General features: G+C 74.4%; 30 protein-coding genes and 2 pseudogenes (1 of these 32 running past the window's edge). 15 read left to right on the top strand and 17 right to left on the bottom strand.

From position 1 onward, the window contains the following. The 4 genes from AB0O91_RS28940 to AB0O91_RS28925 form a co-directional block, all read right to left on the bottom strand. Positions 1-3883, bottom strand: partial view of an amino acid adenylation domain-containing protein gene (locus AB0O91_RS28940; protein ID WP_363439000.1) — the 5' portion only. It extends 1262 nt beyond the left edge of the window; 3883 of the gene's 5145 nt are visible here — the first part of the coding sequence; the start codon lies at positions 3881-3883; the stop codon falls past the left edge of the window. 57 nt (positions 3884-3940) lie between these two features. Next, positions 3941-5209 (bottom strand): MFS transporter, encoded by a 1269-nt coding sequence (locus tag AB0O91_RS28935; protein ID WP_363438997.1) that lies wholly within the window; start codon positions 5207-5209, stop codon positions 3941-3943. Then, the gene (locus AB0O91_RS28930) at positions 5206-5958 is read right to left on the bottom strand and encodes a thioesterase domain-containing protein (RefSeq protein WP_363438994.1); all 753 of its coding nucleotides are present in this window, start codon (positions 5956-5958) and stop codon (positions 5206-5208) included. The genes AB0O91_RS28935 and AB0O91_RS28930 overlap by 4 nt, the downstream gene beginning before the upstream one ends. A gap of 167 nt (positions 5959-6125) precedes the next feature. Further along, positions 6126-11642 (bottom strand): amino acid adenylation domain-containing protein, encoded by a 5517-nt coding sequence (locus AB0O91_RS28925; RefSeq protein ID WP_363438991.1) that lies wholly within the window; start codon positions 11640-11642, stop codon positions 6126-6128. Positions 11643-11836: 194 nt separating this feature from the next. Here AB0O91_RS28925 and AB0O91_RS28920 point away from each other — a divergent pair, with 194 nt between their 5' ends. Genes AB0O91_RS28920 through AB0O91_RS28910 form a run of 3 tightly spaced genes read left to right on the top strand, consistent with a single transcriptional unit; the run spans position 11837 to position 17893 of the window. After that, on the top strand, positions 11837-15151 hold the full coding sequence (locus AB0O91_RS28920) for an amino acid adenylation domain-containing protein (RefSeq protein WP_363438989.1): 3315 nt from the start codon (positions 11837-11839) through the stop codon (positions 15149-15151). Next, a complete protein-coding gene (locus AB0O91_RS28915; RefSeq protein ID WP_363438986.1) occupies positions 15148-16332 on the top strand; it encodes an FAD-dependent oxidoreductase in 1185 nt (394 codons plus the stop codon). Before AB0O91_RS28920 ends, AB0O91_RS28915 begins: the two co-directional genes overlap by 4 nt. Before the next feature lie 22 nt (positions 16333-16354). Further along, positions 16355-17893, top strand: coding sequence for an AMP-binding protein (locus AB0O91_RS28910; protein WP_363438982.1), 1539 nt, complete (start codon positions 16355-16357; stop codon positions 17891-17893). A gap of 63 nt (positions 17894-17956) precedes the next feature. Here the strand turns inward: AB0O91_RS28910 and AB0O91_RS28905 are convergent, their stop codons facing one another. Both AB0O91_RS28905 and AB0O91_RS28900 read right to left on the bottom strand, forming a co-directional pair. Next, a complete protein-coding gene (locus AB0O91_RS28905) occupies positions 17957-20353 on the bottom strand; it encodes a non-ribosomal peptide synthetase (protein ID WP_363438979.1) in 2397 nt (798 codons plus the stop codon). After that, positions 20353-21729 carry a condensation domain-containing protein gene (locus AB0O91_RS28900; protein WP_363438976.1) on the bottom strand — a complete coding sequence of 459 codons (1377 nt, stop codon included), beginning with the start codon at positions 21727-21729 and terminating at the stop codon, positions 20353-20355. Before AB0O91_RS28900 ends, AB0O91_RS28905 begins: the two co-directional genes overlap by 1 nt. 299 nt (positions 21730-22028) lie before the next feature. Here AB0O91_RS28900 and AB0O91_RS28895 point away from each other — a divergent pair, with 299 nt between their 5' ends. Genes AB0O91_RS28895 through AB0O91_RS28885 form a run of 3 tightly spaced genes read left to right on the top strand, consistent with a single transcriptional unit; the run spans position 22029 to position 26042 of the window. Then, the gene (locus AB0O91_RS28895) at positions 22029-24383 is read left to right on the top strand and encodes an amino acid adenylation domain-containing protein (protein ID WP_363438973.1); all 2355 of its coding nucleotides are present in this window, start codon (positions 22029-22031) and stop codon (positions 24381-24383) included. A 17-nt stretch (positions 24384-24400) separates the two neighbouring features. Next, positions 24401-25789, top strand: coding sequence for a serine hydroxymethyltransferase (glyA, locus tag AB0O91_RS28890; RefSeq protein WP_363438971.1), 1389 nt, complete (start codon positions 24401-24403; stop codon positions 25787-25789). A gap of 40 nt (positions 25790-25829) precedes the next feature. After that, positions 25830-26042 carry an MbtH family NRPS accessory protein gene (locus AB0O91_RS28885; RefSeq protein WP_363438968.1) on the top strand — a complete coding sequence of 71 codons (213 nt, stop codon included), beginning with the start codon at positions 25830-25832 and terminating at the stop codon, positions 26040-26042. 81 nt (positions 26043-26123) lie between these two features. On the opposite strand, the gene AB0O91_RS28880 is transcribed toward AB0O91_RS28885, so the two are convergent. Next, entirely contained in the window at positions 26124-26777 is a 654-nt protein-coding gene (locus tag AB0O91_RS28880; protein WP_363438965.1) for an FMN-binding negative transcriptional regulator, read from the bottom strand. Positions 26778-26796: 19 nt separating this feature from the next. After that, positions 26797-28074 carry a SidA/IucD/PvdA family monooxygenase gene (locus AB0O91_RS28875; RefSeq protein WP_363438962.1) on the bottom strand — a complete coding sequence of 426 codons (1278 nt, stop codon included), beginning with the start codon at positions 28072-28074 and terminating at the stop codon, positions 26797-26799. A gap of 444 nt (positions 28075-28518) precedes the next feature. On the opposite strand from AB0O91_RS28875, the gene AB0O91_RS28870 reads away from it, so the two are divergent. From AB0O91_RS28870 to AB0O91_RS28860, 3 genes are all read left to right on the top strand, one after another. Next, on the top strand, positions 28519-30378 hold the full coding sequence (locus tag AB0O91_RS28870) for a non-ribosomal peptide synthetase (protein WP_363438960.1): 1860 nt from the start codon (positions 28519-28521) through the stop codon (positions 30376-30378). Then, positions 30375-31616, top strand: coding sequence for a cytochrome P450 (locus AB0O91_RS28865; RefSeq protein WP_363438957.1), 1242 nt, complete (start codon positions 30375-30377; stop codon positions 31614-31616). Before AB0O91_RS28870 ends, AB0O91_RS28865 begins: the two co-directional genes overlap by 4 nt. Before the next feature lie 62 nt (positions 31617-31678). Beyond that, a complete protein-coding gene (locus AB0O91_RS28860; RefSeq protein ID WP_363439042.1) occupies positions 31679-32719 on the top strand; it encodes a GntG family PLP-dependent aldolase in 1041 nt (346 codons plus the stop codon). Positions 32720-32767: 48 nt separating this feature from the next. On the opposite strand, the gene AB0O91_RS28855 is transcribed toward AB0O91_RS28860, so the two are convergent. Continuing rightward, positions 32768-33268, bottom strand: a complete 501-nt coding sequence (locus tag AB0O91_RS28855) for an FBP domain-containing protein (RefSeq protein ID WP_363438954.1) — start codon at positions 33266-33268, stop codon at positions 32768-32770. A 106-nt stretch (positions 33269-33374) separates the two neighbouring features. Here AB0O91_RS28855 and ddaH point away from each other — a divergent pair, with 106 nt between their 5' ends. From ddaH to AB0O91_RS28840, 3 genes are all read left to right on the top strand, one after another. Continuing rightward, positions 33375-34193: a dimethylargininase gene (gene ddaH / locus AB0O91_RS28850; protein WP_363439039.1), complete on the top strand. Its 819-nt coding sequence runs from the start codon at positions 33375-33377 to the stop codon at positions 34191-34193. A gap of 297 nt (positions 34194-34490) precedes the next feature. Beyond that, on the top strand, positions 34491-36905 hold the full coding sequence (locus tag AB0O91_RS28845; protein WP_363438951.1) for an RICIN domain-containing protein: 2415 nt from the start codon (positions 34491-34493) through the stop codon (positions 36903-36905). Between the two features lie 76 nt (positions 36906-36981). Next, positions 36982-39060: a glycoside hydrolase family 27 protein gene (locus tag AB0O91_RS28840; protein ID WP_363438949.1), complete on the top strand. Its 2079-nt coding sequence runs from the start codon at positions 36982-36984 to the stop codon at positions 39058-39060. Positions 39061-39134: 74 nt separating this feature from the next. Here the strand turns inward: AB0O91_RS28840 and AB0O91_RS28835 are convergent, their stop codons facing one another. Further along, the gene (locus AB0O91_RS28835) at positions 39135-40145 is read right to left on the bottom strand and encodes an SDR family NAD(P)-dependent oxidoreductase (RefSeq protein ID WP_363438946.1); all 1011 of its coding nucleotides are present in this window, start codon (positions 40143-40145) and stop codon (positions 39135-39137) included. A 50-nt stretch (positions 40146-40195) separates the two neighbouring features. Continuing rightward, on the bottom strand, positions 40196-41374 hold the full coding sequence (locus AB0O91_RS28830) for a UDP-N-acetylglucosamine--N-acetylmuramyl-(pentapeptide) pyrophosphoryl-undecaprenol N-acetylglucosamine transferase (RefSeq protein ID WP_363438943.1): 1179 nt from the start codon (positions 41372-41374) through the stop codon (positions 40196-40198). Between the two features lie 63 nt (positions 41375-41437). Between AB0O91_RS28830 and AB0O91_RS28825 the strand changes: the two genes are divergently transcribed. Together AB0O91_RS28825 and AB0O91_RS28820 are read left to right on the top strand one after the other, a co-directional pair. Further along, a complete protein-coding gene (locus AB0O91_RS28825; RefSeq protein WP_363438941.1) occupies positions 41438-42127 on the top strand; it encodes a response regulator transcription factor in 690 nt (229 codons plus the stop codon). Then, positions 42124-43515: a HAMP domain-containing sensor histidine kinase gene (locus AB0O91_RS28820; protein ID WP_363438938.1), complete on the top strand. Its 1392-nt coding sequence runs from the start codon at positions 42124-42126 to the stop codon at positions 43513-43515. Before AB0O91_RS28825 ends, AB0O91_RS28820 begins: the two co-directional genes overlap by 4 nt. Positions 43516-43607: 92 nt before the next feature. Here AB0O91_RS28820 and AB0O91_RS28815 read toward each other — a convergent pair whose 3' ends face one another. Genes AB0O91_RS28815 through AB0O91_RS28795 form a run of 5 tightly spaced genes read right to left on the bottom strand, consistent with a single transcriptional unit; the run spans position 43608 to position 55299 of the window. Next, positions 43608-44303, bottom strand: a complete 696-nt coding sequence (locus tag AB0O91_RS28815) for a formyltransferase family protein (protein WP_363438936.1) — start codon at positions 44301-44303, stop codon at positions 43608-43610. A 46-nt stretch (positions 44304-44349) separates the two neighbouring features. Beyond that, a complete protein-coding gene (locus AB0O91_RS28810) occupies positions 44350-45627 on the bottom strand; it encodes a cytochrome P450 (RefSeq protein ID WP_363438933.1) in 1278 nt (425 codons plus the stop codon). Then, the gene (locus AB0O91_RS28805; RefSeq protein ID WP_363438930.1) at positions 45624-47405 is read right to left on the bottom strand and encodes a type I polyketide synthase; all 1782 of its coding nucleotides are present in this window, start codon (positions 47403-47405) and stop codon (positions 45624-45626) included. The genes AB0O91_RS28810 and AB0O91_RS28805 overlap by 4 nt, the downstream gene beginning before the upstream one ends. Before the next feature lie 35 nt (positions 47406-47440). Beyond that, complete coding sequence (locus tag AB0O91_RS28800) at positions 47441-49282, bottom strand: non-ribosomal peptide synthetase (RefSeq protein WP_363438927.1); 1842 nt, start codon at positions 49280-49282, stop codon at positions 47441-47443. Next, positions 49279-55299 (bottom strand): acyltransferase domain-containing protein, encoded by a 6021-nt coding sequence (locus tag AB0O91_RS28795; RefSeq protein WP_363438924.1) that lies wholly within the window; start codon positions 55297-55299, stop codon positions 49279-49281. The genes AB0O91_RS28800 and AB0O91_RS28795 overlap by 4 nt, the downstream gene beginning before the upstream one ends. Before the next feature lie 951 nt (positions 55300-56250). On the opposite strand from AB0O91_RS28795, the pseudogene AB0O91_RS28790 reads away from it, so the two are divergent. After that, positions 56251-57408 (top strand): annotated as a pseudogene (locus tag AB0O91_RS28790) (MFS transporter); the annotation flags it as partial. Between the two features lie 169 nt (positions 57409-57577). Here the strand turns inward: AB0O91_RS28790 and AB0O91_RS28785 are convergent. Then, positions 57578-57671 (bottom strand): annotated as a pseudogene (locus AB0O91_RS28785) (ADP-ribosylglycohydrolase family protein); the annotation flags it as partial.

Below are 57671 nucleotides of genomic sequence, written 5' to 3'. Positions count from 1 at the left end.
CCAGGACGGTGCGGTGCAGCTGCTCGGCGAGCGGGGCCAGCCCGCCGTGGGTCACCACGACGCCCTTGGGCTGCCCGGTCGAGCCGGAGGTGTAGAGCAGGTACGCGGCGTTCGCCGGGTGCACCGGTGCGGTGGCCGGGGGTTCGCCGGGGTGCTCGGCGAGCGCGTCCAGCAGGTCGGGGTCGTCCAGCAGCAGGGTCGGCGGGGCGTCGACGGGCAGGGCGGGGGCGCCGGCCGAGTCGGTGACCACCAGGGCGGCCCGGGCGTCGGCGAGGATGAAGGACAGTCGTTCGACCGGGAACCGGACGTCCAGCGGAAGGAACGCGCCGCCGGCCTTGGCCACGGCCAGGACGGCGAGCACCAGTTCGCCGCTGCGCGGCAGCGCGAGCGCGACCACGCGCTCCGGGCCGACGCCGCGGGCGACCAGCTCGGCGGCCAACCGGTTCGCCTGCTCGTCGAGTTCGGCGTAGGAGAGGGTGAGGTCGCCGGTCTCCAGGGCCGGTGCGTCGGGGGCGGCGGCCACCGCCTGCGCGAACAGCTCGGCGAGGGCGGTCGGCCCGGGCGCGGCGGCACCGGTGCTCCAGGTGTCGAGGACGGCCTCGCGCTCGCCCGGGAGCAGCAGGTCCCAGTGCGAGATCGGCTGGTCCGGCCGGTCGGTGGCGGCGTCGAGGGCGAGCAGCAGCCGCTGGGCGAGGGCCTCCCCGGCGGCCTGGTCGAACAGGTCGGCGTTGACCGTCAGGGTGCCGCTGATGGTGGCCCGGGCGCGGTCCTCGGTCAGTTCGAAGGTGAGGTCGAACGGGGTGGCCGGGGTGCCGAGGTCGAAGGGCTCGGTGGGCAGTCCGCCGAGCGCGGGGACGGGCTCGGGCTCGCCGTTGAGGCTGGTCATCACCTGGAACAGCGGGTTGCGGCCGTGCTGGCGGGGCGGGTTGAGGGCGGTGACGATCTCGTCGAAGGGCAGGTCCAGGTGGTCGTGGGCGGCCAGGTTGGTCTCCCGGACCCGGGCGATCAGGGTGCGGAAGCTGGGGTCGCCGGAGGTGTCGGCCCGCAGCACGGCGGTGTTGATGAAGCAGCCGATCAGGTCGTCCAGCGCCTGGTCGGAGCGGCCGGCGGTGGGGGTGCCGAGCGGGATGTCGGTGCCGGCGCCGAGGCGGGTGAGCAGCGCGGCGAGGGCGGCCTGCAGCACGATGAAGACGCTGGAGCCGTGCTCGTGGGCGGCTGCGGTGATCCGTCGGTACAGCTCGGGCCCGGCCTCGACCCGGGTGGGCAGGCCGCGGAAGGTCGGGGTGACCGGGCGTGGCCGGGCGCCGGGCAGGGCGAGTTCCTCGGGCAGCCCGGCGAGCGCCTTGGTCCAGAACTCCAGGCTGCGGCCGGACGGACTGTCCGGATCCTCGGCGCGGCCCAGCTGTTGGGCCTGCCAGAGGGCGAAGTCGGCGTACTGGATCGGCAGTTCGTGCCAGTCGGGGGCCCGGCCGGCGGACCGGGCAGCGTACGCCGCGGCCAGGTCGCGGCAGAGCGGGGCCAGCGACAGGCCGTCGCAGGCGATGTGGTGGACGTCCACCAGCAGCACGTGCGAGGCCGGTCCGGTGCTGAACACGTGGAGCCGCAGCGGGACTTCGGTGGTCAGGTCGAACGGGGTCGCCAGCGCGTCGTGCAGGGCCTGCTGGAGCCCGTGGGGGTGGACGGCGCGGGAGCGGACCACCCGGGCGACGGCCTCGGGCGGCTGCACCGCCTGGCGCGGCGCTCCGGTGGCGGTGTCGGCGGGGAAGAGCGTACGCAGGATCTCGTGCCGGCGGCCGAGGTCGGCGGCGGCCTCGGTGAGCACGGCGAGGTCCAGGGCGCCGTCGATCCGCACCGCCAACGGCATGTGGTAGAAGGCCTGTTGCTGCCCGAGCCGGTTGACGATCCAGATCCCGCGCTGGGCCATGGACAGCGGCAGCACCTCGGGCCGCGGGCCGCCGGCGGCCGGGACGGCGCTGCGGGCCGGTGCCTCGGCGGGGGTCGCGGCGGCCTCGTCCAGCAGCGCGGCGAGGTCGGCGAGGACCGGGGTCCGGAGGACGTGCCGGACGGAGAGCTTGACCGACCACTGCCGGCGGATCCGGGCGACCAGCCGGGTGGCCAGCAGGGAGTCCCCGCCGTCGCGCAGGAAGTCGGTGTCGCGGCCGACCGTCTCGGTGCCCAGCAGCCGGGACCAGATCGCGGCGAGGGCCCGCTCGGTGGCGGTCGCGGGGGCGGTGGAGCCGCTCCCGGCCGCGGTCGGGCGGGTGGCCCCGGCCTGCCGGGCGGCGGCCTCCTGGACCGTGCCGTCGGCCAGCACGCGGGCCCGGCGGCCGCTCGGTGCGCCCGCCAGCAGCAGGTCGCCGTACACCCCGGCGGGCGCCCGGTTGCCGTGCCGGTCGCGGACCTCCGCCGCGGCGCCGTCCAGCGCGGCGGGCCCGTGCGCGCCGAGCGCTACGGCGCCGACGGTCGCCGTGCCCCCGGCCAGGAAGGCCGTCAGCAGGGCGGCGTAGTCGGCGGCGAGCCGTTCGACGGTGGCCCGCTCGAACAGGTCGGTGGCGTAGTCGAAGTGGAAGTCGACCCGGTCCGCGGTGTAGCTGACCGCGAGTTCCAGGTCGAACTTGGCGGAGTCGTTGCGCATCTCCACCAGCTCGACCGCCAGCCCCGGGAGCCGGGGCGGCGGCACCACCTGGTTGACGCTGCACATCACCTGGAACACCGGGTTGCGGGACGGGTCCCGGGGTATGCCGAGCGCCTCCACCACCCGGTCGAACGGCACGTTCTGGTGGGTCAGCGCCTCCGCCGACACCGTTCGGACCTGGCCCAGGAGTTGGCGCAGGGTCGGGTCGCCGGCCAGGTCGACCGGCAGGGCCAGGGTGTTGGCGAAGTAGCCGATCACCGGCTCCCACTCGGCCCGCGGCCGGTTGGCCACCGGCACGCCGACGACCACCCGCTCCTCGCCGTTGTAGCGGTGCAGCAGGGCGGCGAGCACCGTCACCGCGGTGGCGAACAGCGAGGCCTCGTGACCGGCGCCCCAGCCGGCCAGCCGCCGCTGGAGGTCCGCGGGGACGGGGACGGCGACGCTCGCGCCCTCGCCGCTCAGCAGGACCGGCCGCGGCAGGTCGGCCGGGATCCCTGCCTCCTCCGGCAGCCGGGCCAACTGCTCGCGCCAGAAGGCCAGCTGGCCCCGGTAGAGCTCCACGGTGGCCGGCTCGGCCTCCCAGTCGGAGTAGTCGACGTAGCGCACGGTGAGCGGCGGCAGGCCGGCCGCGCCGCCGCCGGCCCGGGCGGCGTAGCAGGCGCCCAGCTCCTGGAAGAACAGCCCCTCCGACCAGCCGTCGGTGATCGCGTGGTGCAGGGTGACGGCGAGGTGGTGCACGGGCGCCGCCCCGGCGCCGGTCCGGATCAGCTTGGCCCGGAACAGCGGCTGCCCGGCCAGCGCGAAGGGGATCCGGCTCTCCTCCTCGATCAGCGCCGTCACGGCCGGTTCGCCCAGGTCGGTCAGGTCCGCCTGCTCCCAGGGCAGCCGGTCCGGGTCGAGCAGGAGTTGGAAGACCTCGTCCTCGTCACCGGCGAAGGTGGTGCGCAGGACCTCGTGCCGGGCGACCAGGTCGCCGACCGCCAGCCGCAGCGCCTCGGTGTCGAGCTCGCCCTCCAGCCGGAGCCGGAACGGCACGTTGTAGGTGCTGTTGGGGCCGTTCAGCTGCTCCAGGAACCAGAGCCGCTTCTGCGCCAGCGACGCGGGTGCCCGGCCGTCGCCCGGGCGGGCGGCCGCGGGGTCGACGGCCGCGGGGGGCGCGGCGGTGGTCGGGGCGGTGGCCTCCTCGGCCAGCGCGCGGGCGAAGACGGCGTCCAGTGCGGCGCGGCCGACCGCGTCGGTGTCGTTCACGAACCTTCCTGGCCTTCCTGGTCGTGGGGGTGCCCGGTGATCCGACGGCGGGTCGGATCAGGTCAGGGCCGGGGCGGGGACCTCGGTGGGGATGCCGGTCGCCCGGCGCACCGGGGAGAGCGCGAGCAGCAGCGCGGCCAGACCGAGGCCGCCGGCGCAGACCACGATCGCCAGCTGGGTGCCCAGCAGGGAGCCGAGCCCGCCGCCGGCCATCGCGCCGAACGGGGTGCCGGCCATCACGATCATCCGGGTGGAGGCGTTCATCCGGCCCTGCATGTCGTCCGGGGTGATCGCGGCCCGGTAGCTGCGGATGTTGATGCTGGAGGAGATCACCAGCGCGGCGTAGGCGACCTGGACGAACATCAGCATCGCGAAGGCGACGCCCTTGGGCATCACCGTCGCGGCGGGGATGACCAGTTCGACGGCGGTCATCGCCACGGTGACCCAGACCACCATCTGCCCGAACGGCAGCAGCCGGCCCAGTTTGGCGGCGAGCAGGGCGCCCATCAGCGAGCCCGCCCCGGTGCCGGCCAGCAGGGCGCCGACCAGGATGCCGGGCAGGTCCAGGGTGCGGGTGACGAAGACCAGGAACACCGGGTCGATCGCGATGGCGGAGAAGTTGATCAGGAAGGTGACCAGCACCAGGGTGCGCAGCGTGGCGTTGCGGAAGATGAAGCCCAGGCCCTCGCCGATGTCCTGCCACATCGAGGGCCCCTGGCCCGCGACGGGCTTCTCCGGCACCGGCTCGCGCTTGCGGATGCGCAGGGTGCAGGCCGCCGCCAGGCCGAAGGCGAAGACGTTGACCATGATGACCACCGGGCCGGTGAGCAACTGCACCAGCAGGCCGCCGAACGTCCGGCCGCCGATGTTGGAGACCGAACTGCTCATCTCCAGCTTGGAGTTGCCCTCGACCAGGTCGTCGCGTTCGACCAGGGCGGGCAGGATCGAGGCGTTGCCGATGTCCGAGACGGTGCTGCAGGTGCCGGTGCCGAACACCACTGCCAGCAGCAGCGGGACGCTCAGCAGGTGGGCCCAGGAGAGCAGCGGCACGGACAGCAGGATCAGCGAGCGCACGGCGTCCGCCGCCACGATGATCATCTTCTTCGGCCGCCGGTCCAGCCAGACCCCGACGAACAGGCTGATCAGCAGGTAGGGCAGGAACTCGGTGGCGAGCAGCAGGCCCATCTGGAACACCGAGGCGCCCAGGCTGACCGAGGCGATCAGCGGGACGGCCACCGCCACCATGTTGGTGCCCAGCATGGAGAGCGTCTGGCCGGCCCAGAGTCTGCGGAAGTCCGCGTGGTCCCAGAGTCCTCGGAGCTTCACGACGGCTGTCCTTCCTGGGTCATCGCCCGGCCCATCAGGTCGAGCAGCGGCTGCGGCGCGGCCAGGAAGGCGTGGTGCCCGCCGTCCAGCAGGTGCCGGTGGTGGCGGGCCGGCGGGACGTACCGGGCCCAGCCGCCCAGCTGCTCCGGGCGGATCTCCACGTCCTGCTGCCAGCCGACCGCGTGCACGGCGCAGGCCAGCGGCTCGGGGGCGGCGAGCCGGTAGCGGCGCTGGGCGGCGAGGTCCTCCTCCAGCACGTCCAGCGCGACGTCCAGGAAGTCCGGGTCCATCCGCGTCCCGGCCGCCTCGGCGAGGACGGTCAGCTCGACCGACAGGTCCTCCCGGCCCAGCCACAGCCAGCGGCCGAACGGGTCCTCGTCCGGAGCGAGTTGGGAGGACATGAAGAGCGCGGTCAGCTCCCGGCCGTGCACCCGTTCCAGTTCGAGCGCGGTGGCGAACGCGGACAGCGCGCCGCCGCAGTGCCCGAAGAAGCCGGTCGGGCGGTCGATCAGCGGGGCCAGCGCGGCCGCGGCCGCCGTGGCCAGGTTCTGGTAGGTCACCGGGTGCGGCTCGCGCAGCCGGTTCTCCCGCGCGGGCAGCTGCACCAGGCACACCTCGACCTCGCCGATCCGCTCGGGCCAGGCGCGGTACATGGAGGCGCCGGTGCCCGAGTACGGGAAGAGGAAGATCCGTGCCGGGGCGTCCTCGGACGGTGGGCGGAACAGCCATTTGCCCGGGTCGGTCTGCATGGCGCAGTGCACTCCTTGGGTCCCACCGGTGCGGTGTCGGGGCGGTCGGGTTTCCGGCGATCGGCGTCCACCGGTCGGGCGTTCGGCGATCGTGCTGCGGGCGGTGCTGGTGGTGCTGGCGGTGCGGGCCGTGCGGTGCGGGTGGTGCGGTGCGTCGGAGGGGGCGGTCAGCCGCCGAGCGCGGCGGCGCCGAGGGCCTCGGCGACGGCCCGGACGTGCGGCTGCCGGACCAGGCCGTAGTGGTCGGTGTCGAGCCGGTGGAGCCGGAAGTCGCCGTCCACCACCGCCCGCCAGGCCTCGGCGCTGCCCAGCTCCCGGCCGTCGCGGCTCTCCAGGTAGACCACGTCGCCGGGGAGGCGGCGCGGGCGGTAGGCGTGGTGGGCCCGCAGGTGGGCGGCGAAGACCCGGTGGCGCGCCGCCCAGGCCTCGCTGCCCGTGCCGTCCGGCGGGGCGCCGGTGAGCGCCAGGGTGTCCTGGAACAGCGCCTCGGTGGTGCGGGCGTCGTCGAGACCGGCCAGCTGCCCGGGCGCGGGGAAGGCGGCGTCGACCATGCAGAGCGTCACCTCCCGGCCCTCGGCCCGCAGCCGGCCCGCGGCCTCGAAGGCCAGCACCGCGCCGAAGGACCAGCCGGCCAGGTGGAGCGGCCCGTCCGGGTGGTCCTGCCGGATCCGCTCCACGGCGGCCGCGGCCAGCTCCTCGACGCCGGTGCCGACCGGCTCGGCGCAGTCCAGGCCGGAGACGGCCAGCCGCCGGTCCAGTGCGCCGGCCAGCGCCAGGTAGCCCAGGGCGCTGCCGCCGACCGGCGGGAACAGCCACAGCGGTTCGCCGTCGGCGGGCCGCAGGGCGAGCACGTCCCAGCCGTTGCGGGCGGCCGGCGCGGGCGCCGTCAGCAGGGCGGCCAGCCGCTCGACCGTGTCGTGCGCGAACAGCTCGGCGACGCTCAGCCGGTGCGGGAAGTCCCGGCGGAGCCGGCCGATCAGCCGGACGGCCGCCAGCGAGTGCCCGCCGACCCGGAAGAAGCCCTCGTCGACGCCGAAGTCCGCGCCGTCCAGCACGTCCGCCCAGGCGGCCGCGACCAGCCGCTCCGGCGCGGTCAGCGGCCGGGTCGCGGTGCGCCGCGCCGTCCCGTCGGGGGCCGGCAGGCGCTTGCGGTCGACCTTGCCGCTGCCGGTCAGCGGGAGTTCGGCGAGCGGCTGCCAGCGGGCCGGCACCAGGTGCGGGGGGAGCAGCCGTTCGGCGTGCCGGCGCAACTCCTCGGCGGGCAACTCGGCACCGGGCCGGGCGGTGAAGTGGGCGGTCAGCCGTTCGCCGTCGAAGGTGACGGCGGCCGCGCCGCAGTCCGGGTGGGCGGACAGCAGCGTCTCGACCTCCCCGGGCTCGACCCGCATGCCGCGGATCTTGACCTGGGCGTCGGTGCGCCCCAGGTACTCGATCGCGCCGTCCGGGCGGCGCCGGGCGAGGTCGCCGGTGCGGTAGAGGCGTTCGGTGCCGCCCTCCGGCCGGGGGTGGAGGCGGAAGCGCTCGGCGGTCAGCTCGGGCCGGCCGTGGTAGCCGTCGGCCAGGCCGGTGCCGCCGATGTACAGCTCGCCCGCCGTGCCCACCGGGACGGGGTGCCCGGACGGGTCCAGCAGGTGGATCCGGGTGTTGGCGATCGGCCGGCCGATCGGCACGGTGTCCGCGCCGTCGGCGGTGCAGTGCCAGCAGGTGACGTCCACGGCCGCCTCGGTCGGGCCGTACAGGTTGGCCAGGGCGGCCTTGGAGCGGTTCAGGAAGTCCCGCTGGAGGTCGGCGGGCAGCGCCTCGCCGCTGCACACCACCTGCCGCAGCGCGGTCGCGGCGGAGAGGTCGGCGGCGTCCAGGAAGGCCCGCAGCATGGCGGGGACGAAGTGCGCGACGGTGATGCCCTGCCGCACCAGCACCTGTTCGAGGTAAGCCGGGTCCCAGTGCCCGCCGGGCTCGGCGACGACCAGGGCGGCGCCCTCGCGCAGCGGCCAGAAGAACTCCCAGACCGAGACGTCGAAGGTGTAGGGCGTCTTCTGCAGCACCCGGTCCCCGGCGGTCAGCCGGAACTCCTCCTGCATCCAGTCCAGCCGGTTGGCGATCGCGCGGTGCGACACCACGACGGCCTTGGGGCGGCCTGTGGAGCCGGAGGTGTGGATGACGTACGCCGGGCCGTCCGGGGCGACCTCGACCGCCGGGGCCCGCCCGCCGCCGGTCGGCGCCGGTGCCCCCGCCGGGACGAACGCGACGGTGACGCCGGGGAGGGCGAGGTCCTCGGTGCCGGCGGCGGTGAGCACCACCCGGCAGCCGGACTCGGCGACCAGCGCGGCCGTGCGCTCCGCCGGATCCGCCGGGTCCAGCGGGACGTAGGCGGCGCCCGCCTTGAGCACGGCGAGCAGCGAGACCACCAGTTCGGCCGAGCGCTGCTGGACGATCCCGACGTGGTCGCCGGGCCGCACCCCGAGCCCGACCAGCCGGTGCGCCAACGCGTCGGCCCCGGCGTCCAGTTCGGCGTAGCTCAGGACCTGCTCGCGGAACAGCACGGCGGGGGCCCGCGGGGTGGCGGCGGCCTGCCGCTCGATCGCCCGGTGCAGCAGGTGCGGGCCGGGGTAGGCGCGGTCGGTGCGGTTCCACTCCCGCAGCCCGGCCAGTTCCGCCGGGCCCAGCAGCGGGGCGGCGGCGGGCCCGGCCGCCGGGTCGGCCAGCATCGCGCGGATCACGGCCACGTGGTACCCGAAGTACCGGTCGGCGTCGTCGGCGGTGATCCGGTCGGCGTCGTAGCGCAGGCCGAGTCCGATCACGTCCGTCCCGGTGTCGCGGGAGAACTCCGAGCCGAGCAGGAAGTCGGTGGGGGTCCGGCTCTCCTCCGCCAGCACCTCCAACCCGCCGCTGGGGACGGCCGATTCGTTGCGGAAGTGGGTGTAGTTGAAGAAGGTCTCGAAGGCGGCCGCGCCGGCCACCCGGCCGCGCAGCTCCGGCATCGGGAACCGCCGGTGCGGCTGGATCGCCAGGTCCGTCGCGGCGACCTGCCGGATCAGGCCGGACCAGCTGTCGGCGGCCGCGAGCCGGCAGCGCACCGGCAGGGTGTTCAGGAACAGCCCGACCACCCGGTCGCCGTCCGGTTCGGCGATCCGGCCGTTGTAGACCGCACCGGAGACCACGTCCTCGGTGCCGGTCAGCAGCGCGATCACCCGCAGGTGCACGGTGAGCAGCACGATCCGCACCGGGACCTGCAGCTGCGCGGCCAACTCCACCAGCCCGGCGGACAGTTCGGGCGGCAGCTCGCGCGGCACCACGGCCATGTCCGGGACCCCGGTGCCCGGGGCGGCCGGGATGCCGCCGAGCGCCGCGCCGTCGAGCTGCGCCTGCCAGAAGGCGAGTTGCTCCGGGTCGCGCACGGCGGCACGCTCCAGGGCGACGAAGGAGCGGTAGTGCGCGGTGGGCGGCGGGGGCAGCGCCGGGGCGTCGTCGTGGCCGAGGGCGGCGAGGTAGAGCGAGAGCAGCTCGCCGAACAGCATCCGCTCGCTCCAGCCGTCGATCACGGCGTGGTGCACCACCGTCCACAGCTGGACCTCGTCCTCGGCGAGCCGGGCCACGTGGTAGCGGATCAGCGGCGGCCGCTCCCAGTCGAAGAGGTTGCGGGCCTCCCAGTCGGTGCGCTGGTCGATCAGCGCGCGTCGGTCCGGCTCCGGCAGGCCGCGCAGGTCCTCGAAGTCGACCGGCGGGCGGTCGATCCGCCGGTGCACCACCTGGAGCGGCTCGCGGAACCCGCCGGGGGCGAAGGAGGTGCGCAGCAGCTCGTGGCGCTCCAGCAGTTGGGCCACGGCGGTGCGCCAGGCCTCGGCCGAGAAGGCCACCCGCAGCCGGGTCAGCAGCACGTCGTGGTACATCGCGGTGTGCGCCTGCTGGCCGCTGCGGTAGAGCATGCCGGACTGCAGGGCGGTCAGCGGGTAGGCGGCGACGGCGTCGGCGGGCAGCAGCGGCCGGTCCTCGTCCGGGACGAGCTCGAACGGGCCGGTGGCCGCCGGGCCGGCGGGGGCGGTGCTGCCCACCAGCGGGGCGAGTTCGCGCACGCTCTGGTGGCGGAGCAGGTCGCGGACCCGGAAGGCGAGGCCGCGGGCGCCCGCCCGGGCGACGATCTGCACGCTGCTGATGGAGTCGCCGCCGAGCTCGAAGAAGTTGTCGTCGATGCCCACGGCGGGGCGGCCCAGCACCTCGGCCCAGACCTCGGTGAGGATCCGCTCGGTGTCGTCCCGGGGGGCCGACCCGCCTGCCGTGGCGGTCCGTCGGGGCGTCGACGGCGTCGACGGCGTCCCGGGCGTACGGGCGGCGGTCTGCGGCACGTCCCCGCTGAGGAAGTCGGTCAGCGGGCGGTCCGGCTGTTCGGCGGCCAGCTCCAGCACCCGGGCGTAGCCGGCCGCGAAGTCGGCGATCCAGCCGGGCGAGAAGCGGTCGGACCGGTACTCGAACTCGGCGACCGCGCCGTCCGCCGTGCGGTTGACCTGGAGGGACAGCTGGTACTTGGCGGTGACCGACGGGACCTCGACCGGGGTGAAGGTCAATCCCCCGCCCCGGACCGGCTCGAAGAAGTCCTCGCCGACGGTGAAGGCGACCTGGAAGATCGGCGGCCGCCCCTCGTGGCGGGGCGGCCGGACCTCCTTGACCACCGTCTCGAAGGGCACGGCCTGGAGGTCCTGGGCCCGCAGCACGGCGGTGCGCACCCGCTCCACCAGCTCGCGGAAGGTCCGCGGCCCGGTGAGGTCGGTGCGGACCGCGACCATGTTGACGAAGCAGCCGACCGTGTCCTGGAACTCGGTGCGGCTGCGGTTGGCGGCGGGGGTGCCCACGATGACGTCGCGCAGGCCGGTGCGGTCGGCGAGCAGCAGGTCGTAGGCGGCGAGCAGCACGGTGAACAGGGTCGTGCGTAACTCCGTCGCCAGGGCGGCGAGTTGCTCGACCGCCCGGCCGGGCAGTGGGACGTCGGCGGTGTCGCCGGGGGCGGAGACGTCGTCGGTGAACTCGGGCGGGAGGTCCCCCGGGAGGTCCAGCACCGGCAGTTCCCCGGCGAGCAGTTCGGCCCAGCCGCGCCGGGCCCGTTCGCCGGCCGGGCTCGCCAGCCACTCGTCGTGCCAGAGCGAGTAGTCGCCGTACTGGAACTCCACCGCGGGCAGGTCCGGCTCCGCGCCGGTGCTGAACGCCTCGTAGTGGGCGGCGAGTTCGGTCAGCAGGAGCTTGGCCGACCAGCCGTCGAAGACCGTGTGGTGGCAGCAGAGCATGACCACGTGCCGGTCCTCGGCGCAGCGCAGCACCCCGGTGCGGACCAGCGGGCCGAGCTCCAGGTTGAAGGGGGTACGGGCGGCCCTGACCATCCGCTCCCGGAGTTCCGCGTCGTCCCCGCAGGTGGCCCGCCGCCATTCCCAGCGGGGTTGCGGGTGGACGACCTGGCGCAGCCCGTCCGGGTGAATGCGGAAAGTGGTGCGCAGTGCTTCGTGCCGGGTGAGCACGGCGACGAAGGCATTGCGCAGCGCCGGGACGTCGACCGGACCGCGGACTTCCCAGAAGCACGGGATGTGAAAGGTCGGTGCGTCACCCACGGTCTGCTGCGCGAGGAAGAGTTGCTCCTGGACCTTCGACGCGGGGAACTCGTCCGCGGCGTCCGATTGGGCGGGGAACTCGATGTCCACGGCTCGTAGACGCCCTTTCCTCCTGGGTATGGAGACACCTCCGCGTCCCCCAGGAACGTCAGCATACAGGCGGGAAATGGCTCGGCAAGGGGCGAGATCTTGCCTCGCCCGTAAGGGATTTGACCTCTGTCATGATCGCAGCGAGTAGGGTAGTCTCGCGGCATCTTGCAGCGATCAGAGCGGGGGATCAACCCATGCCCGAGCGTGTCGTTCCGATCTCGCCGCAACAGCGCAGGCTGTGGCTCCTGCACAGCCTCCATCCCCGGCTCCCGCTCTACAACGGGCCGGTGGCGCACGAGATCCGGGGGGAACTCGACGTCCCGGCGCTGGAACAGTCAATCCGTGCACTGATATCCCGGCACGCCGCGCTGCGGACCGGATTTTCCGTACGGGACGACCAGCCGGTGCAAGTGGTGCACGATCACCTGGAGTTCAGCCTTCCCGTGCACGACCTGAGGGGGGATCCGGATTCCCTCCGGGCCCGGGTGCGGGAGGCCGCCGCGACGCCGTTCGACCTGGAGCGCCCGGGGGTCTTCGACTTCCGGCTGTTCCGGTCGGCGGACGAGGAGTGGACGCTGCTCCTGAACCTGCACCACATCGTCACCGACGGCTGGTCCAACGCGGTGATCGTCGCGGAGCTCGGCCGGGGCTACGCGGAGGCGTCGGCCGGCCGCGCACCGACGGCCGGGGAGCAGGCAGCCGGGGAGCAGGCGGCCCGGGAGCAGGAGGGCGGGGCGGCGACGGACGGCGGGACCGGATACGCCGAGTACGGCGTCGCGCTGGCCGAGCGGCTGGCCGATGGCCTGGCGGACCGTCAACTCGCCTACTGGTCGGAGCACCTGGCCGACGCCCCCGACCTGCTGCGACTCCCGCTGGACCGACCGCGCCCGGCCCGTCAGCGCTTCCGCGGCGAACTGCTGGACTTCGCCCTCGACGCCGACCTGGCCGAGCGGGTGCGGCGGACCGCGGCCCGCCACCGGACCACCGACTACGTGGTGCTGCTGGCCGCCTTCACCCTGCTGATGCACAGCTACACCGGCGAGCGGGACGTGGTGGTGGGCGCGCCGGTCTCCAACCGGGACGACGCCGCCCTCGACGAGACGGTCGGATTCTTCGTCAACATCCTTCCGCTGCGCAGCCGGAGCCGGAACGGCGAGAGCTTCTCGGAGTATCTCCAGCGCTGCCGAGCGACGTTCATCGGCGGATTCCGCAACCAGTCGGTGCCTTTCGACGAAATCGTCAAGGTGACGGACAGTCAGGGGTCGCTCGGCCACTCCCCGCTGGTTCAGGCGGTATTCGGATACCACCAGGAGGCCGCGCCGACGCTTCCGCTGGACGGCCTGCGGACGGCCCGCTGGAACGTGCCGACCGGATTCGTCCAGACGGACCTGGAGTTCGACCTCGCACGAGCTGCGGACGGTTCCGTCTCCGGCATCATCGCCTATGACAGCGACCTCTTCGACGAGGCCACGATCGCCCGGCTCGGCGCGAATTACCGCGCCCTGCTGGAGGGGGCGTTGGCCGATCCGCAGACCCCGCTGGCCGGAATCGACCTGCGTTCCGCGGCGGAAATAGGGTTCGACCGCGAGGTGAACGCGACGGCGGCCGAGTTCCCGGCCGACGCCTGCCTGCACGAGCTGTTCGAGGCGCAGGCGCGGCGCACCCCGGACGACATCGCGGTGGTGGCGGAATCGGCCCGGCTGAGCTACCGCGAACTGGATGTCCGGGCCGAAGCGTTGGCCCGGGAGCTGCGGGCGCGGGGGGTGGGCCCGGAGCGGCCGGTCGGCATCTGTCTGGAGCGCTCGGTGGAGCTGGTGGTGGGGCTGCTCGCCATCCTCAAGGCCGGCGGCGCCTATCTGCCGCTGGACCCGGCCAGCCCGCCCGCCCGGATCCGGCAGATCCTGGCCGACGCCGCCGCGCCGGTGCTGCTGGCGGAGCGGAAGCAGGGTGCGGAGATCGACGCGGCCTCGGTCGGTGTGGAGACCGTCGACCCGACCGCGCCCTCCGAGCACGCGCCGTCCGAGCACGCGGAGGCCGGGACCGCTCCCTCCGACATCGCGGAGTCCCCGGCCGCACCCGTCGCCCCCCACCCCGAGAACCTGGTCTCGCTCTACTACACCTCCGGCTCCACCGGCATGCCCAAGGGCGTGGCCAGCCGGCACCGGGGCTGGGTGAACCGGATGGTCTGGATGCAGCGCAAGCACCGGCTGGCCCGGGGCGAGACCGTGCTGCACAAGACCACGCTGACCTTCGACGACGCCGCCTTGGAGATCTTCTGGCCGCTGTCGGTCGGCGGCCGGGTCGCGGTGCTCGAACCCGGCCGCCACCGGGACCCGGTGGCGGTGCTGGAGGCCGCCACCCGCTACGGGTCGGTGTACCTCCAGGTCGTCCCGAGCATGCTGAACGCGATCCTCGACCTGGTCGAGCAGGCTCCCGACCGGGTGCCGCCCCGGCTGCGGAACACCACCTCCAGCGGGGAGGCGCTCACCTCGGCGACGGTGGAACGCTTCCACCGGCTGCTGCCGGGCGCGCTGCACAACACCTGGGGCGCGACCGAGGTCTCCATCGACTCGACCTGCCACACCTGCGGCCCGGCCGACGAGACGGCCACCGGGCCGGTGAACCTGGGCCGCCCCTTCGACAACAACACCGTGCACGTGCTGGACCGCGACCTGCGCCCGGTGCCGGTCGGCGTGATCGGCGACCTGTACATCGGCGGCCTCGGCCTGGCCCGCGGCTACCTCAACGACCCGGCCCGCACCGCCGGGGCCTTCCTGCCCGACCCGTTCCCGCCCCGGCACGGGTCCCTGCTGCCCGGTGGCGGGCACGGAGGGCGGCTCTACCGCACCGGCGACCAGGGCTTCCTGCACCCCGACGGCGGCTTCCGCTTCGTCGGCCGCAGCGACCACCAGGTCAAGATCCGCGGCATGCGGGTCGAACTCGGCGAGATCGAGACGGCGCTGCTCGGGCACCCGCGGGTCAGGGAGGCCGTGGTGGTGGTCACCGAGGGCCCGGCCCAGCGGCTGGTGGCCTTCGTCACCGCCGCTGACCCGGCCGACCCGCCGGGCCTGGAGGCCGTCCGCGAGCACCTCAAGGAGTGGCTGCCGCACTACATGATCCCCGCCCAGCTGGTGGTCGAGGCCGCCTTCCCGCTGAACGCCAACGGCAAGGTGGACCGCCGGGCGCTCACCGTGCCCGAGCCGCCGGCCGGCGGGCAGGCGGACGGCGGCGAGGCGCCGCGGACGCCCTCGGAGCAGTTCGTGGCCGGGGTGTGGCAGGAGCTGCTCGGGGTCGAGCGGATCGGCGCGGAGGACGGCTTCTTCCTGCTCGGCGGCCACTCGCTGATCGCCACCCGGTTCACCGCGCGGGTGCGCCAGCGGCTCGGCGTGGAGTTCCCGCTGGTCACGCTCTACTCGGAGCCGACGGTGCGGGCGACGGCGCGGACGCTGGAGGAGCTGGTCACGGCGAAGCTGGCCGCGGACGCCCGGCCCGCGGGTGCCGGGCGGTGAGCGGCGGCTGGGACGCCGTGGTGGTGGGTGCCCGGGTCGCGGGCGCCGCCACCGCGCTGCTGCTGGCCCGCAGCGGCCGCAAGGTCCTGCTGATCGACCGGGCCGCGTTCCCCTCGGACACCATGTCCACCCTCTACATCCACCAGCCCGGCGTGGCCCGGCTCTCCGAGTGGGGCGTGCTGCCGGCGCTGCTGGACTCCGGCTGCCCGGTGCTGGACACCATCGACTACGAGGTCGGCGGCGTCCGGCTGGCCTCGCCGGCGCCGGAGCTGCCGGGCGCGCCGGCCGCCTTCGCGCCGCGCCGCGCGGTGCTGGACCAACTGCTGGTCGACGCGGCCGTCAAGGCGGGCGTGGAGTTCGTCGACCGGGCCAACCTCCAGGAGCTGGTGCACACCGACGGCCGGGTCACCGGAGTCCGGTTCCGGACCGCGGGCGGCGTGCGCACCGAGGCCGCCCGACTGGTGGTCGGGGCCGACGGGATGCGCTCCAAGGTGGCCCAACTGGTCGGGGCGCCGCTCGAGGTGAGCGATCCGCGGGCCAGCTGCGTGTACTACACCGGCTGGGCCGGGATCAGCACCGGCTTCGGCTTCCACGAGAGCCCGGGGAACTGGATCGTCCGGATCCCGACCCACGACGACGTCACCCTGATCTCCACCTACTTCCCGCAGGACCGCTTCGCCGAGATCCGGCAGGACCCGTTCCGGCACCACCTGGCGGCCGTCCGCACCACCGCGCCCGGGCTGTACCAGCAGCTCACCGAGGCCGAGCAGGTCGAGCCGATCCTCGGCACCGGCGACCAGCAGAACTACTTCCGGCGCGGGCACGGCCCCGGCTGGGTGCTGGTCGGCGACGCCGGGCACCACCTGGACACCATCAGTGCCCGCGGGATCACCAACGGCCTGCTCCAAGCCGCCTTCCTGGCGGAGGAGTTGACCGACCGGGTGGACGACCCGGCGGCCCTGGCCCGGTTCACCCGGCGCCGCGACGAGGAGCTGACCGAGCCGTACCAGAGCACCCTGGAACTGGCGAGGCTCACCGTCACGCCCGCGCGGCTGCGGATGCTCCGGGAGATCGGCGAGTCGCCCGAACTGACCGCCCGCTACTTCGCGGTCGTCGCCGGGATGCTCGGCATCGACGAGCTGTTCGACGACGACGGCCTCGACGACGATGACGACTTCTGACCCCACCCCTGGAGGAACCGCCATGAGTCCCGCTCCGCTCTCGCTCTGGGGCGGCGAGTCCCGACCGCCGTGCCTGCTGGCCGCGTTCGAGGAGCAGGCGCTCGCCCGGGCCGGTGCGACCGCCGTGGTCGACGGCGAGCTGAGCCTGACCTACGGCGAGCTGCTGGCGTGGGTCAAGGGCATCGCCGAGGGCCTGGCCGCGGCCGGGATCGGTCCGGAGGACCGGGTCGCGGTCACCGGCCGGCGCAGCGCCGCCGTGGTGGCCGCGATGCTCGGCACCATGTGGGCGGGCGCCGCCTACCTGCCGTTGGACCGCGAGTACCCGGCGGCCCGGCTCGCCCACATGCTCAAGGACAGCGGTGCCGGCCTGCTGCTGTACGCGGACGACGAGCCGGAGTTCGACGTCCCGGTGCCGAGCCTGCCGATCTCCGGCCTGCCGGTCCGCGGCGACGTGGCCCCGGTGGACTGCCGGCCCGGGCTGTGGACGTACATCATCTACACCTCCGGCTCCACCGGCCTGCCCAAGGGCGTGGCCGTCCCGCACAGCTGCCTGGACGTCATGGCCGACTGGCAGCACCACCACTCCGTCCGGCCGGACCTGCGCACCGCCCAGTTCGCCCCGCTCAACTTCGACGTCTCCTTCCAGGAGGTGCTGGGCACCCTGTGCGGCGGCGGCACCCTGGTGGTCGTCCCGGAGGAGTTGCGGCAGGACCCGTTCGAGCTGCTGGAGTGGCTGGGCGAGCACCGGATCGAGCGGCTCTTCCTGCCGTACGTCGCGCTGCAGATGCTCGCGGTGGCCGCCGCCGAGGAGGACGCGCTGGACCACCTGGCGCTCGCCGAGGTCAACGCGGCCGGGGAGCAGCTGGTCTGCACGCCGGACATCCGCGCGCTGTTCGCCCGGCTGCCGCGGGCCCGGCTGAACAACCACTACGGGCAGAGCGAGTCCGCGATGGTCACCGCGCACACCCTCACCGGCCCCAGCGACTCCTGGCCCGCCCTGCCGCCGATCGGCGGCCCGCTGCCGGGCTGCGAGCTGCTGATCGACCCGCTGGACCCGGCCGAGCCGGAGGTCGGCGAACTGCTGGTGGCCGGCGCCCCGCTGTCGCCCGGCTACCTCAACCAGCCGGAGCTGAACGCCAAGCGCTTCGTCACCGTCGAGCCGACCCCGCACGGGCACACCGAGGCCTTCCGCACCGGCGACCTGGTCCGGCTGGCGGACGGCGTGGTGACCTTCCTCGCCCGCCGCGACAAGGACGTGAAGATCCGCGGCTACCGGGTCAACCTGCTGGAGATCGAGGTGCGGCTGCTGGAGCTGCCGACCGTCTCCGCCGCCGTGTGCGTGGCCCTGGACGACGGGCAGGGCTCGCGCTCGCTGCACTGCGCGGTGACCGTCGAGGCGGGCGCCGAGCCGCTGGACGGGGCCCGGGCGGCGGCGGAGCTGCGCCGCAACCTGCCCGACCCGTACATCCCGCGCACCTTCTCCACGGTGGCCGCCCTGCCGCGCACCCACAGCGGCAAGGTCGACCGGGACGCGGTGGCCCGCACGCTCGCCGAGCGCTGACCCGTCCGTCGGGAAGGGCCGGTCCCCGCGGGGGCCGGCCCTTCCCGAGCTACCCGGCGCCGGTCAGCGCAGCGACGGCCGGGTGCCGGTGCCGCGGCGTTCGGTGACGACGGCGGCGACCCGGGCGACGGTGTCGGCGGCGATCAGGTCGGCCACCTTCAGCGCGGTGCCGAAGCGGCGGTTCAGCCGGCCGACGACCTGGATCGCGGCCAGCGAGTTGCCGCCGAGGTCGATGAACGACGCGGCGGCGTCCGGGAGTTCGGCCAGGCCCAGCACCTCGTGCCAGGTCTCGCCGACGGCCGCGCGCACGGCCGGGTCGGACGCGGGCAGCGGCGCCGCGGCCTCGGCGGCGAGCCGTTCGAGCTCCGGCCGGGCGATCTTGCCGTTCTGGTTCACCGGCAGCTCGGCGAGGGCGTACACCCGGGCCGGCACCATGCTCTCCGGCAGCCGCTCGCCGAGGTGGGCGCGGAGCTCCTCGGGGGTGGCCGCGCCGGTCACCGACACGTAGGCGGCCAGCGACTGGGCGATGCCCGCCGCGTCGCGCACCGGTACCACGACGGCGTCCGTCACCGCCGGGTGCTCGCGCAGGCAGGACTGGATCTCGCCGAGCTCGATCCGCACTCCTCCGATCTTCACCTGGTGGTCGACCCGGCCGATCAGCTCCAGTTCGCCGTCCGCGCGCAGCCGGGCCAGGTCGCCGGTGCGGTACAGCCGGGCGCCGGGGACGGCGGAGAACGGGTCGGGCAGGAAGCGCTCGGCGGTGAAGGCGGGCCGGTCCTGGTAGCCCCAGCCGACACCCAGCCCGCCGAGGAACAGCTCGCCGAGCTGGTCCACCGCGGCGGGCCGGCCGAAGGCGTCCAGCACGTAGGCGCTCTGGTTGGTCATCGGGCGCCCGTACGGGATCGAGCGCCAGCGCGGGTCGACGGCCGCCACGTCGTAGTAGGTGCTGTCCACCGAGACCTCGGTGGCGCCGCCGAGGCTGATGAACCGGGCCTGCGGGAAGGCCCTGCGGGTCGCCTCCGGCTGGGCCAGCGGGATCCAGTCGCCGCCCAGCAGGAAGGCCCGCAGCGCGCCGGTCCGGCCGGTGCCCCAGACGCGCAGGAACTGCGCCAGCGAGGAGGGGACGGAGTGCCAGACGGTGATCCCGGCGTGTTCGACCAGCTCGGCCCAGTGCTCGACGTCGTTCTCCCGGCCTCGCTCGGGCAGGACGAGCGTGGCGCCGGTCATCAGCGCGGCGAACATGTCGTAGACCGTCATGTCGAAGCTGGGCGAGGAGACGCCGAGGATGCGGTCGCCGGGGCCCAGGCCGTAGCGGGCGCTGAGGTCGAGGATCATGCTGGTCCGGCCGACGTGGTCGAGCAGGGCGCCCTTGGGCTCGCCGGAGGAGCCGGAGGTGAAGATCACGTAGGCGAGGTCCCGGCCGGTCACCGGGGCGTCCGGGAAGGAGCCGGGCGGGGCGGTCGGCAGGTCCTCGACCGGGCCGAGCGCGATCACCGGGGGCGCGCTCACCGGCGCGTCCGCCGGCACGTCCGCCGCCGTGTCCGCCGCCGTGTTGGCGACGCCCTGGGCGTCCGCCACCACCACGTCCACCCGGCCCAGGCGGTGCAGCACCTCGCGGCGGTGCGCGGGCAGCATCGGGTCCAGCGGGACGAAGGCCGCGCCGGTCTTCAGCGCCGCGTAGGCCGCCACCACCAGCTCCGCGCTGCGGGTCGCCGCGACGCCGACCCGCCCGCCGACCCCGACCCCGTGCGCGGCGATCCGGGCGGCCAGGGCGTCGGCCCGCGCCTCGAGTTCGCCGTAGCTGAGGCTCAGCGCGCCCTGCACCACGGCGGTGCGGTCCGGGTCCGCGGCGACCTGCCGCGCCACCCGGTGGTGCAGGCAGACCGGTGCGGCCAGGGCGGGTCCCGGCCGGTTGACCTCCGTCACCAGCGCGCGCTCGGCGGCGGTGAGGTGCTCGACCTGGTCGATCCGCAGGTCGTCGGGGGCGGCGAGGTAGGCGGCCAGGTGGGCGGCGACCCGGGCGGGCGCCTGCGCGTCGTCCGGCCGGGCGGCGGCCCGCAGCCGCAGGGTCCAGCCGCCGTCGGCGGGGGAGAGGACGAAGACCGCGGGCGAGCCCTGCGGGTCGACGGACAGCTCCACGGCGGACGGCTCCGAGCCGTCCGCGAAGCCGGTCAGGTGCCGGGCGAGGGCGGCCCGGCAGGCCCCGAGGGTGGGCGTGGAGGAACCGGTTCCGGCCAGTTCGGCGGGTTCGATCCGCCATCCGGTCCAGCCCTCCTCCGGGTCGGTCCGGCCCCAGACGGTGACCGGCCGCACCCCGCCGTAGCGCAGCACCAGCGCGGCCAGCGCGGCGGCGAGGTCCGCCGGGGCGGCCGCCCGCGGGCCGCTCAGCGGCTCGGACTCGACGATCCCGGTGCGCTCGCTCCACAGCACCGGGAGGACGGGATCGGCGTGCTCGGTCATCAGGAGGCTCCCTGGTCGGGTTCGTGAGGGGGGCGGGCGACGGCGGCGAGCAGCCGGGAGACGCGGGCGCCGGGGCGGTCGACGGCCGCCCGGAGCAGGCCTCGCAGCCGGTCGGCCAGCGCGGCGGCCCACGGCGCGTCGAACGCCTCGGTCGAGTACTCGATGCTGAGCAGGAAGTCCGGGCCGTCCTCGATGAAGGTCACCGTGGCGTCGAAGGCGTGCTGCCCGGGGTACAGGTCGACGTCCTCGCAGACCACGCCCGGCAGCTCCGGGCGGCCCGGGGCGCTGCCGCCGGTGCGCAGTTGCAGGGTGACCTGGGCCAGCGGGTTGCGCCCGGGCCGGCGGGCCGGGGCGAGCCGGCGCACCACGGTGCCGAACGGCACCTCGTGGTCGATGGCCCGCAGCCCGGCGGCGTTCAGCCGGGCGGCCAGCTCGACGAAGGCGGGGTCGTCCGCGAGGTCCGCGCGGAGCACCACCATGTTGACGAAGTAGCCGATCAGCGGCTCCAGTTCGGGCTCGCCGCGGCCGGCCAGCAGGGTGGCGAAGGCGGTGTCGGGGCGTCCGGTGCGCTCGGTCAGGGCGACCGCGAAGGCCGCGCCGAGCAGCGGGAACAGCGACACCCGGGCGGCCCGGGCGAGTTGGGTGAGCGCGCGGTGCAGCTCCGGGTCGAGCCGGACGACGAGGCGGTCGGCGGCGAAGGACGGCCGCCGGGGGCGGGGCCGTCCGGCGGCCAGGTCGACGGCCGGGACGTCGCGCAGCTCCTCCTCCCAGTGGGCGAGCAGCTCCTCCAGCTCCGCCCCCCGGAAGCACTCCCGCTGCCACCGGGCGTACCGCCGGTACGGCACCGGCAGCTCCGGCAGCACCGCCGCCGGGTCCTTTCCGGCCAGCAGTGCCGCGTACCCGGCGGAGAGCTCGTCGGTGAACAGCCGCAGGGACCAGCCGTCGGTGGCGATGTGGTGCATCACCAGGCTGAGCACGTGGTCCTGCGGTCCGAGCCGGAACAGCCGCAGCCGGAACGGCCGACCGGCCGCCAGGTCGAAGGGTGCGCGCGCCTCCCGGTGCAGCGCGGCCGCCAGCTCCGCGCCGTCGGTCGTCCCGGAGAGCGGCAACTCGGCCTCGGCGGGCGGCAGTACCAGCTGGTACGGCTCGCCGTCGTCCTCCCGGAAGGCGGTGCGCAGCACCTCCTGACGGCGCACCACCAGGGTCAGCGCCTCCCGCAGCAGCTCGGGCCGCAGCGCGCCGCGCAGCCGGAAGGCGAGCGGGACGTGATAGGCGGCGGTGCCGGGAGCCAGCTGCTCGAACATCCACAACGCCTCCTGACCGGAGGACAGTTCGTACCGCTCGGCCGGGTCGGTCGCGCCGACGGAACCGGGCATCGTGCTCCCATCGCTGAGGGGGTCGGGACGTCCGGAGGGGCCGGGACGTTCCGTCGGACACCGGGAGGCCGCCCCCGAACACCACCGGGGTCCCCGGGCCGCGCCGGGAGGGGGGAGGGAGTGCGCGCCGGCGGGCGATCACCGCCCAGTCTGTCAGTCGTACGCACTCTGCGGAAGATCCTCCCCGGGGGTGGGCCGGAAAACTCCAGGAGCAAAAGGAGTTGGTTGTCATACCTCCGCGACTGCGGTATCCCTTGATCTCGAACCTGTCCGGTGCATGTTCACTTCGGGAGTCGCGAATGACCGGCACACACGGCGCCGACGGCGTCGTCACGACGGCGCCCGTGGGCATGGTGCGGTTGCCGTGCGATCGGTGGATCGCCAATCGGCCGTTCAGTCGCAGCAGTTCGCGTACGCATCCGGTCCCGGCGCCGATCCTCGCTCGATTCCTGGGCCTGGCGAAGGAGTTGAACGGCGGCCCGGACTCCGGGCTGGCCGCCGTGCTCGCGGTGCTGCTGCACCACTACAGCGGGCAGGACGAGGTGGTGGTCACCTCGGCGCACGGCGAGGCCCGGGTCGCGGTCGCGGAGGACGCGAGCCTGCGGCGGATCTGGGAGTCGCTGGAAGGGCGCTCCGGCGAGGTCCCGGAGGCCCCGCTGACGGTCCGACTGCGCACCGACACAGCCGTGTTGGAGGCCGCGTACGACCCGGAGCTGCTCGGCGGGACCAGCGTCGACCGGGTGCTGGAGCACGCCGCCCGGCTGCTGGCGGCGCTGGTCGAGGCCCCCGACGCACCGGCCCGCCGCGCCCGGTTCGGCTCGGCGGAGGAGCGCGAACGGATCCTCACCGACTGGAACGGCACCCGGACGCCCTATCCGGACTCGACCGTGGTGGCCGCCTTCGAGGAGCAGGTGCGGGCCACCCCGGCGGCCCCGGCCGTCGAGTTCGAGGGCGAGGTCCTCAGCTACGCCGAACTCGACCGCCGGGCGGGCCTGGTGAGCCGCCGGCTGAACGCGGCCGCGACCACCGGCTTCGTCGGGATCCACCTGGAGCGTTCCATCGAGCTGGTGGTGGCGCTCCTCGGTGTGCTCAAGGCCGGTCTGGCGTACGTGCCGCTCGACCCCGAACTGCCCGCCGACCGGGTGCGCTACATGATCGAGGACTCCGGCGCCGGCACGGTGCTGTGCCGGCCCGAGGACCTCGACGCACTGGGCGGTCTGACGGTGCGCCAGGCTGTGGAGGAGCCGGTGGAGTCGGTGGAGCCGGCCCCGGGCCGCCCGGCGATCACCGGCGACACCCCGGTCTACCTGATCTACACCTCCGGCTCCACCGGCCGCCCCAAGGGCGTGCTGAACCGCCACGCGGGCGTGTTCAACACCGTGCACTGGCGCCGGCAGACCTTCGAACTCGGCCCCGGTGACCGGGTGTTGCAGAAGACCCCGATCGGCTTCGACGTCTCGGCCTGGGAGTTCCTCTGGCCGCTGGTGTCCGGCGCCTGCCTGGTGGTGGCCCGCCCGGGCGGCCACCGGGACACCCGCTACCTCAAGCGGACCATCCGCGAGCGGGGCGTCACCGTCGTCCACTTCGTGCCCTCGATGCTGGACGCCTTCCTGGAGGAGGACGGACTGGCCGAGCACTGCGCCGGTCTGCGGCTGGTCTTCGCCAGCGGTGAGGCGCTCGCCCCCACCACCGTCCGCACCTTCTTCGAGCGCCTGGACTGCGAACTGCACAACCTCTACGGCCCGACCGAGGCCTCCATCGAGGTCTCGCACTGGCGGGCCGCCGAGGACTTCGCCGGCCGGGACGTGCCGATCGGCCGGCCGATCGCCAACACCGGGCTGTACGTGGTCGACGACCACCTGGAGCCGGTGCCGGTCGGGGTGGCGGGCGAACTGTGCATCGGCGGCGTGCAGGTCGCCCCGGGCTACCACGGGCAGCCGGAGCTGACCCGGGAGCGGTTCGTCGCCGACCCGTTCACCCCCGGCGGCCGGCTGTACCGCACCGGCGACCTCGCCCGGTACCGCACCGACGGGCAGATCGAGTACCTCGGGCGGCTCGACGACCAGGTCAAGATCAGCGGCTTCCGGATCGAACCCGGCGAGATCGAGACGGTGCTGCGCGGGCAGCCGGGGGTCGGCCAGGCCGCCGTGCTCCCGGTCGGCGACGGCGATGCCCGGCGGCTGACCGCCTTCGTGGTGCCGACCGGGCCGGACGCCTTCGACCCGGAGGAGTGCCGGGCCGCGCTGTCCGGGCTGCTGCCCGGCTACATGGTCCCGAAGCAGTTCACCGCGGTCGCGGCGCTGCCCACCTCGACCAACGGCAAGCTCGACCGCCGCGCCCTGGCCGGGCTCGCCCGGCCGGCCGGTCCGGCGGACACCACCGACCCGACCCGGCCCCCCGCCGACGACGCCGGGGACGCCGAGCACACCGGGTCCGACCTGGAGGCCGCCCTGCGCGCGCTGTTCGCCCAGTCCCTGGGCGTCGCCGAGGTCGGCCTCCACGAGGACTACTTCGAACTGGGCGGGCACTCGCTGGCCGCCGTGAAGCTGGCGACCCGGATCCGGGCCGCGCTCGGAGTGGACCTCGACGTCTGGACCCTGTTCGACTTTCCCACCGTGGCCGAGTTGGCACGCGAACTCGCCCGGCCGCTCTGACGAAGGACGGTCCCCCCATGACAGCCCTACCCGCCCCCGGCCGCGCCCCGGAGGACGCCGAGGACGCCGAGGACACCGTGCGCGACCTGCTGGTCGCGGGCGCCGAGCGGCTCGCCGCCGACGACCCGGAACTCCACCGGGCGCTGGCCCGCGAACAGGCCCGGCAGAACGACACCCTCTCCCTGGTGGCCTCCTCCAGCGTGGTGGACCCCTCGGTGCTGGCCGCCCAGGCCTCCACCGCCGTCAACGTGACCGCCGAGGGCTACCCCGGCCGCCGCTACCACGCGGGCTGCGCCGTGATCGACGACATCGAGAGCCTGGCGATCGAACGCGCCCGGAGCGTCTTCGGCGCCCGCTACGCCAACGTCCAGGCGCACTCGGCGACCACCGCCAACTACGCGGTGCTCTCCGCCCTGTTGAACCCCGGGGACACCCTGCTGGGGATGACCCTGGCCGAGGGCGGCCACCTGACCCACGGCAGCCCGGCCGCCTACGCCGGGCAGTACTTCGACGCCGTCGGGTACGGGCTGGACGCGGACGGGCTGATCGACTACGGCCGGGTCGCCGAGCTGGCCCGGGAGCACCGCCCCCGGGTGATCATCTGCGGGGCGACGGCCTACAGCCGGGTCGTCGACTTCGCCCGCTTCCGGGCGATCGCCGACGAGGTCGGCGCCTACCTGATGGCCGACATCTCGCACGTCGCCGGCCTGGTCGCCACCGGTCTGCACCCGAGTCCGGTCGACCACGCCCACATCACCACCGCCTGTACCCACAAGCAGCTGTTCGGCCCGCGCGGCGGCCTGATCCTGGTCGGCCGGGACCACGACGCCCCGGCGCCCAAGGGGAACGGCGACCTCACCGCCTTCCTGAACCGCGCGATCTTCCCGTACTACCAGGGCGCCCCGGCGCTCAACAGCATCGCGGCCAAGGCGCGGGCGCTGGCCATCGTGGCCACCCCGGCGTTCGCCGCCACCACCCGGCGGATCGTCGCGTTCTCCCGCGGGATGGCGGCCGAACTCGGCCGGCGCGGCTACCCGATCGTCTCCGGCGGGACGGACAACCACACCGTCCTGGTGGACCTGCGCGGGCGCGGGCTCAGCGGGCTGGTGGCCGAGGAGGCGCTGGAGGAGTGCGGGATCGTGGTCAACAAGAACCGGGTGCCCGGGGACACCACCCCGCCGCTGGTCGGCGGCGGCGTGCGGCTCGGCTCCAACAGCGCCGCGCACCGGGGGATGTCCGGGGCCGAGGCGGCGCGCTGCGCCGAACTGATCGACACCGTGCTGTCCGCCGTCACCCCGCTGGGCCCGCGCACCTACCGGCTCGCGGACGACGTCCGGTACGCGGTCTCCTCCCAGGTCGCCGAACTGGCGGCCAAGTTCCCCCTGCCCGGCTACGTCGCCGGCTGAGTCAGCTCCGAGGCCCGAGCCCGACCGGAAGGAAACACACATGAGCGAGCCCGACGACGACCGCCGCTACCAGGTGGTCCTCAACCAGGAGGAGCAGTACTCGGTCTGGCCGACCGGGCGGGAACTCCCGCTCGGCTGGCGGGCGGAGGGCTTCGAGGGCACCCGCGAGGAGTGCCTGAAGCACATCGCCGAGGTGTGGACGGACATGCGCCCGGCCAGCCTGCGGCGGGCCATGGACGGTCCGCAGGGCTGACCGGCCCGGACGGAGCACGCCGGAGGCCCGGAGCGGTGACACCGCTCCGGGCCTCCTGGTCCTCCGGCCCGGCCGGGGAGTTCAGTCCACGGGATCGCCGAGCCGCAGCGCCCGCATGGTGTCGGCCACCTCCCGGTGCAGTCCCGAGCCGCTGCCGGAGAAGCGGTCGATCACCCGCTGCCGGACCTCGGCGTCCTTCTCCTGGCTCAGCTTGAACATCACGTCGACCCTGGTCACGGTGAAGTGGAAGCCGCAGACCGCGCCGACGATCTGCCGGTGGTACTCCAGCGAGGGCGCGAGCGGCAGCTTGTCCCCGAAGCGGTCCTCCAGGGTCTGCGCGGTGGTGTGGACGATCGTCAGGGTCTCGTCGCCGTCGACCAGGTCGACCGTGCCCTCGAGGTGGACCGCCACGTAGTTCCAGGTCGGCGAGACCATCGCGGCCGAGTAGAGGGTCGGCGTGACGTAGCCGTTCGGGCCGTGGAAGACCAGCTTGGCCGGGCCGCCGCCGTCGGCCGCCAACTGCTGGAGGTGCGGGTTCACCCGGGTCATGTGCGACCACAGGCGCATGCCCGGGAGCGGGTCCCCGGGGGCGGTGCCGGGCGGCACGATGACCGGCACGTGGGTGGCGTTCGGCACCGGGTCACCGTTGCTGGTGAGCAGCGCGAGCGGGTGCCGCTCGATGACCCGCAGCGGCCAGTCGTCCCCGTCCACCTGGTAGAGCTTCGGCGTGAACACTCGTCCTCCTCGAAGAAAGTCAGCCGGACAGTGCCTTGACGAGCATGTCGCCGATCTCGCCGGCCCGGACCGCGGAGAGCGAGAGCAGGGTCTCGGAGAGCCCGTGGCTGTGCTCGCCGAAGCCCTGGACGTAGATCCCGCAGTGCACGCTCTCGTCGGTCACCACCCGGTGCTCCCGGTCGAGCCGCAGCCGCCCCCGGTCGTCGAGCCGGCAGTGCGGCAGCACCCCGTCCAGCAGGGTGGCCGGATCGACGCGGGTGTATCCGGTCGCGCACACCAGCGCCTGCGCCTCGATGATGGTGCTGGTGCCGGAGGACAGCGATTCGACGTCGATCCGAAGGCCGTCCGGAGTTTCCGACACTTCGCGGACCCGGGACACGTTGTGGAAATTCAGCCGGGGATTTCCGGCCACCTTTTCCAGGTACGACTGCTGGAACAGCGAGTGCAGCAGATCGGCGTCCACCACCGAGTAGTTGGTGCCGGCGTGATAATCGATGAGGCGCTGTCGGACGTCGTCCGGGGCGGTGTGGAAACGGTCCACCGCCTCCGGGTTGAACACCTGGTTGGCGAACGGGCTGTCGTCGGCGACGCTGAAGCCGTAGCGGGCGTGCACCGCGTGCACCTGCGCCTGCGGGAAGCGCCCGTGCAGGTGCTCGATCGCCTCCGCCGCGCTCTGGCCCGAGCCCAGCACCACGAAGGACCGGGGGTCCTGCGGCGCGATCCGGTCCACCTCCGGCAGGAACCGGGCGGTGTGCCAGATCCGCTCCGAGGCGGGCAGTTCGGCGGGCAGCCGCGGCTCGATGCCGGCGGCCACGACCAGGTTGCGGGCGCGCTGCACCTGCCGGGTGCCGTCCGGCGCCCGGTACACCACGTCGAGGAACTCGACCCCCTGCTCGCCGCCGACCGGCTCCACCGCCACCACCCGGGTGCCGTACGAGACGAGGTCCGCGAAGCTCTCCGCGACCCACTCCAGGTAGTCGTGGAACTCCACCCGCAGCGGGTAGGGGGTCTTGGTGTTGATGAAATCGGCCAGCCGGCCCTTGGCGTGCAGATAGCACAGGAACGAGTACGGACTCGTCGGGTTCCGCATGGTCACCAGGTCCTTGAGGTACGAGACCTGCATGGTCGCGCCCTCGATCAGCATGCCCCGGTGCCAGCCGAAGCGCGGCTGCGCCTCGAAGAAGCGCGCGGTGACCGGGGCTCCGCCGGCGATCTCCGCAATGGCGGCCGCGAGGGCCAGGTTCGAGGGACCGAAGCCGATTCCGGCCACGTCGACGATGCCGGTTCCGGCGACCACGCCGGAACGTTGCCGCTCACCCACGGACTTCCCTGCTCTCTCCCTTTTGGGGATGGCCTGTCTGGGTCGACGACCGGTCCGGTCGACCGATGACGGTGCTCGGGGCAGCACTCTTCCGCCGCTCCTGATCACTCCATGACAGTAGGAGCTGCCCCACCGGCTGTGCAAGCAAATGGGGGAAATCCCGATCGCTGGTGGGGAGTTGCCCTTGATGTCGGAGTTTCACCGGGCCCACCCTTGACGGCGCATCGTCACGCTGAATAGCATCCGAAGCGTTCGAGGTGGGCATAGCCGTACCCCAAGTCGGCCGCTCGACAAATGAGTTCGTCACCGACTATCCGAACTCCATTCACTGACTTCTCGTCAAGAACTGACCAGGGCACTGACAAGGGCAAGGTTTCGCGCGAAGGGATCCGCGACCGCACCATGTTGGAATCACCGGGCATGACCGAGTCAGATCCCCCGCAGGGGTGGACCCTCGCCGGCCGCTTCGCCGCCGTCGCGGCGGCCTCCCCGCAGGCCACCGCGGTCCGCTCCGAGGACGGCGACCTCGACTACGCCGCACTGGACGCGGCCGCCGAGGCCCTCGCCGCCCGGCTGCGCGCCCGCGGCGTGCGCCGCGGCGACCGGGTCGGTGTCCTGCTGGAACGCTCGCCGGGGCTGATCACCGCCCTGCTCGGAGTCCTCAAGGCCGGTGCCGGGTACGTCGCCGTCGACCCGGGCGACCCGATCGCCCGGCTGCGCACCATCCTCGGCGACGCGGGGGTGTCGCTGCTGGTCACCGGGCGGACCCAACGGGACCGGATCGAGGGCGAGTTCGACCAGCTCGACCTCCTGGACGTCCTCGACGCCGCCGACGGCCCCGACCGGCCCGACGCCGGCGGCGGATCCGCCGCCGGGCCGACCGCGCCCCCGGCGGACCGGAGCCCCGAGGACCTCGCCTACGTCGCCTACACCTCCGGCTCCACCGGCCGCCCCAAGGGCGTCTGCGTGCCGGACCGGGCCGTGCTGCGCCTGGTGCTGGACTCCGGCTTCCTCGGGGCCCGGGCCGACGACGTCTTCCTCCAGCTCGCCCCGGTCGCCTTCGACGCCTCCACCCTGGAGATCTGGGGCGCCCTGCTGAACGGCGGCTGCCTGGCGCTCGCCCCGGCCGGCCGGCTCGGGCCCGCCGAGATCGTCAAGACCGTCCGGGACACCGGCACCACCGTGCTGTTCCTCACCACCGCCCTGTTCCACCAGGCCGTCGAGGTGGGCCTGACCGACCTGCCCGCGCTGCGCGCGCTGCTCACCGGCGGCGAGGTGCTCTCCGCCGAACACGTCGACCGCGCCGTCGCCGCCCTGCCCGGCACCCTGGTGTCCGCGGCCTACGGCCCCACCGAGAACACCACCTTCACCAGCACCCACCCCGTCCGCGCACCGCTCGGCGACCGCGGCGTGCCGATCGGCCGGCCGATCGACGGCACCGGCATGGTCGTCCTCGACGGGGAGCTGGAGCGGGTGCCCGACGGCACCGTGGGGCGGCTCTTCGTCAACGGCGCCGGCCTCGCCCACGGCTACCTCGACCTGCCCGGCCTGACCGCCGACCGGTTCCGGCCCGACCCGTTCGCGGGCGTCCCCGGCGCCCGGATGTACGACACCGGCGACCTCGCCCGGCGCGCCCCCGACGGCACCTTCGAGTTCGCCGGGCGCGCCGACGGCCAGCTCAAGGTCAACGGGGTGCGGATCGAGTCCGAGGACATCGAGGCCCGGCTGCGCCGCCACCCGGACGTCCTGGACGCCGCCGTCGTCCTCCAGGACCACGGGCCCGGCGACCGCCGGCTGGTCGCCTTCTACAGCGGCCCCTACGCCGTCTCCTCGGTGGAGCTGCGCCGGACGCTCGCCGTGGACCTCCCGGCCGCGATGATCCCCTCCGCCCTGGTCTGGGTCGACCGGCTGCCGCTCAAGCCCAACGGCAAGGTCGACCGGCCGGCCCTCGCCGCCCGGCGCGGCCGCACCCGCCCGGACGGCGAGGTGCCCTACCGCGAGCCCGGGGACGAGGTCGAGCGCCGGCTCGCCGTGCTCTGGCAGGAGGTCCTCGACGTCGAACCGGTCGGCGTCGACGACGACTTCTTCGACCTCGGCGGCCACTCGCTGACCGCCAGCCGGATCACCCGGGAGATCACCGCCGAGTTCGAGGCGGTGATCCGGGCCCGGGTCTTCTACCTCAACCCGACCGTCGCCGGGCTGGCGGAGCAGATCAGGGCCCAGCGGCCGGAACCCGCCACCGGGGCCGGGCCGGCCGCCGGGCGCGGGGCGACGCCGTGAGGATCACCGTCCCGGGCCCGACCCCCGGCGCCGCGCCCGAAGCCGACCCCGAGCAGGTCGACCTGAGCGACCCGCAGTTCTACGCCACCGGCGACCCGCACGCGGTCTGGCGGCACTACCGCGCCAAGGCCCCGGTGACCAGGCTCACCGTGCCGGACGGCCGCGGCTACGTCTCCGTCACCACCCACGCCGAGACCAGCGCCGTGCTGCGCGACCACGCGCTGTTCACCTCGCGGCGCGGCAACATGCTCTCCGTCCTCGGCGAGCAGGACCCGGCGGCCGACCGGATGATGGTCGCCAGCGACCCGCCGGTCCACGGCTACCTGCGCCGCCCGGTCGCCCAGGCGCTGTCCGCCCGCGAACTCGCCGCCCGCCGCCCGGCCATCCGCCGGATGGCCCGGTCGCTGCTGGAGCCGCTGGCCGGCGGCGGACCGTGGGACCTGGCGGCGGCGATGACCGCCTTCCCGATGATGTTCACCGGCGCCCTGATGGGCCTGCCCGAGGCCGACTGGCCGGAACTGACCCGGCTCACCACGGTCGCCATCGCCCCCGCCGACCCGTCCTCCCGGGACGAGGAGGGCGGCCACCAACTGGTCTCCGCCCACCACGAACTCTTCGACTACTTCGCCGAGGTGGCGGCCGACCGCACCCCGCGCGAGGACCTGGTCGGCCTGCTCCAGCAGCTCACCGTCGGCGACCGGACGATCCGGCTCGACGAGGTCATCTACAACTGCTACAACGTGCTGCTCGGCGCCAACGTCACCGCGCCGCACGTCATCGCGACCACGGTGCACGCCTTCCTGGAGCACCCCGAGCAGTACCGGCGACTGCTCGACGGCGGGGCGGGCATCCCGTCGGCCGTCGAGGAGGGCCTGCGCTGGGCCTCCCCGGCCACCCACGCGATGCGCTACGCGACCGAGGACACCCGGCTCGGCGGCGAACCCGTGCGGGCCGGGGAGGCCGTGGTCGCCTGGCTGGGCTCGGCCAACCGGGACGAGGGCGTCTTCGACGAGCCGTACCGCTTCGACGTCGGCCGGACCCCCAACCGGCACGTCGCCTTCGGCTTCGGCCCGCACTACTGCGTCGGCGCCCCGCTCGCCCGGATCGCCCTCGGCGAGTTCTTCGCCGAACTGACCGCCCTGGTGGAGCGGTTCGAGCCGGCCGGCCCGGTCGAGCACCTGGCCTCCAACTTCATCGCCGGGATCAAACACCTCCCGGTGACCGCCCGGCTGCGCTGACCACCCCGCAGCGCCGCCCCCGCACCGCCCAGGAACGAGAGGACACCCCCGCCGTGATCGAGATGCGCAGTGACACCTTCACACTGCCGACGCCCGAGATGCTCACCGCGATGACCGAGGCGGAGCTCGGCGACGACGTCTACGGCGAGGACCCGACGGTCAACGAGCTCGAACGCCGCTCCGCCGAACTGACCGGCAAGGAGGCGGCCTGCTTCTTCCCGAGCGGCACCATGGCCAACCTGGCCTCGATCATGGCCCACGCCCCGCGCGGCAGCAAGGCCGTGGTCGGCGCCGAGAGCGACATCTGGCTGTACGAGGCGGGCGGCGCCGCGGTCTGCGGCGGGGTGGTCTACGAGCCGGTGCCCAACCGGCCGGACGGCACCATCGCGCTCGCCGACCTCGCCGCGGCCTTCCCGGACGACCCGGAGGACCCCCAGTTCGCGCTGCCGGCGCTGATCTGCCTGGAGAACACCCACAACCGCTGCGGCGGCGTGGTGCTGCCGCTGGACTACCTGGCCGAGGTGCGCCGCTTCGCCGACGGGCGCGGGGTCGCGGTGCACCTGGACGGCGCCCGGGTGGTGAACGCGGCGATCGCCGCCGGGGTGGAGGTCGCGGAGATCACCGCGCACGTCGACTCGGTGCAGTTCTGCCTCTCCAAGGGCCTCGGCGCGCCGGTCGGCTCGATGGTGGCGGGCAGCGCGGAGTTCGTCGGGAAGGTCCGCCGGCTGCGCAAGATGCTCGGCGGCGGGATGCGCCAGGCCGGGCTGCTGGCGGCCGCCGCCCTGGTCGCGCTGGACACCCGGGGCCGGCTGGCCGAGGACCACGCCAACGCCCGGCGGCTGGCCGAGGGCCTGGCGGTGCTCCCGGGGGTGGCGCTGGACGTCGACACCGTCCGGACCAACATCGTGATCTTCGAGGTCACCGACGAGCGGTTCAGCTGGCGCACCTTCCTGGACGCGGTGACCGGACACGGCCTGGCGGTCACCGAGTTCGGCCACGGCCGGATCCGCGCGGTGGTCCACCACGGGGTGGGCGCCGAGGACGTCGACGCGGCCGTCGCGATCGTGGCCCGGGTGCTCAAGGACGGCCCGGCGGCGGGCTGACCGGCGCCCCGGCCCCGGGGGCCCGGCCGGGCCCCCGGACGCCCGGGTTCACGCCGTCTGCAGCACCTGGCCCACGAAGGCGTCCAGGTTGCCGACCGTCCGCGCGACCTGCTCCTCCAGCGACAGCGACTCCTCCGGCCGGCTCACCGAGGCGGACCGCCGCTTGCCGCGCACGTACAGCGAACAGGCCAGGTCCGCGCAGATGTAGGTGCCGACGGTGTTCCCCTCGCGCCCGGCGGCACCGGCCCGGCGGGCGGAGAGCAGGGCCACCCCGCTGCCGCCGTGGATGGTGATGCAGAGCGAGCACACGTTGGTCTTGGTGAGGCTGCGCCGGACGTTCGGCGCGCGCAGGGTGATCCCCACCAGCCCCTCGCCCCGCAGGGCCACCAGGTAGCCGCGGTCCGGCGCGCCCGGATCCCGCCAGCCCAGGAAGTCCAGGTCGTCCCAAGGGAGTTCGGAGAGGTTGCGGGGAATGCTGAGTCGCCGCGCCTCCCCCTTCGTGCAGTTGACGAATGACTCGCGGATTTCATTCTCGGCAAGTGGACGCATTCACCAGAGCGTAGTTGACTGCCGCGCGGGCGACCCCCGCATTTCTCCGAAGGACCCCAACGCAGAGGAGACCCCTGTGTCCAATGGCGGTGCGCAACCCGAGTCGATACGGCCGACGGCCCGCACGGCGACCCCGCGCCGGCTGCTGATGTGCCGGCCGCAGCATTTCGACGTGACGTATTCCATCAACCCGTGGATGCATCCGGAGAAGCCGGTCGACCGGGAGCTGGCGCTGCTCCAGTGGGAGCGGCTGCGCGAGGTGTACCTCGCGCTCGGCCACACCGTGGACGTGATCGACCCGGTCCCCGGGCTGCCGGACATGGTGTTCGCCGCCAACGGCGCGACGGTGGTGGACGGCAAGGTCCTCGGGGCCCGGTTCCGGCACCTGGAGCGCACCGCCGAGGGCCCGGCCTACCTCGACTGGTTCCGCCGGCAGGGCTACCGGGAGCTGCTCTGGCCGGAGTTCATCAACGAGGGCGAGGGCGACTACCTGCCCGTCGGGCGGCGCATCCTGGCCGGCACCGGCTTCCGCACCGACCTGCGCTCGCACCACGAGGCGCAGGAGTTCTTCGGGCTGCCGGTCACCTCGCTCACCCTGGTCAACCCCGAGCACTACCACCTGGACACCGCCCTCGCGGTGCTCTCCGACACCGAGGTCATGTACTACCCGGAGGCCTTCACCCCGGGCAGCCGCTCGGTGCTGCGGAACCTCTTCCCGGACGCCCTGCTGGCCGAGCCGCAGGACGCCGCGGTGTTCGGCCTGAACGCCTTCTCGGACGGACGCAACGTCGTCCTGCCGCAGGCGGCGGCGGGCCTGATCGAGCAGTTGCGGCAGCGCGGTTTCGACCCGGTCGGCGTGGACACCACCGAACTCCTCAAGGCCGGCGGCGCCGTGAAGTGCTGCACCCTGGAGCTGCGCCCCTGACCGGTCGCACCGCACCGCACCGCGCCGCAGTGCGCACCGCCCGCCCGCCCTCCCGGCGCGGCGGGCGGTCGGCGTCGGCCCGGGCGCGGGCGCGGCGCGCCCGGGGGAAAGGCGGCCACCCGTGCGCAGTCCGTTGACGGCGCCCGGTGCGGCATGTGAAATTGCACATGTCACCGATCGCACGGGGTGGAGAGCCCTGGGTGCGGGTGTGCGGGCCGGTCCCGTCCGGCCGGTCGCTTTGAACGTTCAAATCCCGTGCTCGGGACCTCGCCGCGCGGATCGCCAAGGAGCTTCCCCATGCCCTCGTCACGCACCGCCCGCGCCCTGCCGTCGGGCGGCCTCGCCGTCCTCGCGGCCCTGGCCGTGCTCGCCGCCCAGGCGGCCGTCGCCGCCCCGGCCCGCGCGGCGGGCGGCGACGCCCCGGTCGACGGCGGCAGTTACGTCCTGGGCCCCGCAGCGGGCGGCGGCTGTCTGAGCACCCGGTTCGCCGAGGCCGCCGCCGGCACCCCGGCCGTCCGGGCCGCCTGCCAGGGGCTGTTGAGCCAGCGTTGGCGACTGCAGCGGGTCACCACCGCGCCGGCCGGCTACGCCCTGGTCAACGCCGCGACCGGGCACTGCCTGGCGCTGGACGGCCGGACCCGCGGCGCGGTCACCGCGGACTGCGGCGACCTCCCGGGCGGCGCCCGGTTCACCGTCTCCCCGGCCCCCGGCGGGGGGTACACCCTCGCTCCGGTGGACCGCGCCCGCCAGTGCCTCACCGCGCCGCCCGGCGGCGCGGCCGGCCGGCCGGTCCGGGCCCGCGACTGCACGGCCGGTGCGGACCAGCGCTGGACGCTGACCCGCACCGAACCGCTGGTCCTCGCGAACCCGGGCTTCGAACAGGGCGCCACCGGCTGGACGTTCACCGGGCACACGGGCGTGGCCGGCAACAACCCGCACTCCGGCGGCCGGCTCGCCTACCTCGACGCCGGGACCGGCTACCGGGTGGCCCAGGAGGTCACCGCCGTCACCGCCGGGTCCTACGACCTGTCCGCCTGGATCGCCACCGGCGCCGCCGGGGGCACCTTCTCGGTGGCCGTCAACGGCGCCACCGTGCAGTCGCTGGCCCTGCCGGAGCAGCCCGTCTACGCCAAGTACAGCCTGCCCCGGGTGAAGGTCGCGGCGGGCGACCGGGTCACCCTGGCGATCGGCTCCGCGCCGTCCGGCTGGGTCAACGCGGACGACGCCGCGGTGGCCCCGTCCGCGCCGAACGACCCCTTGATCAGCTCCTCCGACCCCGACCTGGTCGCCCTGTTCGACTGGGCCAAGACCAAGGCCAACAGCTGGGTCCAGCAGCCCGGCACCACCGGCGTGCTGAACATGGACGAGAACCACCCCGGCGGAACCTCCACCGGCGGTTACGACACCACGTACTGGGCCGGCTACCCCTTCCGGTCCGCCTTCTACAGCCGCGACTTCGCCCACCAGCTGGTCGGCGCCCACCTGCTCGGGCTGGACGCCCAGAACAAGACCATGCTGCGCGGCTTCGCCGCCTCCGCCACCGGGCCCAACGGCCACTACCCGGTCTGGGCCCTCAACTTCGACGCCCGCAGCTACGCCGCCATCGACTACCACGGCCCGGACGCCTTCGTCCGGGAGCTGCCCGCCCCGTTCGAGCTGGTCCAGAAGGCCGGCGAGGCCTACCGGTGGACCGGCGACCGGGACTACGCCGTCGATCCGCTGCTGAGCGACTACGTCCGCACCACCCTCGGCGACTTCATCGACCGGCACCCTGGCCCGGTCGACAACCACGGCCTCCCGATCCCGCAGGCGACCAGCGGCAGCATCTTCGCCGGAACGGCGAGCTACGCCGAGAACGCCACCGGCGCCTACGCCGAGGCCGGTGACGCCCTCGGCGCCCAGTACCAGGCCTACCGGTCCGCCGCGACGCTGGCCGACGCCCGCGGCGACGCGTCCGGAGCGGCCGGGTACCGGCGGGCCGCCGACGCCCTGAAGGCGTACGTCAACCGGAGCTGGAGCGTCGACCCGGCGCACCCCGACCAGGTCGTCCACGGCTACGACACCCAGGGCCGCCCGGTCACCGGCTGGGGGTACGAGGCCGACGTGCTGATGCCGGCCAAGCAACTCCTCGACCCCGGACAGCGGTTGGACTCCCTCCTGAAGTCCGTCGACGCCCAGGAGTCGGGCCCGCAGGCCTCCGGCAACGCCGAGGCCCTCAGCTACCTGCCGGACGCCTTCTTCGCCGCCCACGACGGTGCCACCGCCTGGAAGTGGATGCAGCAGATCTACCGCAGCGTCGACCGGGCCCACGCCAGCGGTCGGATGCTCAACGGCGACTACCCCGAGCTGCCGTTCACCCTGCTCGGCCAGACCGTCCAGGGCCTGCTCGGCGTGCAGCCCGACGCCGCCGCCCACCGCCTCGTCACCGCCTCGCAACTCCCCTCCGGGATCGACTGGTTGCAGGTCGCCTCCCTTCCGATCGGGAGCGGCACGGTGACCCTGCGCCAGGACGGCACGACCCGCAGCACCCTCACCGACACCGGCGCCGGGCCGCTGACCTGGGAGGCCCGCTTCCCGGGCGTCCACGCCGGGATCACCGTCGACGGGACGCCCCGGCCCGCCCGCACCACCACCGTCGACGGCGTCGAGTACACCGTCGCCACCGTCACCCTCGCCCCCGGCCGCACCGCCACCGCGGCGGTCACCGGCTGACCCTCCGTCGCCCCGGCCGACCCCGACGGCCGGGGCGCCGTTCCAGACGCACCCCCACACCCCCACAGGAGCGCCCGTGCGCCTTCGCCCCCGCCGCCTCGCGGCACCCCTGCTCGCCCTCGCCCTGGCCGCCACCGGCCTCGGCGCCCTCGGCCTCGGCACGGCCGCCCCGGCCGCCGCCCTCGGCAACGGCAACGCCCTCACCCCGCCGATGGGCTGGAACTCCTGGAACTCGCTCGGCACCGAGGTCACCGAGGAGCAGGTCGTCCAGACCATCGACTTCATGGCCTCCAACGGGCTGGTGAGCGCCGGCTACACCACCGTCACCGTCGACGACGGCTGGTCGCTCGGCCACCGCGACGGCCAGAGCACCGACTTCGTCCGCACCCCCAGCGGCTCGATGCAGCTCTACGACGCCGCCGGCCACCCGGTCGCGGGCACCGACGGCACCGGCGACGACCCCACCTCCGGCCACCTGGTCCCGCGCCCGGACCACTTCCCCGCGCAGACCGTCGACGGCCGGACCGTCAACGGCATCCAGTACCTGGCCCAGTACGCCCACGCCAAGGGCATGAAGCTCGGCCTCTACGCCACCGACAGCTACGAGACCTGTCAGATGCACCCCGGCAGCCTGGGACACGAGTCCGTCGACGCGGCCGACTTCGTCTCCTGGGGCGTCGACTTCGTCAAGTACGACGACTGCCCGTACGGCCCGCCGATCACCGGCCCGGACGGCCACGACTACTCGACCCAGGGCGAGGGCAAGGAGCTCACCCGCTCCGTCTACGCCCGGGTGCAGACCTTCCAGCGGGCCCTGGACGCCGCCTCGGCGGCCCAGGGACGGCCCGAGGTCACCCTCAGCGTCTCCGCCCAGCCCGCCCACACCGGTGTGCCCTACCTCCTCGACCCGGCCGACCCGGCCCGCACCGACCCGGTCGTCCAGGCGGCCGGCACCGCGCCGTTCAGCGCGCCCGGCTACGCCCCGACCGGAGTGTGGTGCGGGCAGGTGGCCAACCTGTGCCGGATCGGCGGGGACCGCGACAGCGAACTCGACGGGGTGCTCTGGAACGGCCAGTTGCGGACGGCGCTGGAGTACCCGGGCAACGTGCGCCCGGGCAGCTGGAACGACCTCGACATGATGTTCACCGGCTGGAACGACGTCTACGGGCTCTACGGCAGCACCGACACCTGCCCCTGCCACAAGCCGTTCACCGACGACGAGTCGCGCACCGAGACCTCGGTGCTGGCGATGCTCGCCGCCCCGCTGATCTCCGGCGCCGACCTGCGGACCGCCGCCCAGTCCCGGCACAGCGCGGACGGCGCCACCTGGTCCACCGGGATCGGCGCGTCCAGCCTGGCGGTGCTCAGGAACGCGGACGTGATCCGGATCGACCAGGACGCGCTGGCCAGGCCCGCCACCCTGGTCGGGGCCGCACCCGCGAGCGGCACGGCGCCGGTGGTGCTCGAACGGCCGCTGGCGAACGGGGACACCGCCGTGCTGCTGGTCAACCAGGACCCGGCCACCCCTCGGCCCATCGGCGCCGGGCTCGGCGCACTCGGGCTGACCGGCGGGTTCACGTACCAGGAGCTGTGGACCGGCGCGACCGGCACGATCGCCGCCGGGGGCACGGTCGGCGGCGGCACGGTGGCCCCGCACGGGGTGGCGCTGTACCGCCTCACCCCGCGGACCGGCACCGCCCCGGCGGTGGTGGGCGACGGGAAGTACCACGCACTGGGTGCGGGCGGCACCGGCGGCCCGGTGCTGGAGGTCTCCGGCACCTGCAGCGCGCCACTGGGCTCGGTGGCCGACGTCAACACCTGGTGGCCCACCCACACCTCGGAGCAGTGGACCTTCACCGCCAACCCGGACGGCACCGTGCGGATCAGCGACGACTGCGACACCGCCACCCACGTCCACACCGTGCTGGCGGCCGGGACGTCGGCGGGCAACAGCGCCTACCTGCTGGACTACGCGCCGGGCAACCCCTGGCAGGAGTGGCGGGTCGACCGGAACGCGGCGACCGGCGCGCTGAGCATCACCAACGTCGCCACCGGCCTCGCCCTCGACGCCGGTGGCGGGGCGGCGGGTTCGACGGTGACCACCGAGGCGGTGGACGGCGCCGCGGCCGGACAGGGCTGGACGGTCGCCTCCTGAGCGGACGGTGTGCGGCCCGGGCGCTCCGGGCCGCACACCGTCGGACCCGGTAGCGCCCCGGACCTGCCGGTGCCTCAGACCTGGTAGCGGTTCGGCGCGAACAGGTGGAGGTGCTCGGCGACCCAGTCGGAGGTCCGGCGCAGTCCCTCGTCCAGCCCCACCAGCGGTTCCCAGCCGGTGAGTGCGCGGGCCTTGCGGTTGTCCGAGAGCAGCCGCTCGACCTCGCTGCCGCCCGGGCGCAGCCGGCCCGGGTCGACGACGACCTCGGCGTCCCGGCCGGAGGCGGTGATCAGGGCCTTGGCGAGGTCGCCGATGGACACCTCGGTGCCGGTGCCGAGGTTGACCACCTCGCCGAGCGCCCGGTCGGCCCGGGCCACCGCGAGGAACCCCTCGGCGGTGTCCGTGGCGTAGGTGAAGTCGCGCGTCGGGGTGGTCGAGCCGAGCCTGACCTCCCGGGCGCCGGAGTGCAGTTGGGCGAGGATGGTGGGGATCACGGCGCGGGCCGACTGGCGCGGGCCGTAGGTGTTGAAGGGGCGGACCACGGCGACCGGCAGCCCGAAGGCGTGCCGGTAGGACAGCGCCATCATGTCCGCGCCGATCTTCGAGGCGGAGTACGGGGACTGCGGCTGCAGCGGGTGCCGTTCGTCGATCGGCGCGGTGATCGCCGTCCCGTACACCTCGCTGGTGGAGGTGTGCACCAGCCGGGCGCCGTGCCGCAGGCAGGCGGCGGCGACGTTCTGGGTGCCGACCACGTTGGTCTGCACGTACGCCTCGGGGGCCTGGTAGCTGTACGGGATGCCGATCAGCGCGGCCAGGTGGAAGACGGTGTCGCAGCCGGCCACCGCGTCCAGCACCCGGTGGGCGTCCCGGACGTCGCCCGCGAGCAGCCGCACCGGGCCGTCGGGGTCGTCCAGGTAGCGGGCCAGGTAGCCGCGTTCGGCGTACGGCTTGTAGTGCACCAGGGCCCGGACCTCGGCGCCGCGGGCGACCAGCAGGTCGACCAGGGTGCTGCCGATGAAGCCCTCGGCGCCGGTGACCAGGACGGTCCGGCCGGTCCAGTCCTGCTGGGTGTTGTGCTCGGTCATGGCTGTGCTCCAGGTGTGCGTCGGGGTTCGGTGCGTTCGTCGGGGTTCGGTCAGGGGAGGGTGGGCGCGGGGGTGCGGCCGATCACCCGCAGCACCTTCGCGGCGAGCAGGTCGGCGGCGCGCGCGTGGTCGCCCGGGTCGGCGGCCCGGGCCATCGCCGCGAGCCGGGCCGGGTCGGCGAGCAGCGGCTCGGCCAGCTCGGCCAGCCGCTCGCCGGTGCACTCCTCGTCCGCCAGCAGCAGGCCCGCGCCGGCGTCGGAGAGGACCCGCGCGTTGTGGGTCTGGTGGTCGTGCGGCGCGTGCGGGTAGGGCACCAGGACGGCCGGCATCCGGACGCTGGACAGCTCGGCGACGGTCGCCGCACCGGCCCGGCAGACCATCAGGTCGGCGGCCGCGTAGGCCAGGTCCATCCGGTCCAGGTAGGCGACGGCGTGCGCGACCGGGTTGCCCGCGAGCGCGGCCCGCACCTGCGCCAGCGCGGCCGGGCCGGTCTTGACCAGCAGCCGCCGGTCCGTCCGGTGGCGCCAGCGCGCGGCCAGTTCGAGGGCGGCCGCGGTGAGCCGGGCGGCGCCCAGGCTGCCGCCGTTGAGGACCAGCAGCGCGGCGCCGTCCGGGACGCCGAAGTGCCGCCGCGCCTCGGCCCGCAGCGCCGCCCGGTCGAGCCGGGCCACCGCGCCGACCAGCGGCATCCCGACGGTCTGCACCGCCCGCCCGGCCGGCAGGTGCTCCCGGGTGCGGTCGAAGGCGAGCGCGACGTGCGGGGTGAGCCGGGCGGCGAAGCGGTTGGCCCGCCCGGGCACCGCGTTGGACTCGTGCACCACGCTGGGCAGCCCGGCCATCCGGGCGCCGACGATGACCGGCGCGCTCGGGTAGCCGCCCATCCCGACCGCCACCTGGGCGCCCTGGGCGCGCAGGATCTCCCGGCACTGCCGGCCGGAGCGCAGCAGCGCGGCCGGTAGCAGGTAGCGGCGGGGCCCGAGCGAGGCGTCGAAGGGGATCATGTCGACGGTGTGCAGCCGGTGGCCGGCCTGGGGGATCAGGGTGGTCTCCAGGCCGCGTTCGGTGCCGACGAAGGAGATCACCGCCCGGGGGTCGGCCCGGCGCAGCGCCTCGGCCAGCGCCAGGCCCGGGTAGATGTGCCCGCCGGTGCCGCCGGCGCCGATCACCACCGACAGCGGCGGCTGGTCGTGGAGGGGGCCGGGCGTCTCGTGTTCTGTCGTCGTCCGCATGCCGTCGACCCTGCCGAGGCCGTCTAAGAGACTTCTCAGAGCCGATTTGAGAGGGTTGTCCACATGGACAACGGGCAGAAGGTGCTGGTCGTCGACGACGACCCCGAGGTGCGGGCCGCCGTCGAGGACGGCCTGACGGTCGAGGGCTACCGGGTGCGGGGGGCCGCCGACGGCCTGGCGGCGCTGACCGAGGTGGGCGCCTGGCAGCCGGACGCGATGGTGCTCGACCTGATGATGCCCGTCCTGGACGGCCTGGCGGTCTGCCGCCGGCTGCGGGCGCTCGGGGACCGGATCCCGATCCTGGTGCTGACCGCCCGTGACTCGGTGAGCGAGCGGGTGGACGGCCTGGACGCGGGCGCGGACGACTACCTCGTCAAACCCTTCGCCCTGGACGAGTTGGCGGCCCGGCTGCGCGCCCTGCTGCGCCGCAGCGCCGCCGCCCCGGAGGAGGAGCCCGGCTACCGCTTCGCCGACCTGGAGGTCGACCCGGTGACCCGCACCGGCACCCGGGCCGGCCGGCCGGTGGAGTTCTCCCGCACCGAGTTCGCCCTGCTGGAGGTGCTGCTGCGCCACCCCGGCCAGGTGCTGCCGCGCGAGATGATCATGGAACGGGTGTGGGGAGCCGACTTCGGCCCCGACTCCAACTCCCTCGCGGTGTACGTCGGTTACCTGCGCCGCAAGCTGGAGGCCGGCGGCGAGCCGCGGCTGGTGCAGACCGTGCACGGGGTCGGCTACCGGCTGGACCGGGCGTGAGGGAGCACGCCCGCTGGCGGCGCCGGCGCCCGCTGCGCACCCGGCTCGCGCTGGCCTGCACGGCGGCCGTCGCGGTGGTCGCGCTCGGGATCAGCGCGGCCGCGTTCAGCGTCGTCCGCTACGAACTCAACCACCAGCTCGACCAGCACCTCACCCAGCAGGCCACCCTGGTCCAGCAGCAGCACCGCGACCAGGGTCCCCAGGTGGTCTACGGCGAGTGCAACTACCTGGCCGCCCCGGCCTGCGCCCAGATCGTCGCCGCCGACCCGGCCAGGACGGCGAACGAGCCCTACCTGCTGCCGGTCACCGCGGCCACCCGCCAGGTCGCCGACCGGCAGCGGGCCGGCTACTTCACCGACCTCACCATCGGCGGCCACCCGGCCCGGATGCTCACCACCCCGATGACCGCGGCACCGCCCGGCGTCCGGCAGGCCGTCCAGGTCGCGCTGCGCGCCGACAGCGTCCAGGAGGGGGTGCGGCAGGCCGGGCTGATGATGGGCGCCGTCGCCGCGGCCGGGGTGCTGCTGGCCGCACTGCTCGGCCTGGCCGTCGCCCGCACCTCGCTCGCCCCGGTCGGCCGGCTGACCCGCACCGCCGAACGGATCGCCGCGACCCGGGACGCCGGACTGCGGATCGAACTGCCGCCCGGCCGCCGGGAGGACGAACTCACCCGGCTCGCCGCCAGCTTCAACACCATGCTGGGCGAACTGGAGCAGTCCGTCGCCGCGCAGCGCCGGCTGGTCGCCGACGCCTCGCACGAGCTGCGCACCCCGCTGACCGCGCTCCGCACCAACGCCGAACTGCTGTCCCGTGCCGACCGGCTGACGGACGGTCAGCGCGACCGGGCGGCGGCCGCGCTGCGCCGCCAGCTGCGCGAGGTGACCGGCCTGGTGAACGACCTGATCGAACTCGCCCGGGACGAGGAGCCCCAGCCGCTGCTCGAACAGGTCGCCCTCGGCCCGCTGGTCGGGCACTGCGTGGACACCGCGCGCGGCCACTGGCCGGCCGTCGCCTTCACCCTGGACGTCTCCGGGGCCGGGCGCCCGGTGGCCGGCGTGCCCGCCAGGCTCGCCCGGCTGGTCTCCAACCTGCTCGACAACGCGGCCAAGTTCAGCCCGCCCGGCGGCACCGTCGAGGTCCACCTCGCCGGCTCCCCGGACCGGCTGGAGCTGACCGTGCGCGACCACGGCCCCGGCATCGCCGCCGAGGACCTCCCGTACGTCTTCGACCGCTTCTACCGCGCCTCGGCCGCCCGGGCCCTGCCCGGCTCCGGCCTCGGCCTGGCGATGGCCCGGCAGATCGCCCAGGCGCACGGTGCCACCCTCGCCGCCGAGGCCGCCCCCGGTGGCGGCGCGCTGTTCCGGCTGCGCTTCCAACTGCCGCTCTGAGCACGGCCGGTCCGCTCCGAGCACGGCCGGTCCGCACACGGCCGAGGCCCCGCACCGGAGTGGTGCGGGGCCCCGGCCGTGCGCGGCGCGGCTCAGTCCTCGTGCAGCGCCCACCTGTCGCCGTCCACCCGCACCGATCCGGGCAGGGCGATCAGCTCGGGCTTGAACAGCGGCTGGGTGTCCATCGCCGGTTCCCAGGTCGCCAGCGACTCGTCCTGGGCGACCTCGATCCGGCGGTCCGCCGCGAGGTCGGTGACCACCTTCAGCAGCAGCCGCACCCCGAGCGGGGCCAGGTGGTCGCGCCACAGGCTCTGCGCGGTCGAGCCCGGGGGCACGAACAGGTGCTGCTGGGCAGCGATCGGGCCGCCGTCGGTGCGCTCGGTGAGGTGGTAGACGCTGCCGCCGGTCACCTTGTCGCCGTCGCGGATCGTCCAGCGGATCGCGTCCCGCCCCCGGTGCAGCGGCAGCAGGCTGGGGTGGTAGCCGATGGTGGCGACGGCGGCCCGGGCCCGGGTCTGCCGGCCGAGGAAGGCGTGCGAGTGCGCGGCGACGATGAGGTCCACCCCGTCCGGGACGTGCCGCGCGCGCAGTTCGGCCGAGTCGGTCCACGGGATGTCCCGGGGGTACGCCCAGGAGCGCAGCCGGTCCCAGCACATCGCGTCGGCCTCGTCCGACCGCCCCTTGCGCAGCCGGGGGGCGGCCGCGCCGACGATCTTGTGTCCGCTGTCCAGCAGGGCTTCCGCGACCTGCACCGCGAAGGCCCCTTGTCCCGATAGGTAGATGTTCATCCGTACTCCTGCGCTCACTGGTCGGGTCTCGGTCCGCGTCAGGTCGTCACTCGACCCCTTCCGGGGCCGGTCCGGCGGCCTCCCGGGCCAGTCCGGCGGCGTCGGGCTCGAACCGGGCCGGCAGGGTGGAGAACCCGGTCAGGAAGTTGGAGCGGATCGGCAGCGGCTCCTCGGTCAGCGCGAAGCCCGTGGTGAAGTCCCGCAGGGCCTCCAGCAGTTCGGCGATCTCCACCTTGGCCAGGTAGGAGCCGACGCAGAAGTGCGGGCCGTAGCCGAAGGCCAGGTGCTTGTTGGGGGTGCGGCCGAGGTCGAACTCCCCGGGCCGCTCGAAGACCCGCTCGTCCCGGTTGCCGGAGGCGTGCCACAGGGTGACGATCTCGCCCGGACGCAGCCGGACCCCGTGCAGTTCGGTCTCCCGGACGACGCTGCGCCCGAAGTGCATGGTGGGGGAGGCCCAGCGCAGCACCTCGTCCACCGCCGTCCCGACGGCGACCTCGCCCCGCCGCAGCCGCTGCCACTGCTCGGGCCGGGCGGCCAGGGTGCGGACGCAGTCGATCATCGTCAGCCGGCTGGTCTCGTCGCCGCCGATGATCAGGCTGTAGCAGTTGAGCACCACGTCCTCGTCGGTCAGCGGCACCCCGTCGATGGAGCTGGCGATCAGCATGCTGATCACGTCCTCGCCCGGCGCCTCCCGGCGCTCGTCGACGAGGTCGGCGAAGTACATCAGGATCTCGTTGCGGGCCATCTCGGAGTCGACCTCGTCGACGTCCTCGCCGTCCGCCGACAGCGCGGCCTTGGTGAGGCTGAGCAGGTAGTCCTGGTCCTCCCCGGGCACCCCGAGCAGGTTGGCGACGGTGGTCATCGGGATCCGGGCGGCGATCCGCTCCGCGAAGTCGCAGCCGCCGGACTCGACGGCCTCGCGGATCCACTGCCGGGTGTTGACCCGGACGGTCCGCGCGACCCGGTCGAGCACCCGGGGCGACAGGACCCGCTGGAGGATCTTGCGCAGCTCGTGGTGGCGGTGCCCGTCGGTGACCGCCAGCATCCGGCCGGCCCCGGCGTCGCCGCCCTCCAGCAGGGTGACCAGTACGTTGCCGCGCTCGGAGGTGAAGTGCTGGTCGTCCCGGTAGACGGCCATGATGTCCTCGTGCCGGGAGAGCACCCAGAAGCCGCGCCGGCCGTCGACCGGGGGGTTCCAGTGCAGCGGCGCGGTGTCCCGCAGGGTGCGCCAGAAGCCGTCGAGGTCGAGGTCGGGGTCGGCGAAGGTGGCCGGGTCGCCGAGGTCCACAGCGGCCGACACCGGGGCCGGCGGGTGCCCGGTCACCAGTCGGTGCGCCAGAAGCGGCGCGGCTGGAACGGGTAGGTGGGCAGCGGCACCCGGTGGCTGGACTCGCCGCGGTGCAGCGCGTCGAAGTCCACCTGCTCGCCGGTCGCCCAGGCGGCGGCGAGTGCGGACAGCGCCCCGGCGTCCCGGCCGGCCGGGACGATCCCCTGGTCGGTCCGGGTGAAGGCGCCGGCGTCGACGGCCGGCGCGGAGGCGGTGCTGACGGCCGGGCCGCCGCCCTCCCCGGCCAGCGCCGCGATCAGCTCCGCGCGGCTGCGCACCACGGCCGCCCAGCGGCGGGGCAGCACCTTGCGGCCCAGGTTCAGGCTGAAGCAGACGTCGTCCAGCCGCAGGTCCGGGTCGTGCTCCAGGCGCTCCCGGAGCCGGGCGCGCTGGCGGGCCAGGGCGTCGTCGTCCAGCGCGGACAGGGTCGCCAGCCGGGGCCGGCCGTCCTCCTCGGGGGCGCGCCGGGCGGTGCCGGGCGCCTCCTCCAGCACCAGGTGGGCGTTGTAGCCGCCGCCGCCGATCGAGGTGATGCCGGCCCGGCGGATGCCCGACTCGGGCTCCCAGTCGGCGCCTTCGAGCTGCGGCACGAAGGGGGTGGCGGGGAAGTCGAGGTCCGGGTTGACCTCGGTGAGGTTGATGGTCGCCGGGAGCTTGCGGTGGTGCAGCGCCAGCGCGGCCTTGACCGCCCCGAAGCCGCCGGAGACCACGCCGCCGTGGCCGACGTTGCCCTTGACCCCGCCGATCGAGGTGGTGGCGGTCTGCTTGCCGAACGCCATGCTCGCGGCGTGCACCTCGAGTTCGTCGGTCACCGGCAGGCCGAGCCCGTTGGCCTCGTACATGCCCACCGTGTCGGGGGTGACCCCGCCGACCTCCATGGCGGCGGCGATGCAGGCGCTCAGCCGCTCGGGCTGGGCCAGGCCGTACGCCATCGCGCTGACCCCGTTGTTGTTCACGGCCGAGCCCTTGACCACGGCGTAGATGTGGTCGCGGTCGGCCACGGCGTGGTTCAGCGGCTTCAGCAGCAGCGTGACCACGCCGCTGGACAGCGCGCTGCCGGTGCCGTGGGCGTCGAACGGGCGGCAGTGGCCGTCCTTCGACAGCACCCGGTTCTCCTCCCACAGGTGGCCGCGCGGGTGCGGCAGGCGCACCATCGCGCCGCCCGCGATCGCCAGGTCGGTCTGGCCGAGCAGCAGCGACTGGCAGGCCAGGTGCACCGCGTAGTGGAAGCCCGCGCAGACCGCGGCGAGGGTGACGGCCTCGCCGGTGAGCCCCATGTAGTACAGCGCGTTGGAGGTCATGGTGTCCGGCGACCAGGCCAGGCTGGCCTCGATCGCCTCCGGGCCGACCGACACCCGGTCCGGCGGGGAGCTGTAGAGCGCGGCGGTCTGCGGGTTGTTGGCGCCGTACATGCCGACCTCGGCGTCGAGCCGGTCCGGGTCGTAGCCGCCGTCCTCCAGCGCCTCCCAGGCGCTCTCCAGGTACAGCCGGTTCTCCGGGGTCATCGCGGCGGCCATCCGGTCGCTGATGCCGAAGACCGAGGGGTCGAATCTGTCGTAGGTGTCGAGCACCCCGCAGGCCCGGACGTAGAACGGGCTGTGGATCAGGGTCTCGTCGACGTGGATGTCGTCCTTGGCCAGGAAGCTGATGGACTCCCGGCCGTGCACCAGGTTGTCCCAGAACTCTTCCTTGGTCCGGGCGCCGGGGGCCCGCAGCGACATGCCGATGACGGCCACGTCGCCCGGGTCGTAGTCCTGCTCGGGGGCGTCGGTCATGTGAGGGCTCCTGCTTCGAATCGGTGAGGGATGGCTCAACTGGCGCCGGCGGTCCGGTCGTCGGCGCCGCGGCCGCGCAGCACGGCGCGGCGGGCGCCGGCCCGTCGACGGGCGGACCGGACCACCTCGGGGGCCTCCCCGCTGTCGTCGTCGAGCCACCGGGCGAGCGAGGCGATGTCGCGGAAGCTGAAGAGGTCGGGCACCCGGACCCGCCGGTCGAAGCGCCGGGTCATCAGCCGGGCCAGCCGGATCAGCAGCAGCGAGTCGCCGCCGAGGTCGTAGAACGCCGCCTGCACGTCGATCCCGGACGGTTCGAGCTCCAGCAGCTGGCCCCAGATCTCGGCCAGGGCGATCTCGGTGGGCGTGCCGGGGGCGGTCCGCGGCCCGCCGGGGCCGGCGGCCGGCGGCTCGGGCAGCGCGTTGCGGTCCAGCTTGCCGCCCGGCCCGAGCGGGAGGGCGGGCAGCGCCACCAGGGTCGCGGGCACCATGTAGTCGGGCAGGTCGACGGCGAGCCGGGCGGTGACGGCGCCCTGCAGCGCGGCGTCCAGCCGGGGGCCGTCCAGGGCCGGCCCGTGGGCGGGCACCACGTAGCCGACCAGCCGGTTGCCCCGGACGGCGGCGGCGGCCTCCCGGACCTCGGGGCAGCCGGTCAGCCGGGCCTCGACCTCCTCCAGCTCGATCCGGTAGCCGCGCAGCTTGACCTGGTGGTCGGTGCGGCCGAGGAAGCGCAGTTCGCCGTTCGCGGTGAACTCGGCCAGGTCGCCGGTGCGGTAGAGCCGCTCGTCGTCGCGGAACGGGTCCGGCACGAAGCGCTCGGCGGTGATGTCCGGCCGGTTGACGTAGCCGTGGGCGAGGCCCGCCCCGCCGAGGTAGAGCTCGCCGGAGCGGCCGGCCGGGACCGGCTCCAGCCGGTCGTCGAGCAGGTGGACCCTGGCACCCTCGGTCGGCGGGCCGATGGTCGGCTCGTCGGTGGCGTCCTCGGGGACCAGCCCGAAGGAGCAGAAGACGGTGCCCTCGGTGGGGCCGTAGGCGTTGAACACCCGGGTGGCGCCGGTCTCCCGGTACGTCCGGTCGACCAGCTTGCGGCGCAGCGCCTCGCCGCCGAACACCACGGAGCGCACGTTGGGCGGCAGCGCCCCGGCGTCCAGCAGGCTGTTCATCACGGACGGGACGACGTTCAGGTGGGTGATCCGGTCGGCGTGCCGGCTCTCCGGCAGGTGCGCGGCGCTCTCGACCAGGACCACGGCGCCGCCGCGGCACAGCGCGTTGAAGATCTCCATCACCGACATGTCGAAGCAGACCGAGCTGGCCGCCGACACCCCGCTCAGGTCGCAGCCCTCCAGCACCCGGTCCATCGCGGCGAGCATCGCCACGCAGCCGCTGTGCCGCACGGCCACGCCCTTGGGGCGGCCGGTGGAGCCCGAGGTGTAGATGACGTACGCGGTGTCCTCGGGCACCACGGCAGTCGGCCGGGCGCCGGGTTCGACGGTCACGCCGTCGCCCTCGCCGAGCACGACCACGGTCGGGCCGGGCGGGCAGCCGGCCCGGGAGGCGGGGGTGGTGAGCAGCAGCCGGGTGCCGCTGTCCTGGACCATGAAGGCCAGCCGGTCGGCGGGGTAGTTCGGGTCCAGCGGCAGGTAGCAGGAGCCGCTGCGCAGCGCGGCCAGCAGGCCGACCAGCAGCTCGGGGCCGCGCTCGACGCAGATCCCGACCGGGATGCCCGGCCCGGCCCCGGCGGCGGCCAGTTTCTCGGCCAACTCGGCCGAACGCCGGTCGAGTTCGCCATAGGTCAGGACGCCGGCCTCGGCGTAGACCGCGGTCGCGTCGGGGCTCTTGGCGGCCAGCTCGACGAACGCGGAGTGCAGGGTCCCGGTCACCGGTCGGTCCCCTCGGGCAGGCCGGCCGGCGCGATGGCGCCGAGCGGCTGGTCCGGGCGGGCGATCGAGTCGAAGAGCACGCTGCGGTACAGCGCGAGCAGGGCGGTCACGGTGTGCCTTTCCAGGTAGCTCGGTTTGAACTGGACGTGTCCGGCCACCTCGCCGTCGATGTCGGCCATCGAGATCTCGAGGTCGAACTTGGCGAGGTGCCTGCGCACTTGGAGCGGTTCGAGGGGCAGTGCGCCGTCCGGGGAGATGGTGTCGCCGACGCCGTGGAAGAGCTTGACGGAGCGGGGGAAGGCGTCCGAGGACAGCCAGTTCACCACCACGTCGAACCACGGGGATCGGCCCTCGGCGCGCGGCGGCTTCAGCTGCGACGCGAGCAGGTCGAGGGGGTAGTTCATGTGCTCCAGCAGCCCGAGCGAGAAGGCGTGGACCTCGCGCAGCAGGTCGCGGAAGCTGCGGTCGGCGGCCGGTTCGGCCCGGACCAGCACGGTGTTGAGGTAGTAGCCGATGGCGGACTCCCAGCCGGGCTCCGCGCGTTGGGCGATCGCGGTGGCCAGGACGGCGTCCTCGGTGCCGACCGCGCGGTTGAGCGTGGCGAAGAACCCGGCGAGCACGACGGTGCTGATCGACACGCCCTCGCGGACCGCGAACTCCCTTAGCAGCTCGGTCTCCTCGGCGCTCCAGCGGAACGCGAGGTCGCGGCCCTCGTAGGTGACGCCCGGCGGCCGCTCCTTGCTGGAGAGGTCCAGGTGGGCGGGCGGGTCGGCCAGCTTCCCGGACCACCAGTCCAGCGCGGCCCCGGCGGCCGGCCCGGCCAGCCACTGCCGCTCCCAGGCCACGAACTCGGTGTACGGGGCGACCGGCGCGCTGTCGGCCGGGTCCCCGTCCTGGTAGAAGGCCTGGAGCTCGCGGATCATCACGTCGGCCGAGGCCGCGTCCGAGGCGATGTGGTGGACCAGCACCAGCAGGTAGTGGTCGGCCGGGCCGCGGGTCATCAGGACCACCCGTACCAGCGGACCGTTGTCGAGGTCGAGCGGCCGGTGGCCGTGCCCGGCGAGTTCCTCGCGGGCCTGTTCGTCGTCCAGCCCGGAGCTGTCCACCACCAGGAACTCGTAGACCGGTTCGTCCAGGATGACCTGGTACGGCCGCCCGCCCGCCTCCACGAACAGGGTGCGCAGCGCCGGGTGACGGGTCAGCACGGCCCGGACGGCCCGCTCCAGGGCCTTCTCGTCGACGGCGGCCCGGATCCGGGCGGTCACCATGAAGTTGTACGGCACGGCGTCGGGCGAGACCATCTGCATGAACCAGAGCGAGGCCTGGCCGTGCGAGGCGGGGGCCAGTTCCAGCCCGAGGCCGTCGGCCCGGAGCTGCTCGGCCGCCGGGGCGTCGGTGGCCTCCAGCAGGCCGCGGGCGTCGAGTTCGTCGAGCAGTTCCTCGGCGTCCAGCTCGGACAGCTCGTCGAGGAAGGCCGGTGCCGGGGTCGGTGCGGGCGCGGGTGCGGGAACGGACGCGGGTGCCGGGGCCGGTCCGGCCGCTACGGCCGGTGCGCCGCTCGTGAGTTCGACGAAGTGGCCGACCACCTCGGCGATCGGCCGGCCGTCCAGGAACACCACCGGCGAGACCCGGTGCCCGAGCAGTGCCTGCATCCGGTTGACCAGCCGGATCCCCACCATCGAGTCCAGACCGAAGTCGCGCAGACAGGCGTCGGTGTCGAAGCCGCTGACCGGCACGCCCAGGGCGTCGGCGAGTTCCGCGAGGACGATCTCGGCCACCGGCCGGCGCTCCGCCGCCGGCTGCTCCCCGGCGTCCGGCACGGCCGGCAGCACGGCCGCCGCGGCGGGTGCCGTGACGGGGGCCGTGCCGGCCGCTGCGACGGCCAGGGGAGCGGCAGCGGCCGGGCGGGGCTCGGTGTCGATCCAGTAGCGCTCCTTCTGCCACTGCACCAGCGGGGTCTCGACCAGCTCGACATCGTCGTCGAACAGCCCGTCGAAGGTCAGCGGCAGGCCCCGGACGTACAGCGAGGCGGCGGCGCCCAGCAGGCAGCGCAGGTCGCTCTCCTCCCGCCGCAGCGAGTTGACCGCGTGCACCTGCCGGCCGCGGCTCAGGGCGATCTCCTCGACCGCGCCGCGCAGCGTCTCGTGCGGGCCGATCTCGATGAAGGTGGTCACGCCCCGGTCGACCAGCGCGCCGACGGTCTCGGCGAACCGGACCTGGTTGCGCAGGTTGTGCGCCCAGTACTCGACGTCGGTGACCGGGTTGACGGTGTCGGCCAGGGCGGTGGAGTGGAAGTCGATGCCGGGCGTCAGCGGGGTGATGCCCGCGATGCCCTCGCGCAGCGGCGGGAGCAGCGGGTCCATGCCCGGGCTGTGCACCGGCCGTTCGACCCGGATCCGGCGGACCGAGATGCCGTCCCGGGTCAGCTCGGCCTCCAGCGCGGCGACGGCCTCGGGCGAGCCGGAGACGGCCGCGCTGGTGGGGCTGTTGACCACGGCGACGGCCGCGTGCGCGGCGTACGGCGCGAGCCGGGGGAGCAGCTCCGCCTCCGGCAGGTCGACCGAGATCATCGCCCCCGGGGCGGCCTTGCGCTCCAGCAGGTGCGAGCGGGTGACGACGACCCGGGCGGCGTCCGTCAGCGACAGGCTGCCGGCCACGCAGGCGGCCGCGACCTCGCCCAGGCTGTGGCCGACCACGGCGGTCGGCTCGATGCCGAGCTCCAGCCAGACCTGGGCCAGCGAGACCTGGAGGGCGAACAGCACCGGCTGCTGGGCGTCCATCTCCCGGTAGCGGGCCTCCTCCTCCGGGGCGGCCAGCCGGTCGAGCACCGAGCCGCCGCCGGCCGCCCGGACGGCCGCGTCGCAGGCGTGCATCCAGTGCCGGAACCCGGCGTGCGAGCGCAGCAGTTCGCGGCCCATCCCGACCCACTGGGTGCCGCCGCCGGAGAACACCAGCGCCACCCGGGCGTCGACGTTGCCGGGGGCGGTGCCGGTGACCACCTCGGGGTGCGGCCGGCCGGCGGCGACCCGGGCGAGCCCGTCCAGGACGTCCTGCCGGTTGCGGGCGAACAGCGCGACCCGGTGGCCCTGGTGGGTGCGCCGGGCGGCCAGGGTGTAGGCGAGGTCGGAGACCCGCAGGCCCGGGTCGCGCTCCACGTGGTTGGACAGCTCGCGGCAGGTGTCGGCGAGCGCGCCCGCCGTCCGGGCGCTGACCGGGACGAGCTGCAGCCGCTCGTCGCCGGCGGGGTCGGCGGGGCCCGGGGTGGCGTGGCGGCCGCGGTCGCCGGCCAGGAACGGGTGGGCGGGGACGGGCAGTCCGGCGGCGTACAGCGCGCCGAGCGAGCCCAGCAGGGTCGAGGCCTCGTCGGCGCCGCGCCGGAGCGAGGGCAGGGTGGCGGCGGGCAGCAGCTCGGACACCGACTTGAGCAGCAGCGGGTGCGGGCTGAGCTCGACCACCGCGTCGATGTCGTGGTCGCGCAGCCCGGTCAGGGCGTCGACCATCCGGATCTCCCGGCGGAGGTTCTCCGCCCAGTAGTCGGGCCCGAGTTCGGCGCCGTCGACGGCCTCGCCGGTGACCGAGGAGATCATCGGGATGCGGGCGCTCCGGGGCCGGATGCCGTCGAGTTCGACCTTCAGCGGGGCGAGCACGTGGTCGACCAGCGGGGAGTGCGGGGCGTGGCCCATCCGCACCCGGTGGCTGGTGACGCCCGCGTCGGTCAGCCGCCGGACCAGGTCGTCGATCTCCTCGGGCGTGCCGGTGACGAGGGTGGAGCCCGGGCCGTTGCGGCCGGAGAGGGTGAGCCCGCCGGTGAGGTACGGCTCGACCTCCTCGGCGGGGGTCATCACCGCGATGCCCTCGCCCCGGCCGACGGCCAGCAGTTGGAGCAGCCGGCCGTGCTGGGCGGCCAGGCGGGAGGCGTCCGCGAAGTCGAGCGCGCCGGCCACGTGGGCGGCGGCGAACTCGCCGACGCTCTGCCCGACCACGACGTCCGGTTCGACGCCGAGCGAGCGCCAGGCCTCGGCCAGCGCGACCTGGAGCGAGAACAGCAGCGGCTGGAAGACGTCCATGTCGTCGAGCCGCCCGTCGGGTGCCAGCAACTCGTCGACCAGGGAGAAGCCCAGCAGTTCCTTCATCCGCCGGTCGGACCGCATCATGGAGCGGCGGAACACCGGCAGCCCGGCGAGCAGTTGCCGGCCCATGCCGACCCACTGCGAGCCGTTGCCGGAGAACAGGAAGGCCACCCGAGGCGGTCGGCCGGTCGCCTCCCCGACGCTCAGCCCCGGTGCCGTCGTGCCGGTGCCGAAGGCGTCCAGCTGGGAGCGGAGTTCGGTCATCGACTGGGCGGCGGCGGCGAGCCGGAAGGCGCCCTCGCCGGGCGTCCGGGCGCACAGTTCGCGCAGGTCGGTCCCGTCCCGCAGGGCCCGGGCGCGCTCGGCCAGTTCCTCCGGGGAGTCCGCGGCCAGCAGCAGCAGCGAGGCCTCCGGGCGCGGCAGTTCCTCGACCGCGACGTGGCAGATCGCGCCGCCGAAGCCGAAGGAGCTGACGCCGCCGCGGCGGGCGTCGGAGCGCCGCGGCCAGGGCGTCAGCCGGTCCTGGACGGTCAGCCCGTACTCGTCGAACAGGATCTGCGGGTTCGGCGCGCTGTAGTGCAGGCTCGGTGGCAGGACGCCGTTGCGCACCGACAGCGCGAGCTTGACCAGGCCGACGATGCCGGCGGCCGCCTCCAGGTGGCCGACGTTGGACTTGACCGAGCCGAGTCGCAGCGGTTCGGTGCGGTCGCCGCCCAGCACGGCGCCGATGGCGTTGGCCTCGATCGGGTCGCCGAGCGGGGTCGCGGAGCCGTGGCACTCGATGTAGTCCACCAGGTGCGGCGCGATGCCGGCCCGTCGGTACGCGGTGCGCAGCATCTTCTCCTGCGCCTGGGGGTTGGGCGCGGTCATGCCGTTGCTCAGGCCGTCGTTGTTCGAGGAGCTGCCCTTGATGACGCAGTACACCGGCAGGTCGCGGGCCAGGGCGGTGCTCAGCGGGGCGAGTACCACGACGCCGGCGCCCTCGCCGCGGACGTAGCCGTCGGCGCGGGCGTCGAAGGACTTGCAGCGGCCGTCCGGGGCGAGCGCGCCCATCTGGTCCATGGCGGTGTAGTAGTCGGAGACGAAGCTGAGGTTGACCCCGCCGGCCAGCACCAGGTCGCTCTCGCCCAGCCAGAGGGACTGGCAGCCCACGTGCACCGAGACCAGGGAGCCGGCGCAGGCGGCGTCGATGGCCATGCTCGGGCCCTGGAGGCCGAGGATGTAGGAGACCCGGTTGGCGATGATGCCGTCGTGCATGCCGGTCGCGGTGTGCGGGGTGATCTGGCTGTCCGGGCCGCGGTAGTGGGCGAGGGCGGCGTAGTCGCCCCAGCAGGAGGCCATGAACACGCCGGTGTCGCTGCCGAGGAGGCTGTGCGGGGCGATGCCCGCGTCCTCCAGCGCCTCCCAGGACAGCTCCAGGATCAGCCGTTGCTGCGGGTCCATCTGGACGGCCTCGCGGGGCGAGATGCCGAAGAACAGCGGGTCGAAGCGGTCGATGCCGTCGATGAAGCCGCCCCAGCGGACCGCGTCGTTCATCAGCGCCCGGCGGTCGGCGGGCACCGGTCCGACGGCGTCGCGGCCCTCGGTCAACAGCCGCCAGAACGAGGACGGGTCGGGCCCGCCGGGGAAGCGGCAGCCGATCCCGACGACGGCGATCGGTTCGCGGGCGGCGGTGCGGCGCTCGGCGGCCGGTTCGGGGTCGACGGTGCGCGGGCCCTCGACGAGGGCCCGGGCCAGTTCGTCCACGGTCGGGTACTGCCAGATCCAGGTGGCCGGGACGGGCCGGCCGGTGAATTCGGCCAGCGCGGCCGCGAGGGCCACCGCCTTGGCGGAGTCCAGTCCGTACCGGTGCAGCGGGGCCCGGCGGTCCAGTGTGCCCGTGGGCACGGCCAGCAGCTCGGCAGCGCGGGAAATCAGGAAGTCCGTGACGGCGGACCGGTCTGGCACTGCGCGTTCCTGGGGCATGGCGACTCCCTCGGCTGGCCGGGTGGAATAGGAGCGGTCGGGGGTGGGGCGGGCGTCTGCGGAAAAGCCGTTATTCGTCGGGGACGGAATGGGGGCGCGCCCCGGGCCGCAGGCGGCCGGGCGGCCGGAATCCGTGACGCCGGTCTCCTCGACCGCCCGTGACGTGGCGTGCGGGAACGCAGGGACGCGGAGAACGCGGGGATGCGGAGAACGCGTGCGACGGGGAACGCAGGGATGCGGAGAACGCGGGCGACGGGGATGCGGATTAAATGGGGCCGGATTGCCAGGGGCTTACCCGACCGGCGCACCTCAGCGTGCCACCGTGTGAATGGTGAGACAAGCGGATCTCGAGCGCCGGTTGAGGCACTGGCGTGATCTGGTCTCGAATGTGACCGGTTCGGTCTCTTCAGGCGCGAAAATTGCCCATAATCTTTCGGAATCTTTCGGGTCACCCGACCGAAATCAGGCATCCACGGTCAAGCCGGGCCGACCGCCGGAACGGCCGGATCCGCCGCCCGCCGCCGCCCGCGGACTCCGTCGGCGCAGGTCAGCGCGGTTCCGCCGGAGCCGGACGCGGCCCCCGGGGGGCGAACGGAGGATAGCGTTCAGCAGGTTCACGCACAGGGTGCGGAATCAGCCGCCCACGAACCGGAGTTCGACGGCGATCGCCGGTCGGCACCGGTCGCCGGGACCGGTCCGGCCGCCACCCGCCGTCGGCGGCGCCGCTCAACGGACGTGCCCCCAGGGGCAGTCCGACCCTCGGCGGGGTGGACAGCGGTTGAGTGACCACTGCAATCTGATCAGCATGGCAGTTGAGACTATTGAGACGGCGTCAGTCCCGGCCGACCGCTCCTTAACCGGACCTCCCCGACACCCGCCGGTGTCCTCCCCCCGCGCCGCGCGCACCGGCCGCGACGTCGAGGGCGGGGCGGCATGACCGACACCACCGTGGGCGAGCTGCGCCGACCGGGGCTGGCCCTCGGCGTGCTGGCCGGGGCGCTGGCCCTGGACGTCAGCGGTCTCGGGGTGCTCAACGCCGCCCTGCCGTCCGTCGGCGAGCGCTTCGACCTGAGCGACACCACGCTGCAGTGGGTGATGACCGCCTACGCCGTGACCTTCGCCGGCTTCCTGCTGATCGGCGGCCGGCTCGCCGATGTGCTCGGCCGGCGACGGGTGTTCGAGGCCGGCACCGCCCTGTTCACGCTCTCCGCGCTGGTCGGCGCGGCGGCCCCGGACATCGGCGTGCTGCTGGGCGCGCGCGCCGTCCAGGGCATCGGCGCCGCGCTGTCCGGACCGGCCGCGCTCGCCCTGCTCACCCAGACCTTCCCGGCCGGCCCGGCCCGCAACCGGGCGTTCGGCGTCTACGCGGCCGTCGGCGCCGCCAGCTTCAGCGGCGGGGTGCTGCTGGGCGGGGTGCTGACCCAGTTCCTCGGCTGGCGTTCGGTGTTGTGGTTCTCCGTACTGCTCGGCGTCGCCGTGCTCGCGGTGACCCGGATCGGCCTGCCCGACGGCGCCGGGCACCGCGGCCGGCTCGACCTGCCCGGCGCGGTGTCCGGCACCCTCGGCCTGACCCTGCTCGTGGTCGGCGCCAGCAGCGACGGCGCCACCCGGTGGATCGTGCTGGTCGCCGCGGTCGTGCTGCTGGTGGCCTTCGTGCTGCGCGAGCGCTCCACCGCCGAACCGGTGCTCCCGCTCGGGCTGTTCCGGCTCGCCCCGGTGCGGGCCGCCAGTCTGGCCGCGTTCCTCCAGTACATGGCCTCGGTCGGGATGCTGTTCTTCGCCCCGCTGTACCTCCAGGGGATGCTGGACTACTCGCCGTTCGAGTCCGGCATCGCGCTGGTGCCGATGTCCGCCGCGGTCTTCCTGACCGCCAACTTCGCCACCGGCAAGCTGCTGGCCCGCTACTCCCCGCACACCCTGATGGCCGTCGGGCTGGTCCTGATCGGCGTCGGCACCGGCCTGTGGCTGGGCACCCCGCACGACGGGAACTACCTGCTGCAGGTGTTCCCCGGGCTGGTGCTCAGCGGCATCGGCCAGGGGCTGAACTTCCCCTCGATGACCTCCGCCGCCCTGGCCGGCGTCCAGCCGGAACAGCACGGCGTGGCCGGCGCGGTCAACGTGGTGACCCAGCAGATCGGCGCCAGTGTGGGCGTCGCGGTCATGGTCCTGGTCGCGGCGACCCGCGACGACCAACTGGCCGGCTACCACCTGGCCTACGTGGTCGCCGCGGTCGCCTGCCTGCTCGGTGGCGGCGAGTTCCGCCGTGGTGGGCGCCGGCGAAGGCGCCGGTCAGGCAGGCGAGCGAGTCGGAGTCGCCGCTGGAGTAGGCGGCCCGGCGGACGGCGGCCACCGGG

This window comes from Kitasatospora sp. NPDC089797 (assembly GCF_040684795.1).
Lineage (GTDB): Bacteria > Actinomycetota > Actinomycetes > Streptomycetales > Streptomycetaceae > Kitasatospora.
The sequence above is the reverse complement of the archived record's forward strand: the minus strand, read 5'-3'. Positions and strand labels throughout refer to the sequence as shown.

Bases quoted from the DNA above. Each gene is read 5' to 3' on its own strand.
- AB0O91_RS28830 (WP_363438943.1), bottom strand. From the start codon at position 41,374: ATGCGGACGACGACAGAACACGAGACGCCCGGCCCCCTCCACGACCAG.
- AB0O91_RS28855 (WP_363438954.1), bottom strand. From the start codon at position 33,268: ATGCGTCCACTTGCCGAGAATGAAATCCGCGAGTCATTCGTCAACTGC.
- AB0O91_RS28870 (WP_363438960.1), top strand. From the start codon at position 28,519: ATGACCGAGTCAGATCCCCCGCAGGGGTGGACCCTCGCCGGCCGCTTC.
- glyA (WP_363438971.1), top strand. From the start codon at position 24,401: ATGACAGCCCTACCCGCCCCCGGCCGCGCCCCGGAGGACGCCGAGGAC.
- AB0O91_RS28805 (WP_363438930.1), bottom strand. From the start codon at position 47,405: ATGACCGACGCCCCCGAGCAGGACTACGACCCGGGCGACGTGGCCGTC.
- AB0O91_RS28920 (WP_363438989.1), top strand. From the start codon at position 11,837: ATGCCCGAGCGTGTCGTTCCGATCTCGCCGCAACAGCGCAGGCTGTGG.
- AB0O91_RS28900 (WP_363438976.1), bottom strand. From the start codon at position 21,729: ATGCCCGGTTCCGTCGGCGCGACCGACCCGGCCGAGCGGTACGAACTG.
- AB0O91_RS28825 (WP_363438941.1), top strand. From the start codon at position 41,438: ATGGACAACGGGCAGAAGGTGCTGGTCGTCGACGACGACCCCGAGGTG.
- AB0O91_RS28930 (WP_363438994.1), bottom strand. From the start codon at position 5,958: ATGCAGACCGACCCGGGCAAATGGCTGTTCCGCCCACCGTCCGAGGAC.
- AB0O91_RS28895 (WP_363438973.1), top strand. From the start codon at position 22,029: ATGACCGGCACACACGGCGCCGACGGCGTCGTCACGACGGCGCCCGTG.
- AB0O91_RS28835 (WP_363438946.1), bottom strand. From the start codon at position 40,145: ATGACCGAGCACAACACCCAGCAGGACTGGACCGGCCGGACCGTCCTG.
- AB0O91_RS28845 (WP_363438951.1), top strand. From the start codon at position 34,491: ATGCCCTCGTCACGCACCGCCCGCGCCCTGCCGTCGGGCGGCCTCGCC.
- AB0O91_RS28885 (WP_363438968.1), top strand. From the start codon at position 25,830: ATGAGCGAGCCCGACGACGACCGCCGCTACCAGGTGGTCCTCAACCAG.
- AB0O91_RS28815 (WP_363438936.1), bottom strand. From the start codon at position 44,303: ATGAACATCTACCTATCGGGACAAGGGGCCTTCGCGGTGCAGGTCGCG.
- AB0O91_RS28910 (WP_363438982.1), top strand. From the start codon at position 16,355: ATGAGTCCCGCTCCGCTCTCGCTCTGGGGCGGCGAGTCCCGACCGCCG.
- AB0O91_RS28860 (WP_363439042.1), top strand. From the start codon at position 31,679: ATGCGCAGTGACACCTTCACACTGCCGACGCCCGAGATGCTCACCGCG.
- AB0O91_RS28905 (WP_363438979.1), bottom strand. From the start codon at position 20,353: ATGACCGAGCACGCCGATCCCGTCCTCCCGGTGCTGTGGAGCGAGCGC.